The sequence below is a fragment of the Chlorobium sp. genome, assembly GCF_049593655.1.
Taxonomy (GTDB): Bacteria; Bacteroidota; Chlorobiia; order Chlorobiales; family Chlorobiaceae; genus Chlorobium.
Map to the genome: position 1 here is coordinate 1 of NZ_JBAWHG010000036.1, position 57,671 is coordinate 57,671.

A 57,671-nucleotide genomic window follows, 5' to 3' on the forward strand; every position below is an offset into this window, starting at 1 on the left:
GTTTTAAGCAAATCAGGAATAGTAAGTTCATTGTGAGAAAAAAATAATTACCTAGCATTCATTCGAACAATGCCCATCAATTTGAGATATCTTCCATCTCTTTTCAACTCAGGCTTTTCGGTAACAACTGCGTCCAGACATTTTTCAAGATCTTCGTACAACACCGGAGAAACGGTGATAACAAGATCAAGCAAACGTAAAACCTCTGCAGGAAATCGTTTGCAATGTCCATTTTCCCACAAACGCATCACGAGGTAATCGGAACTCTCTATTGGCATGAACCAGGCGGAAAGCTCAGACAAGGCCGAAGGAAACTCATCACCTGCCTCAATACATAAGAGGGCAAGCAATCCGGCAAGTTTTTCGGTTCGAAGTTCGTGGAGTTTTGGCCATATCTTTTGCAAGAAGACTCTTATCTTATTTCTCCAGTACGTTTCTCGTTTATCTCCAGCCCCATCGAGAGCCTGCTTCAACGTCTGTGCAATTACTTGCAGTCCTTCAGGTGGAAGGGTGATAATGGCTTTGTAAAAATCCTCATACATATAACCATCAACAGAGCCTAATGCCGCATAAGTCAGAAATGCAGCGTATTGTGAACTGAATTCGCCAAGTTCTTTATAATGATTAGCTGTCGACAGGAATTCTGATTTAAACACTATCATGAGGGGACTGTGGACTCTTGGAGAGTAGAGAAAACCTCTCCATACCGCACAGGCCTCTTCCGAATCACGATCCCATTCGAACAACGGCAGCAGGTGTTTCATTGTCCACTCACGATCAACCCGGAACAATGAGACCAGATTCAATGCGAGCAACACTCGACCATGCCGGAATTTCTGAACACCGACATCACATAATTCCGAAAAGATAAATCGAAAAGGTTCCGGTAACAACTCATGATCATTAGGCTTGAATTTAAACCATAGGTTGATCAGCGCCTGCGTCACATGGCCGACAGGGTGATTGATGGCCGCCGATACCGGATCCTGCTCAGGTTCACCATTTCCCCTGACACCATTACTGACTTCAAATGGCAGTATCAAAAGACGGCGGCACAATGCCATCAAACGATCACCATCACGATCTATCGATTTCGAAACTTCCTTTAACCACCAAGCCAAACCGGAAGCAATATTCTCAATAAACGAATCGCTCATCTCGCTTACCCAAGGCGAAGCATAACGCCATGAACGCCGAACATACCGATCCTCACTCCACACCTGCAATGCCACTACCCATCGTTTTTCCTGCCAAATCTCCTCTTTTGCAAGATCACTCAAGGCACACAGACTATGACAGAATCGAGCGCGACAGCTATCACGCCAGCCACTGTCATTTTCCTCCGGAAACTGCTTAAGCCATTCAACCAACTCGGCCTTTTTGTGCGGAATAGCATCAACATCACGAACATCTCTTTGATAATCGGGATCTCCAGAGCAACTCATCCAGTGCGCGAACTCCTCCCGCTCATGTGGCTCGAATGCCCAATCTGGATATATCACAGCTATTGATTTCAAGCGTTCACTTGCCCGAAATCCCAAAACAAGTCCTGATGCACTAAGCTTTGCAAGACGCAACCAAACCGACCTGTCAATCAAATATTTACGATGTTCTCCTTCAAATAAATCTGAAGGAGGGCCTGTCAAAATCGCAGTCTCCAATCTTTCCTGAACTTTCAGGGTCAGACTGCCACCCTGAAGAGTTAAAAGACGCATCACTTCTCTCTGGGCATCATGAGTCCATAACCAATAGCTATTATCAGACACAAGCCACTCTACCCATTGTTCCGGTTCAATCCCGTTATCCTGGCTGGCGGCAAAAAATGCAAGTCGCTTGAACGTGAGATAAGGAATATCAAACCATCCCAGCGCAAAACGACGTGCTCTCGGGGGATCTATTTCGAGAGTCCTTAACCAAGCATCGCGAAGAAACTCAATCAGGATCAGCCACTCAGAGAAACCCCTGTTCTGCCAATGTTCGCTGATCGATGGCAAATGCCAGATTGAAGGGTCACGATGCTCTTCTGCCTCCCCAAGTTCGTTCATTAAATCCAGTGCATCGCGCAACAATACTTGAAAGTCATCCATCAACTCAGGCAACACCTTATGCCAGTTATTCTTGGCAATATCGATGAAGGATCGAATATGTTCACTGGCCAGCACAAATTCGAAGTCAACCAATTCCCTGATGTGGGTTGATACCATTTTTTGTTCTTTATCATCGCCCCAAAAAAATGGTTTTTTCAACCTCACTTTTAGCGAAAGCAGTTCACGCAATTCAAACCGCATGGTTACTGTAAGGCGGCCTGCGTATTTTAAGCGATGCATCCAACGATACAGTCCCGGCTCATGCCAGTTTGATTTCACCCGACCTGACAGAAACAAATTCCATAACGGTAGCATTAATGGCCCAGGAATTGCATTCGGTGAGTTCGAGCGAATTTCATCAAGCTCAGGAACAGTCTTGCCTGCAAGATCAGCCAGTATTTTCTCGATCATCCATTGCAATCGCTCGTGCAATTGTCCGCCACGCTGCGCAAGCCAGATAATCAATGCTGGTTCATTCAAATGCCGTGTCAGCCATAAAGCAAGATAAGACATAACATCATCCCACTCACTGCTTACCCGACCACTCGATACCAATGACATGAATGGCGTTCGTTTAAATGGCGCTGGGCGTCTAATAAGGCTGAAACGAAACTTTTCATCGGCTTTGGTATCCGATGACGTCACTCCAAAACGAGACAAATCATGATGCGTATAGCGCTCGTCAGAAAAAACTTCGAGCCACTCAATCGGAGGCACAGGATTAAAATAGGCAAATAACTTTGCAGGAAGTCCAGATAGATCGGAAAGCGCCCAGAGCATTCGCCCAATAAAGTCATCCTGAACTGTGCTTTCAGCAGGATTGGCAATTGCGTTTTCAATCACGATACGTTCTTTCCCCTGAATTCCATTACTGTAATCGTCTGCCCATCCCCTGAGGGTTTCATGCAAGAGCCGGTGATCATCAACTGAATCATAAAGAATCGGATATATGCCTTTGGAAAACCAGTCTTCTTTAGCAGTCCGCTCACAACCAGTCGTAAAAGCTGCCAACGCATAGGCTTGTGGAGTTGCCTCTCCCCTGAGTCGGTCTGCCGCCAAAGCATCCATCATATAACGAAGCACAGGGTCATTGATACTATAGCCCACAAAACACACCATAAAATTACGGAACAGCTCACTCACAAAACGAGCCGCCCAGCGTTCGGTCAGATACGCAAGCCCGAAGTCACCACTTGTAACAACCAGATAATCTAGGCCTTGTTCGCACTCTCCTACGTCAGGAAGCAAGCCATGCAGGTAAACCAAACCGTCCCATCGACTATTTTTTGGTATGGGCAGCATGGGAGCTGCATACATATTGCACTTGATCTGTAAACTATGTCGAACAAACTCGAATGAGCGATCGAAGTTCGTGGTCACCAGACGCATAACGCCTTTACGATCTTGTGATAAATGCAGCAAGGCTTTATGAGTCGATTCCGCACCTATCAGGTTAAAATCTGGAGTCAATACTTCTGCAAGCGCTTTGCGCATTTTCAGACCCGCTCGCTGACCCAGCAATTTCTCCTCAAGATTATTTAATATGATATCATAACGCTCACTTTTATACGCTACCGAATCTTTTAGCGGCATCATTCCGCATCGCTGGGAAATCTCATCGACGAGCCATTGAAAATCTTTTAGCCCGACTTTGTATGAAATCCCGGCGCCGCAGAAGAACACAACGCGCCCCTCTTCATGTGCCTGTAAAAGGGTTTCCGGAATATCGGGCCCGTTCGGAATGAACTGCATAATCTCAAATCATCGATAAATTTAAGGGCTATCGGCCGGGCTCTGATCCATAACAGTGCGATTCATCAGCCTGCAGTAACAATGCTGTGCAGAAACCTGCCCCGGAATAAGTTCAAATAAAGGACACCTCACGGGACAATACAGGTCAATGCTTTGTCTCAAAAAGTGAGCATAAAAACACCGTTAATGCTCGATTTAATGCTCACGAGCATACATTGCATCATTGCCGAAACTCATGGCGTGCATATTTACCTCTCCCTGGTGATTGCAAAAATGGATTCTCTTGCCTGAGTTCCGTCATCAACCGATAAACCTGATTACGATCAAATCGGGTGATCTGCCGGATTTCCTTGTTGCTGAGGCCGGGCTCCCCACGGCGGGCTCGTTCCATGAGTATGCTAAGGATGCGAGTCTTGGCTGCCTCCCAGTCAACCCTTCGGCGGACTTCGCCTTGCCCGTCGCTGGCCAAACGTTTGTACAGCTCCGGATGGAGGCACCAGTAAGCCCCACGACCGGCACCGCCATGCTCGATGTACCCTGATGTCTCCATTGCGGATAAACGTTCTCGGATTTCCGATTCGCTTCTCTGGCAAAGCCCGGCGGCCGAGCCGGTGTTCACCTCCGGATGATGCAGCAGATGCTGCAATAACAGCAGTTCATCGACACCCGGGTCTCGTCCTTTTTCACCTTCTTCGGCAACAAAAAGCCGAAAGGCCGCATTCAATTCACGCCTGGGAAAGCTCACAAGGACAGATTCTCCGATTTCACGAATATGCGGCGGCTCCTTGCCCTCTATCAGCAGTGAGGAAAACATACGGTTTATTCCGAGGTTACTGCGATTGACAAGACGCAGGCGGGTCAAAGCCTCAACGAGCAGCGGATTTCTCGATGCCGGTTGATGGTGAAGAATATTGCCCGGAGTTATGCCGGCAATGAACCCTCCGTTATTACTAACCTCAAGCCGGTCGGGATACAACCTGACCATCACCGGCCCTGCAATACGCAGATCGACATGACAGAAGGCATTCATCAACGCTTCGCGTATGGCGATTTCGGGCCACGTGTGGTATTCGAAGTGAAACAGCCCCTGTTGATACGTTGTAATGGGATTGAAGGGTACAAGCAGCTCCTGGATACGCTGTACAGATAACGGCAGCGCACTCACCCGGTCTTCACGAATTCCATATACGGTATCGGAGGTCATCTGAAGGAAAGTCCAGTTATGACCCGGACAATATTCCCGAATAGCCGATTCGGTGCCGGCCAGCAACAGTGCCGCTCTCGTGAATCTGTTATGCCTTACCAGACCCAATGCAGCAAGCAGCTCGATATCCGTCAGACGCAGAAGATCATCCGGCGCTCGCTCTTTTCTTGCCTGGTTGCGCAAGGCTTCAATAGCCGTAAACGAGAGCAGTTGACTGTTCGCAGCAGCAACAGATTCAGCGGTATAGTCGGTCTCACCGGTCTCGACGCCTATTTTTCGACGAAGAGTTCCGGTAAGTGGCTGACAGTCTTTGCCAATGCGAATACTGCCCCGACCGGCATTATCGGTATAAGGCGGCATTCCGGAATAAGTCTGCATCAGTATAAGGCGGCCGGTTCCTTCAGGCACACGCAACTCTTCGAAAACCGGGGTGATTTTGGGATCAGTCTGATCGTAGATCGCTTTCCTCAGCAGGTTGGTATCGATCTCGGGCGGTACCCCGAGAATTGCCTTTTCACGCCCTTTGACGCGATCAGCAATACCGAACACGACCGTACCACCCCCGCCATTGGCCATGCACACCGCCATGTGAACCATAAGCCGAACGGCTTTGTCACGGCTCTATGCATCCCACTGTTTGAAATCGAGATCCTGATCTTCCAGTTCATCAGCTGTACAGAACTCCAGTTCAGGCAGTAAGGATTCTATCTGGGCAACGGTTCTCATATCAATTCCTGAATGACTGGATTAACCTGATTGCGACTGGTGATGGAGAGCGCTGTATCGTTGTATCAGGTGATGCATGCAAATATCGGCATTCAACCGGAATCACCCCGATTCAGAAATCATCTCGAAAGGGGAAATGTTCACTCATTCCTTCACGTCGTCCACTGACGCAAGGCTTCACGCGTCACCAGTGCCTGCGCTCCGGACTCTCGCAACAGCATCTCCACAACTGGCAGAAATGCTTCGATCTTTTCGGTGGTGTCCACGATTTCAACCACCATCGGCAGGTCGCCTACAAGCTCCAATATCTTTGCAGTGTGCACCTTGTGGCGCAGGCCGAAGGAGAGGAGGCCGCGAAACACGGTAGCTCCGGCCATGCCTCGTTCGAGCGCTTCGCTGACAAGCAGTTCGTAGAGCGGTCGGTGGTGCAGATTTTCCTGCTCGCCGACAAAGATCCGCAGCAGTTCCGATTCGATGAAGTTCATCATGTCCAGAGTTTTGCGGTGAGCATTCCTGAATAAAGCGCAAGAAATCCGCCGGCGATGCTGCCGGCAAGGTAAAGGGTTGTATAGAACACCTGGCCGTCCCTGATGAGTGCGGCGTTCTCGTACATGTAGGAGGAAAATGTGGTGAAACCGCCACAGAAGCCGGTTACAAGAAAAAGCCTGGTTTCAGGAGAGAGCATGGTGGTTGAAACCGCAAGCTCGCTCAGAAGACCGATAAAAAAACTGCCGAGCATATTGACCGCAAAGGTGGCAAACGGAAAACCCGTTCCGGCAAACGGTACGGCAAGTGCGACAAGATAGCGCGCAACCGAGCCGAGAAATCCGCCCGCACCGACCAGCAACATGTTTCCCATAATGCTGTTACCGCTCATGGCCGCACGACTGCCGCTCCTCGATCCGCTTGTGGGCGCAGCACATCTCGTCAAGAATGCCGAGCAGGGTATTGAAAACGCCGAGACAGATGATGGTCGGCGCCCAGAGGCCGATAAAAATGGCAATCAGTTCGTGGTTGGGTGCCGTGCCGAATATAAAGATATAGATCGACAGCAGAATGGAAAGCCCGGCTCCGATGAAGTAGTAGAGTGGTTTCATAACCGCGTATGAATTTTATGCTGATGAATTTACTCGAATGTACTCATTCGACCGCCGAGAAAAAAACCGGCCGTTCGGCTCCCGTCTTCCCCGAATGCGATTTTTTCCGGAGGGATTATCTTGAAACACAAGAGCTGATTCATAGCAAATCATTAACAATTGTTATTGCTTTTCTATAAAGCGGAACCGCAATAAAATATAGCAAATACCAAAAAGAATCCATAAACAAGTTTATATCAATACATCTATATGTTCATATATATACAGTCAAAAATAAATTCCAACCCATTGCAAAAAATACACTTATGCCAATAAGTCATCCTTTGATTTTCATTTTGCATGCTGTCATAACAACAATTATATTTATTTTTTATTCAATAATATTTATCTCCATACGCCGTCACACCAAAGGAATTTCCCTTCACAGAAAACATTCCTTTTTCCGGCCCGGAAAACATATTCGCGCTGCAATAAGCAGGGATTTCATCCGGCTTGCCTGACGCAGCACTCTCTGATCTCTTTATACTTTTTTCGCCTGCTCTTCGGGCATGGCACCGGAAGATGCTGACGAAATTCTCCGGCAGAGGGCGGAAAGCCGAAAAAAACAGTAACTGCACAGTTCCAGTATTTCTATCAACACTCAGTAAGGAGCCTGTCATATGAGCCAAGGCCAGAACATCAGCCGCCGGGACTTCATAAAGATATCGTCGATTTTCCTTGCCGGATCCACCGCATTGTCCGCAGGAGCCGCACAGGCTTTTTCCGGGGCGGACTCTGCGGCCGGGGATGAAGGAAGCAAGGTGGTCTATTCATTCTGCGAACACTGCTTCTGGCGGTGCGGCATCGCCGCGCATGTCCGGGACGGCAAGGTTTACAAGATCACCGGATCGGATCACCATCCTCTCAGCCAGGGAAAACTCTGCCCGAGAGGCACCGGAGGTACCGGGCTGCTCTACGATCCCGACCGCCTTGCCCATCCGCTGATCCGCGAAACGAAAGACGGAAGGCAGTTCTACCGGAAGGCGACCTGGGACGAGGCCATCACGCTTGTCGCCGAAAAGCTCTACGGCATTAAAGAGCAGTACGGACCCGGAGCACTTGCCATGCTGCACCACGGCTACGGCGTATCATTCTTCAAGAACATGTTCTCCCAGATCGGCGTCAACAAATACGCAAAACCATCCTACGACCTCTGCTGCGGCCCGGCCCGCCAGGCAACGGTGCTGACCTACGGCTACCCGAGCGATACGCCTGAAGGGTTCGATATGAAGAACAGCAAATACATGGTATTCTTCGGCACCCACTTCGGCGAGAACATGCACAACACCGCGGTGCAGGAGATCTCCGAAGGCATTCGCAACGGAGCGAAAATCGTGGTGTTCGATCCCCGGTTCTCGACACTGGCAGGAAAGGCCGAGCACTGGCTGCCTATCAAACCGGCTACCGATATCGCCATGATGCAGGGGCTCATGCATGTACTCATCAGCGAAAACCTGTATGACAAGACGTTCGTCGAGGCCCACACCGTCGGATTCGACGAACTATGGAATTCGGTAAAGGAGATGACCCCGGAAAAGGTTTCGGAAATAACCGACATTCCTGCAGACGATATTCGTACTGTTGCCCGTGAATACGCTTTCCATGCACCGGCGGCCTTCGTGCACACCGGACGTCGCACCAACTGGTACGGCGACGCCCTGCAACGGATCCGGGCCATCCATATTCTCAATGCGCTGGTCGGCAATTTCAAGATGCCCGGTGGCGTGGTTGCCTTCCAGAAGTTCCCGCTTGTACAGCCGCCTCCGGCTCATGAGCACCCTGCCTATGAAAAAGAGGTACACAGCAAATATCCCTTCTTCCCGGATGACGAACCGTCCAACACCATAGCCTCGCATGAAATCGTGCAGCAGGCCATTTCGGGCGAGATAAAGGGACTTCTGATCTACGGCGTAAACCTGCCCGAAACCATGACTCTCGGCCGGGACAAGGCCATCGAAGCCATGAAGAAGGCTGAGTTCGTGGTCGCCGTGGATGTGCTGCCTTCCGAGGTTACCGGCTATGCCGATGTCGTGCTGCCTGAGTGTACCTATCTTGAACGGTATGACGATCTCGATAACGGCCGAGCCTTCCGTACCCCGTTTGTAGCACTTCGTCAGCCCGCCGTACCTCCCATGTTCGATTCAAAGCCGGGCAACCAGATCGCGAAGATGATTACCGAGAAGTGGGGCATTCACGGAGCTTTCCCGCCGAGCGTTGAAAAAGGGCTCGACAAAAAACTCAAACTGGTAGGCAGTTCCCTTGCCGAGATCAGGAAAAAAGGGGTGCTGGTTATGCCTGAAACCGATCTCTACCGCAAGCCGGGTGAAGCGCTCAATCTGAAAACCCCGAGCGGCAAGATCGAGCTGGCTTCGGCCCGGCTCGAGGCTGGAGGATTCGATGCCGTTCCGAGATACACTCCGCATCCCGAGCCGCCGAGCGGCTTCTACCGGATGCTGACGGGACGCAAACCCATGCTGACTTTCGGTCGTACGGCAAACAACCGCTTCCTCGGCGACCTTGCAACAGCAAAAGAGAACGAGGTCTGGGTGAACAACCGCATCGCGGAAAAACACAGCCTTGAGAACGGCGAATACGTACACCTGAAAAACCAGGAAGGAGTGGTTTCCGAGTTTCCGGTCAAAGTGAAGGTGACCCAGCGCATCCGCACCGATGCGGTTTACATGGTTCACGGGTTCGGCCATACTTCAGCCAAGCTCACCTGGGCCCACAAACGGGGAGCATCGCACAACCAGCTTATATCGAAAACCGAAATAGACCCGGCGATGGGCGCTGTCGGGTTCCAGAACAATTTTGTGACATTCATCAAGGAGGCGTAAAGCGTGAGCAACAAGAAAAATTACGGAATGGTTATCGACACCAGGGTATGTGTCGGCTGTTCGGCCTGTGTCTATGCCTGCAAGCAGGAGAACAGCGTGCCCGAAGGGTACTGTCGCGACTGGGTTGTTCAGGAGTCGGGTGGAGAATATCCTAAACTGACCATGGAAAACCGCTCGGAGCGCTGCCAGCACTGCGACAACGCCCCGTGCGTCACGTACTGCCCGACGAGAGCGTCGCACTATGACGAAAACGGCACGGTACAGATCAACCGGTCGCTCTGCACCGGCTGCAAGGCCTGTATGGCGGCATGCCCCTACGATGCCCGTTACGTGCATCCCGAAGGATTTGTGGATAAGTGCTCGCTCTGCCGGCACCGGATCGAACAGGGCCTTGAAACCGCCTGCGTGTCGATCTGCCCGACAGGCAGCCTGAACCTTGTCGATTTCAACAATATGAACGAAAAGACAAGAGCGCTGTTGAGAGGTAAACTCGTTTACCGCCAGAAAGAACATGCAGGAACGGAACCGAACCTGCACTGGATTTCCGCAAGCAATAAACCCGGAGCGTAACTATGTTGGCAACTGCAGTTAATGAGATCGTCTCGACGAAAATCAACCCCAATGTGGTGCCGCATCTCCACATCTGGGAATGGCACATCCCGCTCTACCTCTTTCTCGGCGGTATGGCGGGCGGCCTGCTCGTGATCACCTCGATCATGATCATCCTGAAACGCAAGTTCGGTGTCGGACCGAGAGACCAGGGGGAGGGGTGTCCCTGCCTTGCCGTGCGACTCGGCTCCATTCTCTCTCCGACGCTGCTCGGCATCGGCATGCTCTTTCTTTTTCTTGACCTGGCTCATCCCCTTTACGTGTGGGCGTTCTACACCACCATTCAGCCCACCTCACCAATGTCTGCCGGCAGCTGGATTCTGATAGCATTCTTCCCGCTGGCGATTCTGCAGGCAATGCTGGTCAACAAACGACAGCTTCGCGACCTGAATATCGAGCCCATCAACAAGGTGATTGACTGGACGGAAAACCACATGACCATCGTGGCGCTGGTCAATGCCCATATCGGCGTAGGCATCGGTATCTACACCGGCATCCTGCTCTCCTTCTTCTCCGCCCGGCCGCTCTGGTCAAGCTCCATTCTCGGCATGCTCTTTCTTGTTTCGGGAATATCGAGTGCCGCCGCTCTGATGCTGCTGCTTGCACCTGAAGATGAAAAACCGGTCTACAGCATGATCGACGCAAACGCCATCTGGATAGAACTGATGACCGTAGGGCTCTTCGTGCTCGGCGGCCTTACCGGCTCTGCCAATACCCATGGCGCCATGATGCATCTCATCACCGGCGACGTCAATCTGGCCGGCATGTCCTACATGTTCTGGTTCTGGGGAGTTTTTGTCGCCGCCGGTCTGGTCGTTCCGCTGCTTCTCGAGTTTCTTGAAGCGGCCGGCGTCCATGTAAGATTTCCGAACGTCGCTCCAGTCATGGTGCTTTTCGGCGGATTGATACTCCGGTTTCTCATCGTTTTTGCCGGCCAGTCCTACCACACCTTCATGTAGACTGATCGGTGCTTCTTCAGAGCGACGAAAAAAGGGCCGGTTGTATTTGGCCCTTTTTTCGTCGTTACCGTTTACTCAACATCGATATGCACCTCGTTACGGCGAAAAAACGGAATGCTCCACGGCGGATCGTAGCTTGCCGCTCGAGGAGGAGAAAGAATACGGTATCCTTTTTTTTCGAGCCACATCGTCAGTTTCCCTGCATAACTCTGAAGATTGCTTTCGGAATGCAGGCCTGAATACCGGATCACGGCAACTTTTTTGCCTTTGACCTCCCTGACAACGACTGACGCGTCAAGCGGTACCGGCGTTGTTTCAAGCGTGTATCCTTCAGGCATGACAAACATCATTGACCATGCCGTACCTTTTTTTTCCTGCAATACCGGAGCTGTCATGGCGATTTTTTCACTGAGCGGCTCCTGAATTACCGGTGCTGTCATGGCGATTTTCTGCTTTCCCCGGTTTTTCCCGAATATATACCCGGCAAGACGGCTGAAAGCCGGACCGCTGGTCGTGCTGTATCGACCCTCGACAACCGTTTCGGCAACGATCATATCACCGTAACGCCGTATTTCTCTTTCTCCATCTTTTTCTATCAACGTATAAGACGGCTCATCAGCTGTTCGCTTTCCCACCACCGAACAACCGGCAAACAGGAGACACGTCATGAATAAACCCATCAAAACCGGCATAGCCACCCCCCGGATAAAAAAATGATCTCGTCAGGCAATAAACTCTTCAGCATCAACATCCGGAGCCTGTTAAAGGTTTGAACCCGGCTTCGGGTACTGAACTCAAGGCAGAGGGAAAAGATCTGCAGAAGAAGTGCCAGGAACAAAGGCGGGATGGTTTCAATAAAAAAAACGCATACCCTAAAAAAAGATATGCGTTTATGAATGGAAAAACCGTATTTCCCTGAAACGGCAAAAACTCTCCGCTCAGGCTGTTTTATCGTGATGGACGGCTTTGAGGATCTTGAGGTTCAGCACGATAAAGCGCCAGAACTGGTAGATTCTGCAGCGCATCAGGAATTTATCAAACGATGTAGGCCTCATGGGTTATCGCATTTTGTCATTGATTGAAATCTTGCCCGGTTATTCCGGAATGAACTGCCAGCCGATACGGCCCTGGAACTTGTGCATGAAGGTGGTTTCCACCATCTGCTTGAGCCATGCGCCGGAAATGCCGCGCTCGACCTTGGTGACGAACATGTCGCGCCCTTCCTTGTTGTCGTAGCGCGAATGGTCCGGCACGATGGGATAGATGATCATCACGATGGCAGAACCGTTCCAGAGCGACTTGCCGTTGGAAGCGATACATACGGCCAGCATCTCGGACATGCGCTCACGGTGCGTCATGCGCCCGGTCTTGATCATGTCGATGACGTTGAAGGCCACAACCCTGCCGATCACACCGGAAATCATTCCTGTTCTCGGCGCTCCAGGCGTAATGACCGTACCGTTTTTCGTGGTATGCGGCTCGGAAATCGGGCCGGGAGGCGCAAAGGCGATACCTGCCGAAAAGATGTTCTTGTAGGTCGGGTTGTAGTACTGGGCCGGCCATGCGTTTGAGTTCTTGACCAGATCGTCGTATTTCAGACCGTAGATGCCGTCGGCGAACACAAAGCCGCCGGGATTGCAGACCGTTGAGGAGATGTCCTTGCCTTCCTTGTCGAAAAACCTGAAGGTAACGCCGCGCGACTGGGGAATGAGCATGGCGAAATCATAATCGGTTTCACCGTAGTTGCCTTCGAAGTCCTCCCAGTATACATTTTTGGCATCGACCTCCCTGACGCCCCTGCGGACAGCTTTACCGATACCGAATTCGTCCATGGCGTCCTCGATGAGATCGCCGCCCTTTGCAATCCGGCCACCCTTTGTGACCACATTGATACCGCCAACGCCGAAATCGCCGATTTCCGGCTCGTTGGTGAGGTAAACCAGTTCGGCTTTATCCCTTACGCCTCTCTGGGTAAGATCGTGATGGATGTTGGTAATGTACTCGAAGGCCGCGCCCTGACATGCCGCAAGCGGATGGCCGGTGCCGATGACCAGCTTCTGACGCTCGCCCCGCTTCATGCGCGCCACCGACTGCAGATAGGCGTCGCGAGCCTGAATGGCGGTATCGAAGTGGCATATCGACTGCGTGAACTTTTTCGGTCCGAGACCAGGTGTCGCATCGTAGTTCATGTGCGCACCGGTCGCAATGATCAGATAGTCGTATTCAAGGCTTGCGGGGCCCGCGTCTCCGGCCTGTTCGAGAATAATGTAGTTCTCGTCGGGGTGAACCGAGGTTACGGTACCCTGCACAAAGTTCACATTGAATTTGTCGTAGATTGGCTTTAACTTGAAAACGGTATGCTCAGGCTTCACGGCGTCGATACCCAGCCAGACCCACGATGGAACAAAACCGAAATAATCGAATTTATGAACAACCGTTATTTCATGATCCTTGCCTATCGAATCGCCCAGATACATCGCTGCAGTATGCCCTGCAAAGCCGGCACCAATAATAACAACCTTTGCCATTGCATCTTCTCCGGTTATACTTGTGTTATGAATGCTCAAAAAAGATTTGAATGGTAAAATTAACACCAAAATGCCATATAGCCAAGCAGTTATACGAGAATATTGGGCATATGCTAAATTTTATCACTGAAAAATCACGGCGCGACAGGAAAAGAGCAAAACAGTACGACAAAAGTTTTTCTTTACTATTTATACTGCACTGAAAGAAGTAAATCAGGAATACCGATTTTTCAAGGCATGGATACGAACAGAAAAAAAAGAATTGTCGCCATCGATTACGGCACAAAACGAATCGGGCTTGCCGAGAGCGATCCTCTCCAGCTTTTTGCCCAGCCGGTCGGGACCCTTGACCGGAATGCGCTGTTCAGCAGGCTCGAGGCCATGACAAGCAGCGATGAGATCGAAAAAATTCTTGTCGGCTACCCGCTCAACGATGACGGCACGGAGAACAGGATGAGCGGAGTGATCGACCGGTTCATCGAAGAGCTCTCCATCTGGTTCCCCGGCCTGCCGATCGAAAGGATCAATGAACACGGCTCTTCCCGGGACGCCATGCAGATTCTTTCGGCATCGGGACTCAGCAGGAAAGAACGAAACCGGAAAGGCCGGCTCGACAGCGCAGCGGCATGCGTCATTCTCAGGGAGTATCTTGAAACGCGCCGGTAATGAACTCACCCTCATGCGGGGGTTTTTCTTTTCCCTTTTTTGATTCAGCTTCTGTATTTTAACGGTTTACACACCTTTTCAGTCAACGACCCATACCCAGCTATCGATTCATGAGCAACCCGTCAATGCTTGAGATGTTCAAATCAACCGGAGCACTGCTTGAAGGCCATTTCAGGCTTACCTCCGGACGACACAGCAACACCTATTTCCAGTGCGCGAAAGTACTGCAGTATCCGGAACATCTCTCGACGGTCTGCGGCCGGATAGCCGGCCATTTCAGCAACTCCGCAGTCGAAACGGTCATTTCGCCGGCCATAGGCGGAATCGTGGTCGGTACCGAGGTTGGCCGGCAGCTGGGCGTAAAAACCATCTTTGCCGAGCGCAAGGATGGAAAAATGACCATCCGCAGGGGGTTCGGTCTGGAAAAAGGCGAACGGGTTGTTGTCGTGGAGGATGTCATCACGACAGGAGGCTCCGTTGCCGAAGTGATCGAACTGGTCGAGGCCGCCGGCGCCGAACTGGTAGGCGTGGGTTCGGTGGTAGACCGAAGCAACGGAAAGGTGCGGCTTGCCGACAACCAGTACTCGGTGCTCCTGATGGAGGTCGTCAGCTATACGCCCGAAGAGTGCCCGCTCTGCAGCGAAGGCATTCCCGTCGAGGCTCCGGGCAGCAGGGCTAACAAGCAAAACTGACGCCATGAGCGCACAACCGGCTATCAGAACCATATCGTTTGTCGGCCTCGGGCTGATCGGCACATCGCTCCTCCGGGCATTCAGGCTGTCGCAGCCCGCCGGTGAGCACCGGCTTGTCATGAAAGGCTACGATCCTTCGTTCACCGAAAAGGAGCGGCTTGAGGTGCTCGATCTGGGGCTCGACCGGTTCGAAACCGACAAAAAAGCCCTCTATGACGCTGATCTTATCGTCCTGTCAGCGCCCGTACAGGTGAATATCGAGCTGCTTGATGAAATCAGGGAGTACGCCGCATCTCCGGTGCTGGTAACCGATGTGTCGAGCACCAAGACGCTGATAGCCGAAAAAGCACGAAAACTCGGAATTCCGTTTATCGGCATGCACCCCATGGCCGGTCGGGAACAGCGAGGATTCCGCGCGGCCCACGAAGAGCTGCTCAGGGGCAAAACCGTGATTCTCTGCGATAACGGCGCTTTTCTGGACGGTCCGGTTGGACAGGAACTGATGAACCTGCTTGAATCTGCGGGATGCCACACCATGTTGATGGACCCGGTCAGCCACGACCGGATTGTTGCAAATATCAGCCACCTTCCCCAGCTGCTCTCCACACTGCTGATAAACTACTGCGAAAAGAACATTGCGGCTTCGGGGCCAGGTTTTGCGACACTGGCCAGACTCTCGGGAAGCTCGTGGTCGATCTGGCAGGATATTGTGCTCACCAACAGCGACAATATTACCGCTGAACTGGAGGGGTTCGCAGGTGAGCTGCTGGCTCTTGCCTCAGACGTGAAAAACGAGAACGTCGAAGGCATTGCCTCGAGGTTCAGCAATGCCAACCGGTTGTACGAAACCCTGAAGGAGCTCCACAAACCATGAAAGTCGCCATTGTCGTCAACACGGAACGAAGTGAGGCCGTCCTTCTGGCAAAAGATCTGACCGGCTGGCTCGACCGTAAACGGATCGGCTATGTGCTCGAATCGCTTTCGGCTGAAAAACTCGGCACAGGCCCCTCGGCAAAAATTGACGATCTCAACCGGATGTGCGATCTGTTCATCTCACTGGGCGGCGACGGCACCCTGCTCTACACCTCGCACTACTCCGAAACAAAACCGGTGCTCGGCATCAATGTGGGACGGCTCGGGTTTCTGACCGAGTTCAGCAAGGACGAGATGATAACGGCCGTAGAAAAGGTACTGGACGGCAACTACTCCATCCACAACCGCACACAGCTTGAAGCCATAACGACGGACAACGGCCGTGAACAGCGAATGCGCGCACTGAACGATGTGGTGATCGAAAAAGGCGCCTATCCGAGAATTCCGACCTTCGTCATCCGGCTCGACGGGGAACTGCTCGGCTCCTATCGGGCTGACGGCATCATTATAGCGACATCGACCGGATCGACAGCCTACTCCATGTCGGCTGGCGGACCGATTATCGCGCCGAAGTCCTCTGTCTTCGTCATCACCCCCATCTGTCCGCACATGCTGACGGTCCGGCCGATTGTCATCAGCGACGACAAAATCATCGAGGTTTCGGTCGATGCCCAGGCAGGTGAATTCCCGCTGAACTGTGACGGCAGAATCACCAGAATGCTCCGCTCCCAGGAAACGGTAACGGTAAGAAAATCGGATGATCTCATCAACCTGGTTGCCAACGAAAGCCGTGACTACTGCGAGATCCTGCGCACAAAACTGCTCTGGGGCCGCGAACACTCGCTCAACCTCCCGGAATGAACCCCCGCACACCCGGACACATCTCTCTTTCAGGAAATACATGAGTAACAGCATCAGCCCGGCTTCACTTCAACGCATTCTCGGCATCGACAAAGAGACCCCGCTCGGCCTGGACGCCATGTGCGCAAAGCTCCGCTGCGTGCTTTACCCTGCCCGGACCATCCCGAAACGGCTTGAGCGCTTCTGTGAAGCGCTGACCGGAATCATGCGATCGCTCGGCATAAGCGCTGAATCCTGCAGCGAATCGACGCTCCCTGGCGGAAAGTTCAGGCCCGGTACGGTGATTCTCGCTCCCGGCATGTTCGCCGACAGCGAGCTGGCGATCAACAGGGTTTCGACACTTTACAACAACATCATTGTCGGCATCTACGATGAGCCGCCGCCACTCACCGCCGCTGCGACGCCACAGGAAAGGCTTGACGCGATTGTGCGGCGGCTGGCAAGGGATATGGTGCATATTCTGATCTACGTCACCCGGCATTCGTGGACGATCTGCACCATGAACGGCGGGGTGGTGACCTTCAACACCCCGCTGCCGACGAGGGATGCCGTACGAGGAACACTGGTGCCGAAACTGACGGCGCAGGTCGTGCCTCCAAGACCGGAGTACCTCGATTTCCGCCATGCGGCACTCCAGGTCGGGAACCCGGAATTCAGAAGGGCTGCCGTTGACTTTCTCGGATGCAGCAGGGCGTGGGCATCGAGCAGCTACCTGCTGACACATACCTCGACCGACAGCCTTGAATACCGCAATGATTTCTACCGGAAAATCGTGGCCCGCTATCTCGACCACCGCAGCGGCATGAGTTACGGATTTTTCGCCCGCCAGCTGCCGGTAAGGGTGCTGCCCGCCATGCCTCTCGACGAAAGCACGCCGAAGGATGAAGAGAGCATGGTACCGGTCAGGATAGGCAATCGCACCCTGCTGGTCGACGTTCCCGACGTGCGGGTGCTCACGACCCGTTCAGGATGCCGGAAAAACCATCTGGACATCGAAACCGATCTGGTGGAAATCGGACTGGAAAACGGTGCCGCCTACCTGAAAACTCCTGCGGGATTGGCCGAAGGGCCGGTTACGAAACCCTCGTTCGACACCCTCACCATTCTTGCCCATGCGCTGGGCAACGCCTTTATAGCCTCGATCCTGAAAACCGTGAACCCCGGTTCGACGTTTACCGGAATGCTTGAAAGGGGCGGCGCGTCGATGACGCACTGGCACGGCTATCCGGACGGTGGCGCCATGCCGGAGGGTTACTTCGTGCACGGCACCGATAATCCTCCGGTCTCCTGCTCGACACCGCAATCGGCGGCGTACAGTCTTTTCGGAAAAATCGAGGCGCTTGAACAGGCGCTTCTGACCGGTGCGGAATATCTCGGAGATGTGCATGTAGAGCCTAACCACGGCACGAACATCGTAGGCGTCCTCTCCCTCGAGGAGACCGCCCTGCTGCTGAACCGCTCCCCCGGGTCCTGAAATCCTCACATCTGCATCAGGGAGATGCTCTTTCTGAAACGAAGCAGGGCGACTGAAAAAAACACGATCCCTATTACCGCTACAGCGACAAATTCCGGCCAGACTGTCGAAATCCCGGCTCCACGATACAGAATTGTCTGTGAAAACTTTACGAAGTAGGTTGTCGGAGAAAGAAGCATGAATTGCTGTACCAGTTCCGGCATGCTTTCTCTCGGCGTCATGCCGCCGGAAAGCAGCTGCATCGGCAGCACGACAAGGATGATAAGGAGGCCGAATTGCGGCATTGAGCGGGCAACGGTCCCCAGAAAGATCCCGATCGAGGTCGTCGAAAACAGATGCAGCATGGCGCCGAACAGGAAAAGAGGCACCGACCCGGCAATCGGAACACCGAGAAACCCTTCTACCACAAGAAACAGGGAGACCGCGGCGCTGCAGAGCACCACAAGGCCGTTAGCCCATATCTTTGCGGCCATAATCTCGAAAGGCCTAAGCGGCATGACCAGCAGGTGCTCAATCGTGCCGTGCTCCCGTTCGCGAATGAGTGCGGCTCCCGAAAGGATGATCGAGAGCAGGGTCACGTTGGTCATGATCTCCATGATGCCACCGAACCAGATACCGTTGAGGTTGGGATTGAACAGTGACCGTACGACAAAACGTACAGGCAGATCGGACCCGGAAGACGATCTCTGCAAGTGACCGGACACTTCGCCACTGACGATCGAATTGATGTAACCCGCGCCGATAAACGCCTGGGTCACTCTTGTAGCATCGATATCGACGAGTATTTCAGGATACCTGCCGGCAAGCAGATCTCGCTGAAAATCAGGAGGAATATCAATGACGAACGTGTACGTCCCGGAATCGAGAGCACGATTGACCTCGTGGGATCCGATCAGTGCGGGCTGCCTGAAGGACGGGGGATAGAATGCCTGGCGGATGCTCCCCGAAAGCGGCGACTGATCCTCGTCCACGAAAGCGACCGGAGCATTGTGCAGTTCCAGGGAGCTGGATGTCGCGCCGGTGTAGATGCCTGCCGTGAACATGAATACGATAAGCCCCAGGAGCACCTTGTCGTGCCACAGGCTCCGAAGCTCCTTGATTCCAAGCTGCACAATGTTGGCGGTCGTCCTCACGGCTACCTTCCCTGTTTTTTCAGCAGCAGTATACTCAGGCCTGTCAGCACCGGAATGAATGCCGCAAGCGAGCAAAGGTGGGGGAACAAATCGAAAAAGCCCAAAGACTTCGAAAAAACCCCGCGACTGATCAGAAGAAAATAGGTTGCCGGATAGACATTGCCAATTGCCGATCCTGCCGCGTCAAGCGAAGATACCGGCTGGGTAAAGCCGCAGAAACGCACGGCCGGTATCAGCGTTGCGAAAGCCGTGCAAGCCAAAGCCGCAATCTGTGTCGAAGTGAACGAGGAAACGAGTTGACCGAAACCGGTTGTCACAACAATATAGAGAAAAGCGCCGATCGTCAGCGTCAGCAAGCTGCCCCTGACCGGAACGTCGAAAAAAAACACCGACAGAAGGACGAGCGACACATAGCTCGCCATACCGATAACCACATAAGGGAACTGCTTGCCCAGCAGGAATTCGAGTCTGGTCACTGGCGTCACGTAGAGGTTGGTGATGGATCCAAGTTCTTTTTCGCGAACGATGCCGAGCGCCATGAGAATTGACGGGATAAAGAGAAGCAGCAAAGGAATGACCGCTGGCACCATCGCGGGAAGGCTCCTGAAATCCTGGTTATAGCGGTAACGGAAAATCACAGAAACCGGGGCCATACCCTTCAGGGATCTTCCGTGTCTCAGGGCAAGCTCTTCGATATAGTTGCGCGCGATTCCCGAAAAATAGCCCTTCACGGTTTCACCGTAAAACGGCATGGCACCATCGATCCAAACGGCAATTTCAGGGCTTCCTCCCCGGTACAGGTTCTTGCCGAATTCCGGAGGAATCTCCACGGCAAGCTTGAGTTCTCCTGTCCGCATCCTCTCGAAAAGCTCCTCCGAGCCTGACGGAGGATCATGCTCGACGAAATAGCGGGTCCCTGCAATCTGTTCGATAAAATCCCGGCTTTCAGGAGTCCGGTCCATGTCAAGCACCGCAAAAGCGACGTCGCGGACGTCGAACGTGATGCCAAGACCGAGAATCAGCATCAGCAGCACCGAACCGGCAAGAGCGAACACAAGGCGGACGGGGTCCCGGATAATCTCGATACTCTCCCTCCTGACATAGCCGAAACACCGGCGAAAACTGAACGCTGCGACGTCGTGCCGAGTATCGCCGATCCGTTCCGGTGAACGTTCCGTCGAAAATTGGGTGCCGACTCCCCGATCTTCCGGCATAGCCTGCTCAAGAAATGCGATGAATGCATCTTCCAGTCCGGACGCCTCTTTTGCCATGACCAGGTTGGCGGGAGTGTCACAGGCAAGCACCTTCCCGGCGTGCATCAGCGAAATCCGGTCGCACCGCTCCCCTTCATTCATGAAGTGGGTGGACAGGAAAATCGTTACCCCGCGATTGCGTGAAAGATCGGAAAGAATGTCCCAGAACCGGTCCCTGGCCACCGGATCGACACCGGATGTGGGCTCGTCGAGGATGAGTATCGCCGGATCGTGCACGACGGCCACAGCAAGAGAAAGTCGTTGCCGAATGCCCATGGGAAGCTCCCCGGCAAGCTTATGCTGGTATTCCGAAAGATCGAATCGCTCGGTGAGTTCGGCGATACGCCGGGGAATATCCTCCTTTCCGAGGCCAAACAGATGCGCATGAAGAAACAGGTTCTGCCCGACCGTCAGCTCGCTGTACAGCGAGAAGGATTGCGACATATAACCGACCCGGCCTCGCAGCTCGATGCTGCGTCCGTCTGTAGGCATGCCGAAAAGCCATGCCTTGCCGTCAGTCGCCGGCAAAAGCCCGGTAAGCATCTTCATGGTCGTGGTTTTGCCGCAACCGTTCGATCCGAGAAACCCGAAAATCTCTCCCCGGTTTATTCTGAAACTGACGTGATCGACCGCAGTGAAACTGCCGAAGGTCCGGGTAAGATTTTCCGCGATAATGACCGTATCTTCTCCGGAAAAACTGCGACATTCAAGGCGGGGAGCGCGATGCCCTGCGGTTTTTTCCGGGGGAAGCAGCCGGATGAATGCCTCCTCGAGGGTTCCGCTGCCGGTCTTTCCTTTCAACTCTTCCGGAGACCCGGTCGCGAGAACGCGACCATCATCCATAGCCGCCAGCCATGCGAACCGTTCCGCTTCCTGCATGTAAGCCGTCGCGACCATCACGCTCAGACCAGGACGACGAAGCCTGATGCGCGAAATAAGCTCCCAGAACTGCCTGCGGGAAAGCGGGTCCACACCCGTAGTCGGTTCATCGAGAATCAGCAGGTCGGGATCGTGGATCAGGGCGCAACAAAGCGCGAGCTTCTGCTTCATGCCGCCAGACAGCTTTCCCGCCTGCCTGTCCGCAAACGACAGCAGTCCTGTACTCTGCAACACTTCGCCTATCCGGACTTTCCTTGCAACTTCCGGAATACCGAACAGGCGTCCGAAAAAATCAACGTTCTCAAAAACCGAGAGCGTCAGATAGAGGTTTTTTCCGAGCCCCTGCGGCATGTAGGCAATACGGGATGCCGCTCGGCGCCTGAAATCCGCATCACGCATATCGCCGCCCAGAACAGAAACCTGGCCGGACTGAACGGCGATGGCTCCCGAAACGACGCCAAGAAGCGTCGACTTTCCTACACCGTCCGGCCCGATGAACCCAGCCATGCAGCCCGCAGGAATATCCAGGTCAATGCCGTCAAGCGCGGCGATCTGACCGTAAGCGTGTGAAAGCGACTGAAGGCGTACCGTATGACCGGCTTCGATGTTCATCGCGAAATCCGGGGCTGAAGGGCTTCCGGCCATGCAACGGAGGAAGAGAGGCGAACGTAACCGACACCCGTAAGCCCTGTTTTGATGTCTTTCAATCGCGTCCTGAGCAGCTCGGGATCGATTTTCAGCTTGATGCGGAACATGAGCATCTCCCGCTCGGAGCTGGTCTCCACCTCTTTTGGAGTGAACTGCGCCCTTGAAGAAACAAATGACACGCTGGCGGGGATAACCATCCGAGGAAAGGCGTCGAGCACGATGCGGGCTTCCGAACCAATAACCAGCCTGCCTGCCATTTCTGAAGGAAGAAATATCGTCATGTACGCATCGGAAAGATCAAGTACCGTGAGAACCCTTCCTCCGGCAGGCAGCACCTCGCCGGGTTCGGCGAGCCGGTAAAGCACCCTTCCGTCTACAGGGGCTTTGAGTCGGCAGTCTTCGATATTGTTCCTGATTATCCGGGATTTTGCGATAACCGCTTCGATTGCGGAACCAGCTTCTGCCACCTGGGCCTGCGTAGCCGAAACGGCCGAATTCAACCCCTCCCTTTTGGTCAGGGCATGATCAAGTTCCTGACGCGAGATCACATCCTGATCGAACAATTTCCGGTAGCGGGCATAATCCTTATCCGCGAGAGAACTTTCGCCGGCCTGCTGTGCCGCCATGGCAGATGCGCGAAGCTTTTCATTGCGCGCAAGACGAATCTGCGCCTCGCATTCGTCGAGCGAGGCAACGAGATCGTCCTCGTTCATCCGAGCCAGAGTCCGGCCGGCGACAACCATATCCCCCTCATTGACAAAAACAGAATCCAGCCGGCCCGCCTGCTTGGCGGCAATATCGTACTCTGTGGCCTCTATCCGGCCGTTCCCGGAAACAACCCCTTCCGGAAGAGCGGGCTGCCTCAATGCATACCATAAGAAAAGCGACAAACCGAGCAGGACGACAGAAAGCATGACGGTTTTAAACGCTTTTCTGGTACTGAACTTTGCAAACACGGCAATCCCCGGTAAGAATCGACGATTCAACAGTCCGGCAGGTCACTACCTGACATCGCTCTCATGTTTTGCGCGCGCAGAGCCCTGCCACGTTATAAAACAATGGTACTATTTAGCCCCGAATCTGCAAACAGAACGTACTAAAAGTAAAACACTTCGTCCATTTTTTCCATCAAAAGCACGTTTGCCCGCCCCTGCTCAGGACGATTCAGCGAACAACCACTTCCCCTGCTGCTGCAGCACCATCTCGACTATCTCCCGGATACACCCTTTTCCGCCTTCGTAGGCCGAGATGTAACCCACACGGTTTCTCAGATAGTCGGCTCCGTCTATCGGAGTAACGGGAAATCCCGCTTTCTCGAGCACCGGCACATCGGCGATATCGTCGCCGATATAGGCGCACTCCTCGTCCTGAAGCGAGCACTCCTTCCGGAAAATCTCATAAGCCCCAAGCAGACTGGAGGCATTCAGATAGAGCGCGGTAATGCCGAGTGACTCGAGCACAGGACGGAAACACCCTGCATCGCGATCGGAGACGACCGCAACCAGAATACCCTGGCGAATCGCCTCCTTAAGGGCCGATGCGTCGCGATTGGAGATTGAGATAATCTCGCCTCCCTTGCTGTCGAAGGTCATACGCGGCCCGTTGAGCACGCCGTCTACCGGAAACACGATGGCCCTTACGCCCTGAAGGACCTGCTGGATTCTGGAGGATGGATCGGCCAGAGAGGGCTCCATCCCGAAGTACTGAAAACCTGACAAGAGGGTTCCTGTTTAACGTGAATGAATCGACTGCATGCAGCCCGAAAGCTGACGCAGCTCTTTGATAACAGCGGAAAAATCGCAAAGGGCTATCTGGGTTGCCGCATCGGAGAGTGCCGAAGGCGGATCGGGATGCACCTCGAAAAAAAGCCCGTTGACACCCGCAGCAACTGCCGCCCGCGCAAGTGGAAGCAGATACTGGCGTTCTCCCCCCGAAACCCCGTTGCCTGCACCGGGAAGCTGCAGACTGTGGGTCGCGTCGTAAATCACCGGATAGCCGGTATCGGCCATCTGCGGAATTCCCCGAAAATCGACCACAAGGTTGTGATAGCCGAAACTGGTGCCCCGTTCCGTCAGCATGATGCTCCGGTTTCCGGTGCCGGCAACCTTTGCGGCGGCATGGGCCATATCCTCGGGAGCCATGAACTGTCCCTTCTTGATGTTGACGGCCCGGCCGCTCTTGCCTGCAGCCACCAGCAGTTCCGTCTGACGCGAAAGAAACGCAGGAATCTGCAGCACATCAACATAGGGTGCGGCAAGTTCGACCTCCGCACTCTCATGCACATCGGTCAGCACCGGCATGCCGAACTGCTCCCGGACTGCGGCAAGCGTCTCGAGCGCTTCGCGGTCGCCGATACCGGTAAACGATGAAACGGAAGAGCGGTTCGCCTTGCGGTATGAACCCTTGAAGATAAAGGTCACCCCCTCCCGGCTGCCTATACGCTGCAACTCTTCGGCTACAGCAAAGGCCATGGCGCGACTTTCAATGATACAGGGGCCGGCAATAAAGAAAAGAGAGCCGTCCGAAGGAATTTCAATAGAACCGATGGAGAACTTTTGCACGCTGTTACCGGTTATTTTATTATGAGTTACCATATAAGAAATGAGCGAATTGTCCTTTTTTTTACTCAGACCTTAAATTTACAACATTATTCGTTATTACAGGTACCTATCTTAAGGGAACAGCCGCTTGTCTGTTGCGGTCGGAGAAAATCCGGCTTCCGGCGCAACAGGCAAGCGGCGGCACCCGTAATCAAAAACGACTGAATCCATGAGCACAGTTGATACCAGGCAGCGTCTGAAGGAGATCGAGAAGCAGCTTGCGAGCCTTGTTGAGGAACAGACCTCGATCAAGGCCCAGTGGGACACCGAGAAGGAGCTGATCAAGGCGTCCAGAGACCTTAAGTCGGAACTTGAGCAGCTCCGGCTCCAGGCCGAGGAGTATGAACGGCAGGGAGACTACGGCAAGGTGGCGGAAATCCGCTACGGCAGCATTGCGCGCATCGAACGCCAGATCGCAGAGAACCGGGAGAAAATAGAGGAAAAGCAGGCTTCCGGGGACCTGATCATGAAAGAGGAGATCGATGCCGAGGACATAGCCGACATCGTCTCCCGCTGGACCGGCATACCGGTCAGCAAGATGCTGCAGTCCGAACGGCAGAAGCTGCTCGGCATAGAGGATGAACTGCACAAGCGCGTCATCGGACAGGACGAGGCGGTCAGCGCGGTCAGCGAGGCGGTCAAGAGGTCCCGGGCGGGCATGGGCGACGAAAAAAAACCGATAGGATCGTTCATTTTTCTCGGACCGACGGGTGTCGGCAAAACCGAGCTGGCCCGGACGCTGGCCGATTATCTGTTCGACGACGAGGATGCGCTGATCCGCATCGACATGAGCGAATATATGGAGTCGCACAATGTCAGTCGTCTGGTGGGAGCGCCTCCCGGATACGTGGGCTATGAAGAGGGTGGGCAGCTGACCGAGGCCGTCCGGCGAAAACCCTTTTCGGTTGTGTTGCTCGACGAAATCGAGAAAGCCCACCCCGATGTGTTCAACATCCTGCTGCAGATTCTTGACGACGGTCGGCTTACCGACAGCAAGGGGCACACGGTGAACTTCAAGAACACCATCATCATCATGACCAGCAACATCGGCGCCCAGATGATCCAGTCGGAGATGGAGAAAATGGACGGCATGAACCGAGACGCCGTGCTTTCGGGACTGCAGGAAAAACTCTTCCAGATGCTCAAGCAGCAGGTGCGCCCGGAGTTTCTCAACAGGATCGACGAGATCATTCTCTTTACACCACTTTCCAGAGAGGATCTGCGCCAGATCGTCGAAGTGCAGTTCGACCGAATCAGGGCAACAGCCATGCGCCAGCATATTACCCTGGAGATCACCCCGGAAGCCCTCGACTGGCTCGCCCGCGAGGGCTTCGACCCGGCTTTCGGCGCCCGGCCCCTGAAACGGGTCATGCAGCGAAGGATAACCAACAGGCTCTCGGAGCTCATTCTGTCGGGCGCGGTTCAGGAGAACGATCTCGTAAGGGTGGCTATCTCCGGTGGAGAAATTGCCGTCACAAAAGCGGCGGGGGAGGCATGATAAAAAAAACGCTCGTCGCAGCGCTGCTCCTTTTGCTGCAGCTCGCTCCGCTGCCTGCAGGTGCTGCCCAGCAACCCGACAGCTTGGCGGTCAAGATCGGGCAGATGCTCATGATCGGTTTCCGGGGGCTCTCGATCACCGATGCCCCCGGAATCGCCGTCGATATCCGGAAACGCCATATCGGCGGGGTGGTGCTCTTCGACTACGATGTGCCGACGAAATCCCCGGTACGGAACATCAGCAGCCCGGAGCAGCTCTCGAAACTCACGCTTGAACTGACGGGTCTTTCGGAAATCCCCCTGCTCATCGCCATCGATCAGGAAGGCGGAAAGGTGAACCGGCTGAAAAGCTCGAAAGGGTTTCCCCCGAGCGTTTCGGCTGCACATCTCGGAGCCCTCGACAATCGCGACAGCACCACCCGTGCGGCACTCGGAACCGCTGCGACTCTGAAAAAAATGCATATTCCGATGAATCTCGCACCGGTCGTCGACCTGAACGTCAACCCGGACAACCCGGTTATCGGAAAACTCGGTCGGAGTTTTTCGGCCAATCCGAAAATCGTCACCCGGCACGCCACGCTGACGGCCAACGCATTGCGTCAGGAGGGTGTGATACCCACCCTGAAGCACTTTCCCGGACATGGCAGTTCATCGACCGATACGCACAAGGACTTTACCGATGTTACCGAAAGCTGGAAACAAGAGGAGCTCGACCCCTACCGGACCATGATCGCCGCGGGGTACAACGATGCCGTGATGACCGCGCATGTCTTCAACGCAAAGCTCGACAGTCTCTACCCTGCGACTCTTTCAAAAAAGGTGCTGGACGGCATTTTGCGCAATAAACTCGGCTTCAGGGGGGTAATCGTCAGCGACGACATGCAGATGAAAGCCATTTCCGACCATTACGGACTTGAAGAGGCCATCCGGCTCGCTCTCGACGCGGGAGTGGATATCCTGCTCTTCGGCAACAACACCGCCTATGACCCTGATATCACTGAAAAAGCCACGAAAATAATCCATAAGCTGGTAAAAAACGGCACCCTCGACAAATCCCGCATCGACCGTTCCTACCGGAGAATCATGGCGCTCAAGGAACGTTACCTCTACCATTGCAAATAATGAAAACACTCTATCTGGTCCGACATGCGAAATCGAGCTGGGACAACTCCCTTCAGAGCGATTTCGAGCGCCCTCTCAATGACCGCGGGATCGCATCGGCCCCGCTCATGGCCGCCCGAATGAAAGAAAAGATGGTGAGGCCATCGATGGTAGTGTCAAGCCCGGCAAACCGGGCAATCACGACAGCGGGAATCGTTGCCGGAATTCTCGGCTATCCGGAGAGCGAAATCGTGCAGAAGATGGAGATCTATACCGGGGGCCGCGATGCTCTCCTGCAGATAGTGCGATCCCTCCCCGACCGCTGCGATTCCGCGATGCTTTTCGGACACAATCCCGTCATGACTGACTTTTCGAATTTCCTTACGGGAGAACGGCTCGACAACATGGTTACCTGCGGAGTAATCCGCATCGATCTCAGCTGCGGATCGTGGGCTGAAGCCGGGGAGCGCTCGGGAATGAAGATATGGTACGACTATCCGAAAAAGCACGAGTGAAGAAGGTTCCGCTCAGTACACTTCCCCTTTCGGTTCGCGGGTCATGAGTTCAAGGGTTGCCTGCTGAACCGGCTTCCCTTCGAAAAGCATTTCATAGACCGCCTGGGTTATGGGCATTTCCACACCTTTCGCCCTGCTGAGCTCATAAACGGCTTTCGAGGTGAGTACGCCTTCGGCAACCATGTTCATGTGGCTCACCACATCCTCAAGCGAACGGCCTCGCCCTATCTCTTCACCGACATACCGATTCCTGCTGTGCCTGCTCAGGCAGGTAACCACAAGATCGCCTATCCCCGAAAGCCCGGATACCGTCATCGGGTCACCGCCAAGGCTCACGGCAAGGCGCGACATCTCGGCAAGGCCCCGGGTTATGATGGCGGCTTTTGCGTTGTCGCCAAAACCGATACCGTCGGAAATACCTGCCGCAATGGCAATGATATTTTTCACGGAACCGGCAATCTCTACGCCGATGATATCGGTATTGGTATAGACCCGGAACATGCTGGTGTGAAAAATCTCCTGAACCCTCTTCGCGGTTTCAACCGAGGGCGAGGAGGCAACAACCGTGGTCGGCTGCTCTTTTGAAACCTCTTCGGCATGACTCGGTCCGTAGAGGGCGGCAACCTGGGACGGCAGGAGCCCCGCAATGGCTTCAAGCAGCACTTCCGACATGCGCTTGCCGGTTTTCAGTTCGATGCCCTTGGCAACATTGACGATGATTTTTCCCTCGACCGGAAGATCGCGGAACTGTTCGGCGGTTTCACGCAAAGCCTGGGAGGGAACCGCCGTCACCACGATATCTGACGGAGCGATCGCCTCGTGCAGAGAGGTGAAAACCTGCAGGGTATCGGGAAAATGAACGCCGTTGAGATAACGGATGTTTTGGCGTTCAGCGGCAAGCTGGGCGGCAAACTCGGGACGATGAGCCCAGAGATTTACCCGATAGCCTTTTGAGGCAAGAAGAACGGCAAGTGTGGTACCCCAGCTTCCTGCACCCAGAACGGCAATGTGCAGCGGAGCGGACGGGCGGCTCACGAATGCTTTCCGAAGGTTACCCGGTTCTCCGTGCCGGAAAGCAGCCGTCTGATATTGGCCCGATGGGTATAGAGAATGCCGAGTGCGACGATGAGGCCGAAAATCAGGAGATGATAGTCGAGACTGTCATGGAAAGAGAGCTGTTCGCCGAACAGCCTGATGTAGTAATCCAGACCCGTGCCGAGTTCGAAAATGTACTTCCGGATGGCGATAATGAGGGGAAAGGCAACGGCGGCGAGCATCGAGGCAACCGAAACGTAGCGCGAAAGATAGATGGTAAGCAGAAAAACGCCGATAACCATGAGCATGCTGACCGGTGCGATGCCGATAAGCATCCCGGCAGCGGTACTGACCCCCTTGCCGCCCTTGAACCCGGCAAAGACCGTAAACACATGACCGATAACCGCGCTCATGCCGGCAACCAGACGCAGGGCGACCTCGTTCATATCGGGAAAAACATCGATCGGGTGGTGACGGAAAAACGCGACCACCGACACGGCGGCAACAACGCCTTTGAAAATATCGATCAGCGTAACCGCAAGACCGGTTTTCCATCCGAGCACCCGGAACGCATTGGTACCGCCGGCATTACCGCTGCCGAACTGGCGGATATCGATACCCTTGATCATTTTTCCCGCCATGATGCTGGTGGGAATCGACCCGATGATGTAGCTTACTGCTATAATGGCAACTAACGTCAGCATAGATGTTGATGATTGCGTTTATTGCGGAAAACCGTGGAAAAATCAGGCGCTGGTAACGGAACCTATAATGTATGCAATTTCTCCGATGGATTTCAAATACTCCATCATATCAGGGGCTGCTTCCCGGCGAATCACCATCACGAGGCCGATACCCAGATTGAAGGTTCGACGCATGTCCTCTTCGGGAACATCGCCTGCTTTACGGATGATGTCGAAAATTGCAGGTTCAGGCCATGAATTCCAGTCGACAGACAGGGCCAGGCCTTTAGGGATGATGCGCATGGTATTGCCGGTGAGCCCGCCGCCGGTAATATGCGACAGTCCCCTGACGTCAGGAGAGCCCGAGAGCGGCCCGATAACCGAAAGGTAGCTGCGGTGCACCTTGAGCAGCTCTTCGCCCACCGATCCTGCAAGCCCGTCGAAACGCTCCTGCATCCTGCCCTCGAGCACTTTCCGCGCAAGCGAGTAGCCGTTCGTGTGCAGGCCGGTGGAGGAGAGGCCGATCAGTACGTCGCCCGCCTCGATCGAAGCGCCGTTCACTATTTTTTCGTGATCGACGACGCCGACAATCGAACCGGCCAGATCGAAATCAGCTTCGTCATAGACTCCCGGCATTTCAGCGGTTTCGCCGCCGATAAGCGCACAGCCGTTCTCCCGGCAGGCGGTCACCATTCCGCTGACAACCCCGGCCGCAATGGCCGGAGTCAGTTTTCCGCAGGCATAGTAGTCGAGAAAAAAAAGCGGTTTGGCTCCGCAGACCGCAATATCGTTCACACAGTGGTTGACAAGACACGATCCGACAGTATCGTAGATGCCGAGCTCGATAGCTATCTTGAGCTTGGTGCCGACACCGTCGATGCTGCTGACAAGCACCGGTTTACGGTATCCGGAAAAATCCGGAAGGAAAAAACCTCCGAACGCGCCGATATCGGTTATGACGTTCTGCGTGAAGGTCCGCCGAACCTGGGGTTTGATGAGGCGCACGAACTCTTCACCCGCACTGATATCGACTCCGGCTTTTTTATAATCCATGATAACGTAATCTGTTTTATACATTAAACGGCGATGGAGACTTAAGGGTTTCCTGCCGGCTTTTCAAAGATGCCGGCAGTCTCCTCTCCCGAAAAGAACTCGTGATGCAGCGCATTGACCGCCGTTTCGACGTCCTTCTCTTCAACAACAAATCCGACATTGATTTCTGAGGCCCCCTGCGAAATCATCCGGAGATTGACATCCCGGAGCGAACTGAAAATCCTTCCGGCCACCCCTTTCGACAGCCTGAGGTTATCGCCCACGACACTGACGGTAGCCACGCGGTGTTCGATATCTACCTGTCCGAGAGCACCGAGTTCCTGGAGCAGCTCATCGCTGAAGCTCTTGTCGTCCACGGTCACCGAAATCGAAACCTCGCTTGAGGAGATCATTTCAATGGAGACACCGTGACGCGAAAAGGCGCCGAAAAGCTCGCCCATGAAGCCGTAGCGCCCCAGCATTCGATTTGAGCGGACATTGATGATGCACTGCCCTTTCTTGACCGCAATGGATTTGACAAGGCCTCCGTAGCTCATGCCCGAAAGCCGTTCCGGGTCGTTGGTAATGAGCGTGCCTTTCGCATCGGGATGCCAGGTATTGAGCACCCAGACCGGAATATTCTTCTCGACGGCGGGAGCGATGGTATCGGGATGCAGCACTTTCGCGCCGAGATAGGCGAGTTCCGCCGCTTCGCTGAAGGTCATGATCCTGATGCTGCGCGCTTCGGGAACAAGCCGTGGATCACAGGTCATGACACCGTCAACATCGGTCCAAATCTGTATGGCATTATCGTCGAGCCAGGCGCCGAAAAGCGCTGCGGATAAATCGGATCCTCCCCGGCCGAGCGTCGTTGTCCGGCCCTGGAGCGTTGCGCCGATATAGCCCTGGGTAATGACAATGGTTCCCGCCTCAAGCAGCGGCCTGATGACGGAGTCTGTCCGCTCCCGGCAGATTTCGCCGATCGGACGGGCAAAGCCGTGATTGTCATCGGTAATCATCACCTTGCGGACATCGACCCATTCTGCATCATGGCCCTGCTCCCTGATGACCGCAGCAAAAACCGTGGTCGAGAGCAGTTCACCGAAGGAACAGATCGAGTCTCTGGAACGTTCGGTAAGCTCCCCGACGATATCGATGCCTCTGGCCAGCATTTCGAGCCGAGCCACATACTCTTCGACTCTGGCGAAAAGCTGCTCTTTCAGCTCCGGAGATTTTACCAGTTCATCTATGAGACCGGTGTGGTGAAGGCGAACCTCCCCGGCAAGCGCCAGGGCATCATCGAGCGAGCCGAGTCCTGCGGAATCGGCAAGACGGACAAGCTTGTTGGTGATGCCGCTGCAGGCGCTGAGCACCACCAGCGGCGTCCCGTTCTTTTTTTCACGGACAACAAGATCGATTGCCTGCTGCATTGCCCGGGCGGTACCTACCGAGGTTCCGCCGAATTTCATAACCGCCATAAAAGCAACCGGTAAGGTTTCAGATTGTCTAATTGCAAGAGTTTCGCTTATCTTGTATACAGGTCAGCCGGAGGGCAGAATCTTCTGCCTCCCCGAGAAAACTGCAAACGCTTTTCCCCATGAGAACAGGTAGCGGTTGGCTCTCTTTTTTTGCCGGCAAATCAGTCGTATCCGGACGGGCGGTGTCGGCGCTGCTCATTTCCGCCATGCTTTCCGGCCTCCCGGGTTGCAGCAGCATCTCAACCGGTTCACGCTACGATCCGGACTGCAAATATAGTTTAAAAAAGAGAAAAACACATATCTCGCGTATCGTACCGGGGAGCCCTCTTCCGGTTACGGTGGAGCTCCCGGTGAAAGTTTCCGGCGAGTCGATCGAGCAGCTTTTCACCGCCGTAAAGGATCGGATGGGAACCGCTTACCGCTGGGGAGGCACTGCAACTGACGGCTTCGACTGCTCGGGATTCGTCCAATATCTTTATGAGGAGTCCTTTCAGCTCAAGATGCCGAGAACATCTTCCGATATGGCCTCCCTCGGCAGGGTTGTTCCCCGGAAAAAACTCATGCAGGGCGACCTTGTTTTTTTCAGCAACGGAGGAAAATCCATCGATCATGTCGGCATTTACATGGGCGACAACCGTTTCGCCCATGTATCGACAAGCAGCGGCGTACGGATCGACAGGCTCGACTCCCGGTATTATGACAGGCGATACGCCTGCGCTGCCCGCGTCGTCAGCAGAAACTGAAAGCCTCCCGTCGGATCGGGAGCAGAGCGGCATTCCAAGGGGAATTTCCCTATATTGACCCCATGAAGACTCTTGCAGCAAACCCGTTTCACTCTCTATCTCCTATGCAGCCGTCAGGAACAAAAAACCATATCGAACTGTCGATAACGATACCGCCTTCGCTTTTCGAACCCTATATCGCCATCCTGTCGCAGGAGGGCATCGAGTACTTTCTCGAAGAGGACGACAGGCTGCTCGCCTACCTTCCGGAATCCGAATGGAACGAAGCCAAAGAGCAGGCTGTACACGCCCTGCTTGAAGAGACCTTCGGCAGCGTCCCCCCCTGCAAGGCCAGCTTCATGGCGGACCGGAACTGGAACGCAGAGTGGGAGGCGCACCTGCAGCCGATCGAAATTTCCGACCGCTTCCTGATCGTGCAGAAAAACAAGGAGATCACTCCGAAACCGGGGCAGATCGTCATAGAGATAAATCCGAAAATGTCGTTCGGTACCGGTTACCATGCAACCACGCGCCTCATGCTGCGGCAAATGGAGGAGCTTGACCTGCAGGATCGCAAAATCATGGACATCGGAACAGGAACCGGGGTACTGGCCATCGCTGCCCGCAAGCTCGGCAACCGTCTGCCGATTCTGGCCTTCGACAACAACGCCTGGGCAGCTGAAAATGCAGTGGAGAATGCCGAAGAGAACCATGCGCCGGATATCCGGATCGAGCTGATCGATGCAGAGGAGGAACTGGTGGCGAACCTGCGGGAGGGGTACGACCTGATTCTGGCGAACATCAACAAGAATGTGATCGACCGGATTCTGCCGGTTATCCGGAACTACGCTCCGCAGGCTGAGGTTCTGCTGTCGGGAATACTCGTGTACGATGAGCCATGGCTGAAAAAACTGCTGAAACGTCTCGGCTACACCAGAGTAAAAACCATCTACGAGGATGAGTGGCTCTCAAGCCTGGTGCATGCGGAAACCCCTGAAAAACACTGAGACACGGATACCATGAAACGGGTTTCATGCATCGATATCGGCACCAATACCGCCCTTCTCCTGATCGCCGACCTTGAGCCGGAAAGCGGAGCAATCATCCCTGTGCTGCACCGGCAGACCATCGTGCGTCTGGGCCAGCAGGTTGACGAACGGAAGCTGATCGGCAGCGACGCACTATCCCGCCTGCTTGCCTGCATGCATGAGTACCGGACACTTTCCGAAGAGCATGGATCTGAAACCATCATTGCGGGAGGAACCAGCGCATTGCGCGATGCGGCAAACCGCGAGGAGGTTATCGCTGCTGTGAGGATGCAAACAGGCATCGCCATCACCTGCATTTCCGGCACCGAAGAGGCTGAACTCACCTTTTTCGGGGCGGTAGCCGGCCTGAACGATCTGCCGGAAACCCTCGCGGTAATCGACATCGGAGGCGGCAGCACGGAAATTTCCATGGGCTCGCCCGAAGGAGTCGAAAAGAGCATCAGCATGGATATCGGTTCGGTAAGGCTTACCGAGCGGTTCTTCAGTTCGCTCCCCCCTTCCGCAGAGGAGTTTGAGGCCGCACGAGAGGAGATCGACCGGGTGCTGGGAGCATCGATCCTCCCTTTTTTCGCATCGAGAGAATCGGTTTACGGCGTTGCGGGAACCCTGACCACCATTGCGCAGGTCAGCCAGGGACTGAAGCATTTCGATGCCCGGAAGGTGCAGAACTACCCCCTCGACTACGGCGAGGTTCACCGCCTGCTCGAACAGCTCCGAAACAGCGCTCTGGAAGAGATCCTTGCACTGGGAATACCTGATGGCCGGGCCGATGTCATTACCATGGGAACCCTGATCCTGCACCAGTTCATGCGGCTTCTCGGCGTCGCGGAACTGCGGGTCAGCATCCAGGGGCTGCGTTTCGGTCTTGCACAACAGGAACTGCTCAGACTGCAGCAGCTTTGACGGCATACACGCATATCGGTTCGCCATCCCGGTCCCTTGTAAAAAAGAGATAGCAACGGTCGCTCTCCCTGAGCCTGAACTTGCTGCGTATCTCTTCCGGCTGGAGCGGAAAATCCCGCCGCTGAACTGCCGCGGCGGTAATTCCATGCCGCCTGAGAAAATCCCGAAAGCTTTTCGGCTTGTATCGCTCGACAGCCACAACGCGGAATGCGCGTCCGGGAAAATCGGCTATAAACCCCTCAGCGGCAAGAAAATCAACGCTTCCGTTGACGAAAGCCAACCCGAGATCAAGAGCGAGTTTTTTCGTAAGACCGGCCTTGATGATTGCCGCATCAGGTTCGTAGAAACAGGCCTGAACAGGCACGGCAGGCCCTCTCTGCTCCCCTCCGGTCCCCTTGATTTCGCGCAGGATCGACCCATCCTGCTCAAGCAGCACGGCAACCCGTTCTACAGCATGATCTTTCGGTCTGTTTCGATCGAGCTGCAGCAGCACCTCCCTGCACTCTCCGCCAACTGAAACCACACGGATTTCCGACAGTGCCGGCAGCTCCTCACGCAGCCTGCTCAGCTCGACCGCCGGAGATGCCTTGATCATCACTCTCGACGCCTTGCGGAGCAGGAAGTCATGAACGGCGGGGACATCGGGACTTGCCGCCGAAAGTCCAACGGAACGGCGGCCGCCCTCCCTGCGGGCGGGATCGACGAAAATACAGTCGAAAAAACCGTCAGGAAACGAATCAAGGATGGCAAGACTGTCGCCGCAGCTGGTATCAACGCCGGAAATCCCGATCTGACGAAAGTTATGGGCAGCAAGTTCCGCAAGCAGGGGATCCCGCTCGCAATAGACGACCTCCCTGAAAACCCGGGCAAAAAACATGGTATCGATACCGAGCCCGCCCGTCAGATCGATGAGGCGCTCACCATGCACAAGCGAAGCCTTGTAGGCCGCACTTGCCTCGCCTGAAGCCTGTTCGAGGGAAAGGGTCGTGTAGAGTAAAGGAAAACGGGAAAGTACCGGCAGTTTTTTCACCGCCTTGCGGCGACAGGCCAGCTGTTCAGCGATTGCCCTTGCGGGAATGTCGGAGCAACCCTGAAAGCGCAGGGCAAAAGCCGCCGGATCGTCTGAACCGTGCTTTTCGAGCAGGTCGAGATTTTCCGGCAGAAGCAGCCGGTGCAGTTCGGAGAGGATCACTTCCCTGTCGTCCCTGCTTCCCTCGTGCAGTGTTCTTCAATAAGCTTGCGGCGGAGCACCTTGCCGACCGTCGATTTGGGAAGCGATTCGGTGAACTCCACATGCCGGGGAATCTTGTAGGCGGCAAGATCCCGACGGCAGAAATCGCAGAGATCGCCTGCCGTAAGCGTTTCCCCTGAACGCAGTACGATCCAGGCTTTTACGGCCTCGACCTTGTAGGGGTCGGGAACCCCGGCAACGCTCACCTCCTGCACGGCAGGGTGACGGGCTATGACCTCTTCGACATCGCGCGGCCATACCTGGAATCCTCCGGGCTTGATGACGTCTTTTTTCCTGTCGACGATAAAGAGATAACCGTCCTCATCGAGATAGCCGAGATCGCCGGTATAGAGCCAGCCGTTCCTGAGCACCAGCGATGTTTCGACAGGATTCTGCCAGTACTCCCGCATGAGCTGCGGAGCCCACATGATCACCTCTCCGACCTCCAGGGGCGCAAGTTCATCCTGTCCATTCTCCTGATCGACGATGCGCACATCGACGTCGGGAAGGGGAATGCCCACCGATCCTGGCTTGTAGGTTCCGAGAATCGGGGTAAAGGTTGAGGCAAGGGTTGTTTCGGTGAGGCTGTAAGCGTCGATGATTCTGCCGCCCGTCAGCTCCTCGAAACTCCGTTTGGTCTCCTGCATGAGCGGAGCCGCCCCCGATACGCTGAGTTTGAGAGATCTCATGATCCTGCTGTCTTTTCTCACTCCGGGATGATTGAGCAGGGCGCTGAAAAGCGTAGGAACACCGGGAAGCACCGCCGGCTTCAGGGTTCTGATGATGTGCAGAAGATCGTCGATGTCCCGCGGGTTGGGCACCATGACAAGCGGATACCCCCCCGTCAGGGCTGCCGTCAGAATGCCTGCCTGCCCGTAAACGTGAAACATCGGCATGTTGAGAATAATGACATCTTTTCCTTTTTCCAGGATAACGCTGAACCATGAGGCGATCTGCATACCGGTAATAACCAGACTCCGGTGGGTGCTGACCGCACATTTCGGATTTCCGGTCGTCCCGCCGGAAAAAAGAAAGAGAGCCGGAGCGTCATGGCCGACAGGCATCGGCCTGACTTCGGCGGAGGCGTGGCGGCGTATAAGGTCCTGCAGCTGGAGATCGCCCTGCTGCGGCAGAATACGGTGACCGTCTTTTTTTTCCTTCAGCAGGGTGAACAGCACCTTTTTCAGGGGAGGCAGGTACTCCTTGATATTGGTGACGATCACCCTCCGGAGACGGGTCTCGGGCTGAACCTCCTTGATTTTGCCATAGAACGAGGAGAGCACGATAACGGTTTCAGCCCCGCACTCGTTGAACGCGTAGACCAGTTCCTTTTCGGTGTAGAGCGGGTTCAGAGGCACGACGATCGCGCCTGATTTCCATGCGGCAAGCTCGCTGACGAGCATCTGCGGAGAGTTCGGCATGAGCAGCGCCACCCGATTGCCGGGAGAAACGCCGAGCTCCGTGAGTGCTGCGGCCAGCGCATTGCTCTCGGCCTCGAGTTCCCGGAAGGAGAGGGTGTTTCCCTTGAAGAACAGTGCGGGATGATCGGGACGTTCGGATGCCGTTCTGCGTACAACATCGACAAGCGTATGCTCCGGATACGGCTCGAGCGTATGGGGTACCCCCTTGTCGTAATGATGAACCCATGGCCTGGAATTGGTCATTTCGTTTACTTCTGGCGTTACTGAATCGAGCGTATTGTGACAGTTTACATCTCCGGCGGAAATAAATCAACGGCTTCCGCAGAACATTCCCTCACAACATCGCACACGGCGGAGGTCAATATGTCGAGTTCGGCCGGGCTGATAATGAACGGCGGCATAAGATAGACCAGCCGGCCGAACGGCCTTACCCAGACCCCCCTTTCGACAAACATCCTCTGGATTGAACCCATATCTACCGGACGCTGCAGTTCGACAACCCCGATTGCGCCGAGCACACGGACATCGGCAACCCCGGCATTCGCCCTGCATGATTCGAGGCCGCTTTCAAGCTGCCGTTCTATGCGGCAAACCGCTTCCTGCCAGCCTGAGTCGAGAAGCAGCCGGATACTTGCACCGGCAACCGCACAGGCAAGCGGATTGGCCATGAAGGTCGGCCCGTGCATGAACACCCCCGGATCGCCTGAACAGACCGTTTCGGCGACCTGCGCTGTCGCAAGGGTAGCGGCAAGGGTCATGTAACCGCCCGTCAGGGCTTTGCCGACACACAGAATATCGGGCACAACCCCGGCATGTTCAAGAGCGAAAAGTTTTCCTGTACGCCCGAAGCCTGTCGCGATTTCATCGAAAATCAGAAGAACCCCGTAACGATCGCACAGTTCGCGAAGCCGCTGCAGATAGTGCGGAGAGTAGAACCGCATGCCGCCCGCACCCTGAACCACCGGTTCGATGATCACTGCGGCGAGATCGTCGGCGTGGCTCTCGATATTGCGGCGCATGTCTTCGATATACGCCTCGCTCCATGTATCGTGAAAACCGCAGCGCGGAGCTTCGGCGAAATACTGCTCGGGAAGAAACCCCCTGAAAAGACGGTGCATGCCGGTATCCGGATCGCATACCGACATGGCTCCGAAGGTGTCGCCGTGATAGCCCGATCGTACGGTCAGCATCCGTTTCTTCCGGTGATTCCCCCTTGCCTCCCAGTACTGCAGCGCCATTTTCAGGGCGACCTCCACGGAAACCGAGCCCGAATCGGAGAAAAAAACCCGGTCGAGTGGCCGGGGAACGAGCGCGACAAGCTGTCGCGCCAGAGTGACCGCCGGTTCATGGGTCAACCCGCCAAACATGACATGACTCATGCTCTCGAGCTGTTCGCGCACGGCCCGGTTAAGTTCCGGATGGTTATAGCCGTGAACCGCCGCCCACCAGGAGGACATGCCGTCGATGAGCTTTCTTCCGTCTTCCAGCTCGATATACACGCCCCGGGCTCCTTTGACGGCATAGACCGGAAGCGGATTGGTAATCGAAGTGTAGGGATGCCAGATGTGGCTGCGGTCGAAACCGGAATCGATACCGTTCATACTTGTTTTTCTGTGCGCTTTATTCCCCCGACAGCAACCCCAGAAGTTCCGGAGCATGCTTTTCAAGGCCGTTTTCGTCAAGAGTTACAACCGGAGCCGACAGGCCGTATCGTTTCAGGAAATGACGGATTGTCCCGATAGCATCGTCGGCGATAAGGCGGTCGGTTTCCTGAAACCGGTTGAAAACGATGCCCTGAAGATGGATGCCGCGTTTCATGCACGCCTCGACGGCCAGGAGCGTGTGGTTGATGCTGCCAAGCCGGGAAGAGGAGACCAGCAGGAGAGGATAACCGGCATCCCGGATATAGTCGGCCAGCAGCAGATCGGAACTCAGGGGAACCAGAAGCCCTCCGGCTCCTTCGAGCAGGACGGTGGTGTAGCGATGCTGCAGCCTGAAGGTCGAACGCCTTATGGCCATGACGTCGACGGGCCGGTTTTCAAGCCTGGCCGCCAGATGCGGCGAGGCCGGGTAGGCGAACACGCAGGGAGAGGTAACCCCCCGCAGGTCCTCTTCGGTAAGTTCGCAGCCCATGAGACGCCGGTGTTCGAGAATGTCTTCGGCAATCCTGCCAGGGCAGCCCGTCTGAACAATTTTCTGGGTTATGACCGATACCCCCCGATCAAGCACTGCTCTGGCGAGCAGGCCGGTGGCAACGGTTTTGCCTGTTCCGGTATCGATTCCGGAAATCACGGTAACAGCTCCTCTCATGATGAACGCTTTCTGAAACAGCAGTACAGCGGTCGGTAGGTCAGGTATACCCCTTCATCGCAGGAGTAGGCCTCCCGATAATCGTGCAGAAACCGCAGATAACTCCCTTTCGTCCAGGATCGCCGCACCAGCCCGTTGACCCCTGTTTTGCGGATGTGGCGAAGCACCTCTCCCGGAGAGTCGAATGCTATCCTCTTCAGCTCCTCCTTTGATGCGATCAGTTCAAAACAGCTCCCGGCAAGGGCTTCAATATCGGCAAGCCCCGGATAACTCAGTCCGGCATGTTCGATAGAGGCGATCTCATGCATGTTGCGCGGACTGAAGGTGCTGAAGGCGAGTATGCCGCCGGGTTTCAGGCAGCTGGACATCTTCCGGAAAAAGCCTTCAAGGTCCGACAGCCACTGTACGGTGGCGTTCGAGGCTACAAGATCAAGCCCGTCCGGAAGCGCTTCGATGCTCTCGATATCGCCGGCAAGAAAGGCAAGGTGAACCGGCCGGTGGCGCAGGGCTTCGACGGCGATATACCGGTAGCTCTCTTCTACAAGATCGTTGGCAACATAGGTTTCAACCCGGCAGCGGTCGAGCAGCGCCGCCGTCAGCGCCCCCGTGCCCGCACCGACTTCGAGTACCCTTTCCAACCTGCATCCGGAAGTGGCGGCGCAGATCATTTCGGCCAGCACCAGGGCCATCTCCTGCTGCACGACGGCATGCTCCCGGTATGAACCAAGAGCTTTTGCGAAGCGCTCGCGGACAAGCTGCTTGTCTATGCCCTGCTGCATTCGAGCACCTCCTCAAGGCCGGAAAGATGAAAAAACGGGTAGTGCGGCATATCGGCGATGACCGTCTGCGGGTAGCCCCTCCATGCGGCGAATTGGCGGGAAGCGGGAAAAATCATGTCCCTGCCGCCTATGATGACATGGTCGTAGCGGAACCCTTCCGGTCCGGCGTCGCCTTGCAGCCTTCCGGAGAGCCCGGCCAGCTCCTCCCTCTGGCATGACGATATCCTTTCGGGCTGAACCGAAAGAAAGTGCTCCAGGGCATCTCCGCCACCGCACATCCTGCGGTTGAACCGAAGCCGGTTTGCGTCGCTGTAGGTATCGAGCGTGGCCTGAAACACCTCAGGGTCGATACCTTCCCCACTGTCTACAGGCGAAAGCGTGCCGTTCACGGCCACGGCGTGCGATACTGGCGGAAGCTTCGCGTGAACCGCCGACCAGACGCCGAAAGACCAGGCTACAACGGTACGCTTGCGGTAGGAACAGAGCCCATCGTAAGCCGACGCATCGATCTGCCCTGTGCGATAATCATGGAACGACACAACGTCATATGCAGGACCGGAGGCAGGCTGCCCCGATAGATGGTCGGCAATCCGCCGGTCCATCCCCCAGCCGGAGAAGAAGAGCACCACCTCGTCGGCTCCCTGCCGGACGATCCATTCGGTAATCATGAAGCCCAAGCCCTGATGAGATCGGGAATATACTCGATATCGTCCCACTGCAGATTCGCCCTGAGGGAGAGCCTTATTCTTGCGCGGTTTTCCGGCACGCTCGGAGGCCGGACAGCCATTCCAAGCACACCCGCACCGCGCAGCTTTTCTGCGAGGCTGACCGCGCTTTCGTTACTGCCGGTTATTACCGGCACGATATGGCTCTCCCCCGGCACCTCGAATCCCGCATCAACAAGCCTCCCGCGCAGCATGGCGGCAAGCCGCAGCAGATGGACCCGCTCGATCTGCATATCAGCCTGCCTTCGAAGGGTCATGAGGCTCCAGGCAAGTACCGCAGGAGGCAGTGCCGTCGTAAAAATGAACGAGCGCATGGCATTGACGAGATAATCGCGAAGAACGGCATCCATCACGGCGTAAGCCCCTGTCGATGCGAAAGCTTTCCCGAAGGTGCCGATGATGATGTCGATGTCGGCAACGGTCCCTGTTGCCTCGCACAGGCCAAGTCCCCGATCACCGAACACGCCGGCGCCATGGGCTTCATCGACTATGAGTACCGCTCCGTAGCGCTTTTTCAGCTCCACGAGCTTCCTGAGGTCGGCGAGATCACCATCCATGCTGAACACCGATTCGGTAACGATGAAAAGGTGCCGGTAACTCCCCTTCGCTCCGGCAAGCAGCTCTTCGAGATTACCCATGTCGTTATGACGGTAACGCTGGTGCGCCGCTCCGGAAATACCGGTACCGTCGATAATGCTCGCATGATTGAACCTGTCCGAAAGAATCAGGTCGCCGCGTCCGGCGAGGGCCGGAAGGATACCTACATTTGCGTGATAGCCACTGTTGAAGACAAGGGCGGCTTCGCTCCCGTAGAGCCGTTCAAGCTCCCGTTCGAGCTGACCGTACCAGTGATGGTTCCCCGTCAGGAGGCGGGAAGAGGAACTGGTCATGGCATACCCATCCCCGTCCCTGCAGGCCTCGCTGTATGCCTGGCGGAGAAAACGGTCTTCGGCGAGGCCGAGATAGTCGTTCGACGAAAGGTTGAGGCGGGACTCTCCCGCCACGTTGATGTACTTCCCGCACCTCTCCCCGATATCGGGAAGCGTTCGGAGACGGTTATCACGACGAAGCGAATCGAGCCTGCTGCGGATAAAGGAATGAAACTCCATGATTACAGCGCCTCCCTGCTGAAACTTTCAAGATGACCGCACAGATCCCTGTCGGCGGAAGTATCCCTGCCGCGTGTGGTGAGATAGCCCCCGGTAAGCAGGCCGTTTGCACCCGAAAGCATCAGCAGGCCCTGAAAATCTTTCATTATGCTCTCCCTTCCCGCAGCGAACTTGATGATCTTTCGGGGGTGCACCAGCCGGCAGATCGCAAAGGTCTTGACGATATCGGCAAGAAGGGACGGACGGCTTCCTTCAAGCGGCGTGCCCTCGATCGGCACCAGGACGTTAAGCGGAATAACCGAAACATCGAGTTCGGAGAGCGCAAAAATCATTTCAATACGCTCAGTCATGCTCTCCCCGACACCGAGAATACCTCCGCAACAGACCGAAATGCCGTACCTGCGCAGCAGCCGTACCGTTTCGATCCGCTCGTCCACCGTGTGGGTATCGGCAATGAGGGCGCCGTACCTCGACGGCGCGACCTGAATATTGATGTTGTAGTGCGCAATACCGTGCCCGGCAAGCGCAGCGGCCGTCTCCTCGCTGAGTACGCCGATCGAGGCGCAGACGTTCAGCTCCGGAAGTTCACGGTGCAGCCGGTCGATCATGCCGAGAATCCGGCGGAACTCCGGGGTTATCTTCAGGTAGCCGTATCCGCTGGTTACAATGCCGAAATGTCCGATACCCTGGGCTAATGTTTCAGAGGCCTGCCGCAGGACAGCATCCTCATCGGTCAGGCTGTATACCTCGATTTTCGCGCTGTTGTGGCGTGACTGGGCGCAGAAACGGCAGTTCTCGCCGCACTCTCCCGATTTGGCGTTCATGATGGAACAGGCGTGCACCGACAAGGCATCCGGAGCGTAACGGAGCCTCACCTTGTGCGCAAGGGAGGCGAGATCAAGCACGGCATCGCCGGGCAGCCCGGCCAGCTGCAGGGCCATTTCCCGCCCAAGCGGTTCCCCGGTATCGAAAACCCTGTATGCATCGGCAACAGCCTTATGGATAACGTCGGTCATAGGTGGTGGATGTTCATGAATTGGTATAGGTTTTCCGGAGCGAAGCCTCTCCGGACGAAATGTTCAGCAGCCCGCCGTCTCCGGTATCGAGCACAAGTTCCCCTCCCAGGGCAATGCCGCGAACCGTTCCGGTAATCTCCCGGGAGAACTGATCGACAATCACGTCCATTCCCTGAAGCAGCGAGTACCGTTCGAGATAGGGAAGAATAAAACCGAGATCATCCTCCTCCTGCCATTGCAGATAGAGCTCCTCGAACCGGTTCAGCACTCCCGCCAGAAGTTCGGAGCGGCTGACACTGGATCCTGTTTCAAGCAGCAGCGAGGTCGCTTTCTCCCGGAGCTCATCGGGGAATGCTTCCTGATTGACGTTGATGCCGATACCGACTACGACGAAATGCGTCAGGCCAGGCTCCGACTGCATTTCGCAGAGTACGCCGCAGAGTTTCCTGCCGCCGGAGAGAATGTCGTTAGGCCATTTGATTGCGGCATTGATGGAGGAAAAAGTTTCACTGAGCGCCCGGTGAATGGCGGCGGCGGCAAGCAGGGTTATCTGGGGAATACGCAGCGAGGAGACCGAAGGACGAAGAATAAGGGAAAAATAAAGATTCCTGCCGGCAGGAGAGATCCAGTTCCTCCCCAGACGGCCCCTGCCTGCGCTCTGGGTGTCGGCGGCAACCACCGTCCCTTCGGGAGCGCCCTCGGCTGCAAGCTTTTTTGCCAGAAGATTGGTTGAAGCGGTCTCCTTATGATAATGAAACATGCGGCCGGCAGTTCTGGTCGTAAGGAAAAGAGCAACCTCTTTTCCGACAGGAGCGCCCGAAAGGGAGATCAACCGGTATCCCGAACCGGTTAGCGCCTCGATGCGGCAGCCAGCATCCCTGAGCCGGCTGATATGTTTCCAGACTGCGCTTCTCGTGATCCCGAACTCCCCGGAGAGATCCTCGCCCGAAAGGTAGGTCCGGGCCGTATGCAGACGGGAAAGAATCCTGAAGGTGAAATCGTTCATGAAAAGGAGCACAAATGCATGTTGAAGTACCCGATGGCCATATTGTCAACCTGAATTTAGACTATGGTTGACAACTATCCAACAGGAAAAGCCGCCGGAAAGATGCGACTTTTTGTACCTGCTCCGCTACAAGCCCATTGTGGCAAGCCGTGCGCGCTCGTAATCCTTGCGGTAGTTCTCCAGCCCCATGAAAATCCTGTAGGCGATTTTGGTCTGCTCCTGACGGTCCCTCAGGATTTTTTCCTCTTCAGGATTGGAAAGATAACCAGACTCGATGAGGATGCTCGGCATCGAGGGGGTCCAGAGCACCATAAAACCGGCCTGGCGAACCCCTCTGCCATTGGTGCTGTTCGGACGGTCGATCCGGTTCTGCACTTCCAGTGCCAGATCGGTCGACTGCTTCGCGAAGGCGCTCTGCGCCATACTGCTCATGATGAGGTACTCGGCGGTAAATCCCTTGTACCGCTCCTTGTAATCGACCTCTTTGGTGATGACCGAGTTTTCCAGCATGGCGACCGAAAGCGCATCCTTGCTTTTATGGGGTCCGAGAATATAGACTTCCGAGCCTTTCACCGTCCTCTTGTTGTTGGCGTTGCAGTGCAGACTGACAAAAAGCTTGCCGCCGTTCCTGTTGGCTATTTTTCCCCGTTCATGAAGAGGAATGAACCTGTCGTCCTTTCTGGTGTAGATAACCCTGACATCCGGCCACTTCTGGGTGATCAGGGTTCCGAGATCCCGTACGATATTGAGCACGACATCCTTCTCTCTGGTACCCCGGCCCCCTATCGCTCCGGGATCGTGTCCTCCGTGGCCTGCATCGAGTACGATGGTGTTGAGCTTCCATTTCTCGATATCGGTGCTGAGAACTTTAGCGATCTGCTGCTCTTTTTCTTTCTGCCGGATGCCCTTGACATCCGCTTCGCTCATGACATAGACCAGATAGCGGTTATTTTTCTCGTCGCGCTGAAAATCGACCGTTTTGATCCTGTACCCCTGATTGTCGAGACCGAGTGCAAAGCGAAGCCCCCCATCCATTGAGCCGGCGGGCGTTACCGACTTGACGAGGCCGCCGCTGAACAGCTTGGTCAGGGCATCGGCATTACACGATGCGTTCTGAAAGGTGAGGTATGCCCGACCGGTTTCATCGGGCTTCGTCAGTGCGGTTGTGACCGCTTTTCCCGCTGCACTGAAAATGATAACCGCTCCGTTAGCCTTGTTTTCGACATTGACCCCCTTGATGACGGTGCCCGGTTCGGAGGGAATTTTACGCCCGTCAATATCGGCGACCGTCTCCCCCGGCCTGGTTACCCCAACATAGCCGACGGAGTCACCAAGCCTTGTTCCCGAAAGCCAGGCCGTCATGATGCCGGAAGAGTAATCGTAAACGATATCCTTGTCGAGCCAGAGCGTAAAAAGCCGGCAGGCATGCCGCACGGGAAGAAAAAGCCTGCCGTCCATCACAAGCGGTGCGGACTGCAGCTGCACGACCCGTTTCATGCGCTGGGAATCCCTGGGCACGATCAAGGCGAAATTGTTGTCGCTTCTCAGCTGGCAACTGCTTCCGGGAGCGTTGTCGGTTTCCTCCAGAAGCATGACGCCCGACTCCTGCCGGAAGCTGAGCCGGAGGGCCCGGGCAAACGATTCGAGATCGATCAGCAGGGCTGTGTCTGTCCTGATGGCAAGAACCTTGATCGTATAACCCTGCTCACTGCCGCTGGTAACCCTTAGCGGCACCGTGGTCTCCTCCGAGCGGGAAAAGGATGAGGCTCCCTCTGCCCCGAAGGGAAAAAAAGCCGCAATCATCATAAGGAGAGCTGCAATACGGGCCATGGTTCTCAAAGAAAATGGTATCATGAGTATCTGAGCTTGTTGGCTGGATGGGAATGAAATAATAATAACATATAATTGCATTCTTTCCGATATTGTCCCCGTATCGTGTTTCCGGAGTATCCTGTCCGGCTCCCCGGAAATTTGTTTTTTGGCAGGCAACACCTATCTTTTTTCAATTTTCCAGGGTACTGCCCCGACTTTGTCGGTACGCGGCGCCTTCATGATAACATCCTTACTGCAGGGATCCTTCAATGGCATCAAAATCTGAAGCACTTTCGGCCAGAAACAGAACCCTTATAGTCGTCGAGTCCCCGTCAAAGGCAAAAACCATCAACAAGTATCTGGGTGATCGCTATACGGTTTTTGCGTCGGTGGGTCACATCAAGGATCTGCCGAAACGGGAGATCGGACTTGATTTCGACCATCACTACGAACCACGCTATGAGATCATAGCCGGAAAAGAAAAAGTTGTACGGCAGCTGAAAAAACTTGCCGGAGAAGCCGACTCGGTGCTGATCGCAACTGACCCTGACCGTGAGGGAGAGGCAATTGCCTGGCATATTTCGAACGAAATCGAGGCCGCCCGGAAACCGGTATTCCGGGTGCTGTTCAACGAAATCACGAAAAACGCCATTCTGGCCGCCATAAACGAACCCCGCCAGATCGACTACCGACTGGTGCGCTCCCAGCAGACCCGCCAGGGTCTGGACAAGATCGTCGGCTACAAGATCAGCCCGTTCCTGTGGAATGTCGTGCTTCGGGGACTTTCTGCCGGCAGGGTGCAATCGGTTGCCCTCCGGCTTATCTGCGAGAGGGAAGAGGAGATCAGGCGGTTCGAAATTCAGGAGTACTGGACGGTTTCAGCCGACTTTGCGACCCCGAAGGGGGAAATGTTCAGGGCCAAACTGGTCAGGGTTGACGGCAGCAAACCCGAACTCTCCAGTCAGGAACAGTCCGAAGCCGCTGCTGCCCTTGTCAGAAACCGCCTGTTCGCCGTCAGCGACATTACCGCCAAGAACCAGCAGCGCAAAGCCCCGCTGCCCTTTACCACATCGCTTCTCCAGCAGGCCGCATCGAACCAGCTCGGATTCGGTTCACAGAAAACCATGCGCCTGGCCCAGCAGCTTTATGAAGGCATCGATCTCGGAAGCGAAGGCGCGACCGGCCTGATTACCTACATGCGTACCGATTCGACCCGCATCGGCTCCGAAGCCGTTTCTGAAGCCCATAACTATATCCGCACCGTGTTCGGTCCGGAATATACCGGTTACGGCGGTTCGGCGAAGTCTTCGAAAAACGCTCAGGATGCTCACGAAGCCATCAGGCCGACCTCGATCATGAGAAAGCCTGACGCGATGAAACCCTTTCTCAGCGGCGATCAGTACCGGCTCTACGAGCTCATCTGGAAGCGGTTTCTGGCAGCCATGATGGCTCCGGCAAAAATCGAGCAGACGAAGGTCGACGTCGAGGATCACGAACGCCGGTTTGTGTTCCGCGCTAACGGCAGTCGCGTGCTTTTCCCCGGATTCATGCGGGTGTACGACGACCAGCAGGAGCTCGATTACGAAGCCCGAACGTCGACCAGAGATGATGTCGAAAAGGAGCAGACCGTCAAACTTCCCGAGACGCTTGCCGAAAAGGATAGCCTGAACCTTGCCGAAGTGGACCAGAAACAGAGTTTTACCCGCCCTCCAGCGCGATACAGCGAGGCTACCCTGGTGAAAGATCTCGACAACTACGGTATCGGACGCCCTTCGACCTACGCATCGATTTTTTCCACCCTGCAGGACCGGCGCTATGTGGAGCTGCAGAAAAAGAAGATCGCCCCGACAGAGCTGGGCAGGGATGTATCGCAGATACTTGTGGCCAATTTCCCGGACATCTTCAATATCCGCTTCACCGCGTTCATGGAGGACGAACTGGACAAGGTGGCTGCTGGAGACGATGAATATGAACAGGTGCTCGACAGCTTCTACCGTCCTCTGGAAACAGCCCTCAGCCAGAGAAAAAACGATCCGCTCATTCCGCAGAACACGAATGCGGAAACCTGCGACAAGTGCGGTGAGGGCCGCATGATCATCAAGTGGACGGCCAGCGGAAAATTTCTGGGCTGCTCGCGCTATCCCAAATGCAAGAACATCAAGCCGATCAGCTCGACAAAACCGAAACCGAAGGAGACCGGCATCAAGTGCCCCTCCTGCAGCGACGGTCAGATGCTCCTGCGCGACGGGCGGCTCGGCCCCTTCCTTGCCTGTTCCGGCTATCCAAAATGCAACACTCTGCTCAATCTCAGCAAGCAGCGCCATATCGAACCGATGAAAACCCCTCCGCTTCAGACCGACCTCTCCTGTCCGAAATGCGGTGCGCCGCTTTATCTGAGAAGCGGAAAACGGGGCCTCTGGCTCGGATGCTCGAAATTTCCCAAATGCCGGGGTCGTCTGGCATGGAACTCCCTTGATCCCGCAGTTCAGGAGAAGTGGGAGGCCGCCATGACAGAGCACCGTAAAGCCCATCCGGATGTCGTGCTGACCATGACCGACGGACGGACTGCGCCCATGAACATCCCGGTAGAAGACATCATCACGCGTGCGGAGGAAGCCGGTCTTGTAACCCCGGCAGCGGAGGAGAGCGTCGGCGTCACAGCATGAGAAGAGCCAGCCTGTAGGTAACGAAGGAGAGCAGCCATGCCAGAACAAGCACATAGGCGGAATAAAGCAGCACCGGCCGCCACTCGCCGATCTCTTTCTTCATGACGCCGACAGCCGCAACGCAGGGGATGTAGAGCAGCACAAACACCATCAGGCTGAGTGCGGTGGCCCTGCTGAAGGATGGATCGTTTTTCAGTATCGTGGCCAGCTCTGCCGAAGATTCGTCGGTCTGGCCAAGCGCATAGATGGTGCCCATGGTTGAAACGACCACCTCCTTTGCGGCAAGCCCCGTCACGAGCGCGATACCGATTCTCCAGTCGAAGCCGATCGGCTTGATGACAGGCTCGATCACCTTACCCATCCTCCCCGCAAAGGAGTGCTGGAGCTGAAGCGACTGCGCCCGGTAGTGGAGCGATTCGGTTGCGGCTTTCTTTTCCGGCGCACTCATGGCGCTCTCCTCGATGCGGCCGGCCTCCGAAGCGGCCCATCTGTCGATCTCCTGGCTGTGCGGGTAGTTGCTGACCGCCCAGATGATCAGGACCGCGGCAAGAATCAGGGTGCCTGCCTTCTTTACATACATCATCGCCTTGATTTTCGCCTGAAAAAGAACCGAGTGCAGGGTCGGCCACCGGTAGGGTGGAAGCTCCATCACAAAAGGCTCGGATTCACATTTCAGCACGGTCGACTTCAGCATTTTCGCGCTCAGGAGAGCAACGACGACACCGAGCAGATAGACGGCAAACATCACATTGGCAGCAACATCCGGTGGAAAAAATGCGCCGGCAAGCAGCACATAGACCGGAAGTTTCGCGCCGCAGCTCATAAAGGGAATGATCAGAATCGTTGCAAGGCGGTCGGTAGGGCTTTTGAGCGTCCGGGTGGCCATGATTGCAGGAATCGAACAGCCGAAACCGGTGATCATGGGAATGAACGACTTGCCGTGCAACCCGAACCGGTGCATGACCTTGTCGATGACGAATGCCGCCCTTGCCATATAGCCTGAAGCTTCAAGAAAGGAGAGGCCGATGAAAAGCAGGACGATGTTGGGCAGAAAGACAAGCACCCCTCCAACCCCGGCAATGATGCCGTCAATGACGATGGATCGAAGCGTACTGTTGACGAGCAGCGGCTCCACGGCACCGGAAAGGGCCTCGAACAGGGATTCCAGCATGTCCATGAGCGGGGAGCCGAGCGTGAAGGTGATCTGGAAAATCGCCCAGACCACAAAAAGGAAAACCGGCAGACCCAGCACCCGGTTCAGCACGACCATATCGATATAGTCGGTTACCGTGGATTTGCGCTCCTCCGGAAAACGCACACACTCCTTCATGGCCCCGCGGATAAAAGCGTGGCGGTCTTCGGTAATGAGCATCTCCGGATCCGAATCATACAGCTTCGCGGCCTCCCTCATCGCCCCCTGCAGGGCAAGCTCGACCTTGACCCAAACCGGATACTGCTGAACCTGATGATAGACTTCACGGTCGCTTTCGAGCAGCTTGATGGCAAGCCAGCGGGTATCGGCCGCTTCGAGATCCTTCTCGCGCTTCAGCAATCCGGCAATCGCTTCAACCGCATCTTCGATTTCCGGCCGGAAAGAGAGTTTGTTTTTGCGGATCTCGATATCTTTTTCATAGACCCGGACAATATGGGCAAGCAGCGGATCGATACCGCTCTTCTTCTTTGCCGAGGTCGGTACGATGTGGCAGCCGAGCAGGCGCTGAAGCTGCTTGACATCAATCGAAATACCCTTCTCTTCCACCTCGTCGATCATGTTGAGGGCGGCAAGGAAAGCGATATTCATCTCCATGAGCTGGGTGGTAAGCAGGAGGTTCCGTTCAAGATTCGGGCCTTCGAGCACATTGACCACCACATCAGGCCGTTCATCGATCAGATAGTTGCGGGTAACGATCTCTTCGGGAGAGTATGGCGTAAGCGAGTAGGTGCCCGGCAGATCTACAAACCGGATTCGATAGGCTCCGTAGTCGAGATAGCCTTCGTGTTTTTCGATGGTGACGCCGGAAAAGTTGCCGACTTTCTGGTGAGAACCGGTCAGCACGTTGAAGAGTGACGATTTCCCGCAGTTCGGATTGCCGGCAAGGGCGACGCTGATCTCTTTTCTTTCGGTCACAGGGCTTCCCCGCAGCAGGAGCGGCCCTCTCTATCACCCGACATCGGCACCCCGTCGCCTGCATGGCCGATCCTGTGAACCGAAATGCCTTCAGCTTCGCTCTTTCTCAGGCTCAGGTACATTCCCTTGAAAAAAATCTCCATGGGGTCGCCAAGCGGAGCGACCCTGAGCACCTTGAACCGGGTCCCCTTTATCAGCCCCATATCGAGAATCCGGCGGCGAACAGCCTGTTCCGCCTTTACTGCAGTCACTTCAGCCTTGTCTCCGATCTTCAGCTCCGACATTTTCATATACATTCTTCTCCGCGCAACAGCATGACAATTTATTTAACTGGATTGAATGTAAATAACTGCAACGGAACCATAAAAATTCTTTTCACTTTTTTTCTTTCACCGGAAAAAATCACATCCCGGAAGCCAGGCGGCGAAGCACGCTCTGCAGAATACCTCCATTGCGGTAATAGTCGGCCTCCACCCTGGTGCCGATCCGTGAAATCACCCGGAAACGCCGGACCTGCCCGGTAAGCCCCGAACGGGCGGCAACCGTAAGTTCCGCGCCCGGCAGCAGGCACTCCTCAACGGGAATGTCGAAAAGCTCCGATCCGTCCAGACCGAGGGATTCGGCGCTCTCCGCATCGGCAAACTCGAGGGGAAGCACGCCCATTCCGACAAGGTTCGAGCGATGAATGCGCTCGAAGCTCACGGCGATCACGGCCCGCACTCCCAGAAGCAGGGTGCCTTTGGCCGCCCAGTCGCGGCTGCTGCCCATGCCGTAGTCCCTGCCTGCGAGAATAACCAGCGAAGTCCCCTCGCTGCGGTAGCGCATGGCGGCATCGTAGATGCTCATCACTTCGGCGCCGTTGCCGTCTCCGGAAAACCAGGTCGTAAAACCGCCTTCGGTTCCGGGGGCAAGCCTGTTGCGTATCCGCAGATTGTCGAAGGTCCCCCTTATCATCACCTCGTGGTTCCCCCTGCGCGAACCGAAACTGTTGAAATCCTCCCGGGCAATGCCGAGACTCAGAAGATAGCGCCCGGCGGGCTGTGCCGGGCGGATGTTTCCGGCAGGGCTGATGTGATCGGTCGTGACCGAATCGCCGAACACCGCAAGAGCGCGCGCTCCCTGTACCGGTTCCAGAGGAGCCGGCACCGCGCTGATGCCCTCGAAAAAAGGGGGCTTCCGGATATAGGACGACGCCGGATCCCATGCATAGAGATTCCCGTCGGGGAAGTCGATCCCCTGCCACTCTTCGGTCCCCCGAAACACATCACCGTAACGCAGGCCGAACTGCTCCGTCGTTACCGATCCGGCAATGACCTGACGAATCGTATCGTCCGAAGGCCAGATATCCCTGAGATAAACCGGAGCCCCCTGGCTGTCGAAGGCAAGCGGCTCCGTCCGGACATCGATAGCGATCGTCCCGCACAGCGCGTAGGCAACGACCAGCGGAGGGCTGGCCAGGTAGTTCGCCTTCACCAGGGGATGGATGCGTCCCTCAAAATTCCTGTTCCCCGAAAGAACCGAGCAGACAATGATATCATCACGGGTTATCGCTTCGGAAATATCGTCACCCAGAGGGCCGGAATTGCCGATACAGGTGGTGCAGCCGTAACCGACCGTGGAAAACCCGAGCGCATCGAGATCGCGGGCAAGTCCTGAAGCTTCGAGATAATCGGTAACCACCCGCGAACCGGGCGCAAGAGAGGTTTTAACCCACGCCTTGGGGGCAAGGCCCCGCTCTCTGGCCGCACGGGCAAGAAGACCGGCCGCAATCATGACGAAAGGATTGCTCGTGTTGGTACACGAGGTGATGGCGGCAATAACCACCGCGCCGTGTCCGGGAAGAAGCGCCGGTTCAGGCGCATCTGCTCCGGAAAGTCGGGGCGGGAGTGCCGGGGAAAGGCTGCCTTCATACTCCATCTGGCTTCCGTTGCCTGCGCTGTTCTCCCTGCCGTAGACCCTCTTCATGTCCATCCGCCACTCTGCGCCGGCAAAAGCCAGCGGAATGCGGTCCTGAGGACGTTTGGGACCGGCAATCGAAGGCTCGACAAGCGAAAGGTCGAGTTCGAAAACCCTTGAAAAAACCGGATCGCTTCCCGGTTCCCTCCAGAGTCCCTGCTCTTTGCTGTACCGCTCGACAAGATCGCACCGGTCCTTGCGGCCGGTCATCTTGAGATAGTCGAGCGTAAGCGCATCGACAGGAAAGTATCCCATGGTTGCACCGTATTCGGGAGCCATATTGGCTATGGTTGCCCGGTCGGGAAGGGAAAGCCCGTCAAGACCGGGCCCGAAAAACTCGACAAAGTCGTTGACGACGCCGACACGACGGAGCGTTTCGGTAACGGAAAGCACAAGATCGGTCGCCGTCACCCCTTCCGGCAAAGCCGAATGGAGGCGGACTCCGGTAACCCGGGGCAGGGAAATGGAAAGAGGCTGGCCCAGCATGACCGCTTCGGCCTCGATGCCGCCCACACCCCATCCGGCGACACCCAGAGCGTTGATCATGGTGGTGTGGCTGTCGGTACCGACCAGCGAGTCGGGATAGGCCATACCGCCATCGAGGGTGACCACCCCGGAAAGATATTCGAGGTTGACCTGGTGCACGATACCGGTACCGGGGGGAACCACCCTGAAGTTTCTGAACGCTTTCTGCCCCCACTTCAGAAACGCATAGCGCTCCCGGTTCCTGGAAAACTCCATTTCAAGATTGCGGCGAAGAGCGTCCGGCGATGCCGCAACATCCACCTGAAGCGAGTGATCGATCACAAGATCGCAGGGAACAAGGGGATTGACCCGTTCCGGATCGCCGCCTAGCCGTAAACAGGCTTCACGAAGAGCGGCAAGATCGACGATCGAAGGAACGCCGGTAAAGTCCTGAAGCACCACTCTGGACGGTCGGAAAGCGATATCGGACGCACCAGCCCTCGATGGCTCCCAAGAGGCAAGAGCGTGGATGTCTTCAAAGGTAACCGCATAGCTGTCGCAGTTCCTGAGCGCGGACTCGAGCAGGATTTTAATTGATTTCGGCAGATGAGGCACGCCTGAAAATCCGTTTTCGGCAAGTACCGGCAGTGAATGGCAGGAAACAGGCCCCTGAAGGGTCTGAACGGTGCGCAAGGTATCCTTAGGATCGATAGTCATCATGGTATCTCCAGCTCCTGAAAGATTGCTGCGGCAAAAGACATTCAGCCGTGTTGTGCGGCCTCTCCGGGAAACGGCGGCCAGCCCATCTGTTTGCCTCCGATAAGATGGCCGTGGATATGAAACACGCTCTGCAGGGCATCCGGGCCGCTGTTGAAAACCAGGCGATAACCGGAAGAGAGCACACCCGCCTTTTCTGCGACGACTTGCGCTGCAAGCAGGATATGACCGGCAATATCGAGATCTTCTGGCCTCAGGTCGCTCAACGACGCGATATGCTTTACCGGAATAATCAATACATGCTGCGGCGCCGCCGGAGTTATATCCCGAAAGGCCAGAACATGTTCGTTACGGTAGACAACCGTTGCCGGTATCTCGCCCTGGACGATTCTGCAGAAAAGACAGTCCGGATGGTGCTGCATGGTACTCATGAGGGAAACTCCTGCTTGTTGGGCTGCGAAAAGGGCAATGAGAGGGAATGCCCGTTATTTTTTTTCTTCCGATATGGCAACGGTGGCTGAACCTTCATCGGCCATGAGAAAAATGGAGACGGGTGATTGACCTCATCCTTTTAATGTAAGCAATTGCGCGGCAACAGGAAACACCATGGAACGCAGGCCTAGCCTTCCGCCTTGCGGACAGTCTGACCAGCAGGATCTTCCGAAACCGGAGAGGCCAGCACCTTGTCGATCCGCTTGCCGTCGAGATCGACAACCTCCAGACGCCACCCTTCCCACTCCATGACATCACCGGTGACCGGCATTCTGCCAAGAAGCCACATCAGGAGCCCGCTCAGCGTATGATAGAGCCCTTTATCCTCTTCAGGCACGCTTTTCAGGTCAAGGGTATCTTTCAGTTCAGGGACCGGAATCATGCCGTCGAGCAGCCAGGAACCATCATCCCGCTGCAGAGCCCAGGAATCTTCGAGATTGCGGGGCACAAACTCGCCGGTTACGGCTTCCAGCAGATCCTGCATGGTTACCAGCCCCTGAATTTCACCGTACTCGTCGACAACAAACACCATCTGGGTGCCCGATAATCTGAAATGCTCGAGCAGCTCCATGCCCGTAAGGGTTTCAGGCACGTAGACACATGGCTGAAGCTGTGCACTGAAATCGGTAAGCCCCCCTTTAAGGGTCTGTGCCAGGAGCTGTTTTGCGTTAACCACGCCGAGCAACGACTGCAGTCCACCCTGACAGACCGGAAAACGGGAGTGTTCCGAACCGGTCACCCGGTCGATATTCTCTTCCAGAGGCAGGGCAACATCAAGATAGACGATATCCGCCCTCGGCACCATAAGGGTCCCAAGCTGACGGTCGTCAAGCCTGAAAACGTTGCGCACCATTTCATGCTCCTGCTGCTCGATGACCCCCGCTTCCGAACCCTCTTCGAGCATGGCGTGGATCTCCTCCTCCGTTACGCTTGGAGCCGACTGGGGGTCTTTTCCCAACAGACGCAGTATCGTATCGGTGGAAGCCGAAAGCAGACGGACGAACGGCCGGGTTATGGCCGCAAGGGCAAGCATGGGCCGGGAAACGAGCCTGGCGACCCCTTCAGGGTTGAACTGGCCAAGACGCTTGGGGACCAGCTCGCCGATGACAATGGTGACATAGGTGATGGAAATGACCACCAAGGCTGTCGCCAGTATGCCGCTCTGCTCTCTGTCCATCCCGAAGGACTGCAGCCAGAGGGAAAATGGCTGGGCAAACGCCCCCTGGCCGACAATGCCGTTCAGGATGCCGATCGAGGTTATGCCGATCTGTATGGTTGAAAGGAACCGTGTCGGCTCCTGTCCCAGCCTGACGGCAACTTCCGCAGCTTTATCGCCCTCTCCGGACAGCTTCTGAAGCTTTGAACGTTTCGCCGTTATCAGCGCAATCTCCGACATGGCGAACATGCCGTTGACAAGAATGAGAAATAGAAGAAAAAATATTTCCATACATGGAGGTTTGAACCTTCGAGCCCGCCGTTACCGATGCAAAAGCCCCTGCGGAGGAGTGTTCATGCTCGTAAAGATTCCTTAATGCAACCTTGAGTTTTTTGTTTCGGTTATCAACTACAACATTCAATGCCAATTTCCAAACCGGCATTGTTACAAAGAGGTTACAACTTTTCCCGTCGTAAAAAAAACGCACCGGCAAACAGGAAACGCTGATCTCTTTAAAGCTTTTAACTGCAGCGCTTAGGTAAAGGTTCACCCTATCCCCCCCGCAACGGCGGCCAACCGGCATCATACTTGAAAAAACCGTTTTCCTCACTATTTTACAAGCTGATGCCGCATCAGTTCATGAACCAGATCACCATCTTCTTCCGCAATGAAAAACAGTACGCCCCCCGGCAAAGTCATGCGTCCCCTTCTTCTTCTCCTCCTCCTGCTTGTGACCGCCTGCGCCGGAAAAGAAAGCGAACCGGTAACCGATTGCGAAGGAAGAAGCTACCGCACCGTTACTATCGGAAATCGGGTGTGGACTGCGGAGAATCTCGATGTATCCCGTTACCGTAACGGCGACCCCATTCCGGAAGTCAGGGATCCGCAAGAGTGGGCGAAACTGAAAACCGGCGCATGGTGCCGGTATGAAAACGATGATGCAAAGGGAAAAATCTACGGCCGACTCTACAACTGGTATGCCGTCAACGATCCGAGGGGACTTGCTCCCCGGGGATGGCATGTGGCAACGGATGCGGACTGGAAAGCCCTGGGCGAAACTCTTGGCGGCCAGGATCATGCAGGCGGAGCGCTCAAGGCAACGAGGCTCTGGAAAGAAACGGACGACAGGGCGGGAAAAAGCGGGCTCGACATTCTTCCGGCTGGTGCGCGCCGCGACACCGACGGAGCCTTTGTGCTCGCTGGCGAATACAGCCGACTCTGGTCCTCGACGGAATCAGCCCCTGAACGGGCATGGGGTTACGCTATCGGTTACTTCGACGCCGCGCTGCGCCGGGGGGAAGCCAGTAAACGACTGGGATTTGCCGTCCGATGCGTCAAAGACTGAAAAGGGCCTCCGACAGGCCCCCGAAAGGCATTCAGATCGAATCGCTGATCACCTTTTCCTTTTCGGAAAACAGTTTTGCCGAAAGGAACTCACGGTTCATGCGGGCGATGCTGGAAACGGAAATCTGCTTCGGGCACTCCGCTTCGCAGGCATAGGTATTGCTGCAGTTGCCGAAGCCCAGCTCGTCCATCCGTGCAACCATCTTCTGCACCCGCTGAACCGCTTCCACCCTTCCCTGCGGGAGCAGGGCAAGATGCGAGACCTTCGCTCCGACAAACAGCATGGCAGCAGCGTTGGGACATGAGGCCACGCAGGCGCCGCAACCGATACAGGTTGCCGCATCGAACGCCGCATCGGATTCCGGTTTCGGAACCGGAATGGTATTCGCGTCAGGAACGCCTCCCG

The 57,671-nt window shown here is 55.3% G+C and carries 47 protein-coding genes and 1 pseudogene (1 of these 48 running past the window's edge); 16 read left to right on the forward strand and 32 right to left on the reverse strand.

The window, feature by feature from the left end:
* Positions 1–47 precede the first annotated feature (47 nt).
* The 5 genes and pseudogenes from dsr1 to WBP50_RS05630 form a co-directional block, all read right to left on the reverse strand.
* Positions 48–3,839 carry an anti-phage defense-associated sirtuin Dsr1 gene (dsr1, locus tag WBP50_RS05610; RefSeq protein ID WP_423932307.1) on the reverse strand — a complete coding sequence of 1,264 codons (3,792 nt, stop codon included), beginning with the start codon at positions 3,837–3,839 and terminating at the stop codon, positions 48–50.
* 220 nt (positions 3,840–4,059) lie between these two features.
* Positions 4,060–5,769: pseudogene (locus tag WBP50_RS05615) on the reverse strand (ATP-binding protein).
* A 152-nt stretch (positions 5,770–5,921) separates the two neighbouring features.
* Complete coding sequence (locus WBP50_RS05620; RefSeq protein ID WP_423932309.1) at positions 5,922–6,257, reverse strand: DUF190 domain-containing protein; 336 nt, start codon at positions 6,255–6,257, stop codon at positions 5,922–5,924.
* Positions 6,254–6,628 carry a fluoride efflux transporter CrcB gene (gene crcB, locus WBP50_RS05625; RefSeq protein WP_423932311.1) on the reverse strand — a complete coding sequence of 125 codons (375 nt, stop codon included), beginning with the start codon at positions 6,626–6,628 and terminating at the stop codon, positions 6,254–6,256. Before crcB ends, WBP50_RS05620 begins: the two co-directional genes overlap by 4 nt.
* Before the next feature lie 7 nt (positions 6,629–6,635).
* On the reverse strand, positions 6,636–6,866 hold the full coding sequence (locus WBP50_RS05630) for a hypothetical protein (protein ID WP_423932313.1): 231 nt from the start codon (positions 6,864–6,866) through the stop codon (positions 6,636–6,638).
* 659 nt (positions 6,867–7,525) lie between these two features.
* Here WBP50_RS05630 and WBP50_RS05635 point away from each other — a divergent pair.
* The 3 genes from WBP50_RS05635 to nrfD are packed head-to-tail and all read left to right on the forward strand — an operon-like array spanning position 7,526 to position 11,310.
* Positions 7,526–9,742 carry a molybdopterin-containing oxidoreductase family protein gene (locus WBP50_RS05635; RefSeq protein WP_423932315.1) on the forward strand — a complete coding sequence of 739 codons (2,217 nt, stop codon included), beginning with the start codon at positions 7,526–7,528 and terminating at the stop codon, positions 9,740–9,742.
* Between the two features lie 3 nt (positions 9,743–9,745).
* Positions 9,746–10,312, forward strand: a complete 567-nt coding sequence (locus WBP50_RS05640; protein WP_423932316.1) for a 4Fe-4S dicluster domain-containing protein — start codon at positions 9,746–9,748, stop codon at positions 10,310–10,312.
* Between the two features lie 2 nt (positions 10,313–10,314).
* Entirely contained in the window at positions 10,315–11,310 is a 996-nt protein-coding gene (gene nrfD, locus WBP50_RS05645; RefSeq protein ID WP_423932317.1) for an NrfD/PsrC family molybdoenzyme membrane anchor subunit, read from the forward strand.
* Between the two features lie 71 nt (positions 11,311–11,381).
* Here the strand turns inward: nrfD and WBP50_RS05650 are convergent, their stop codons facing one another.
* Positions 11,382–12,002: an SOUL family heme-binding protein gene (locus WBP50_RS05650; protein WP_423932318.1), complete on the reverse strand. Its 621-nt coding sequence runs from the start codon at positions 12,000–12,002 to the stop codon at positions 11,382–11,384.
* Between the two features lie 402 nt (positions 12,003–12,404).
* A complete protein-coding gene (locus WBP50_RS05655) occupies positions 12,405–13,838 on the reverse strand; it encodes an NAD(P)/FAD-dependent oxidoreductase (RefSeq protein WP_423932319.1) in 1,434 nt (477 codons plus the stop codon).
* A gap of 237 nt (positions 13,839–14,075) precedes the next feature.
* Between WBP50_RS05655 and ruvX the strand changes: the two genes are divergently transcribed.
* The 5 genes from ruvX to WBP50_RS05680 all read left to right on the forward strand — a co-directional run bounded on the left by ruvX (position 14,076) and on the right by WBP50_RS05680 (position 18,404).
* On the forward strand, positions 14,076–14,504 hold the full coding sequence (gene ruvX, locus WBP50_RS05660; protein ID WP_423932320.1) for a Holliday junction resolvase RuvX: 429 nt from the start codon (positions 14,076–14,078) through the stop codon (positions 14,502–14,504).
* A gap of 110 nt (positions 14,505–14,614) precedes the next feature.
* Positions 14,615–15,196: an orotate phosphoribosyltransferase gene (gene pyrE / locus WBP50_RS05665; RefSeq protein WP_423932322.1), complete on the forward strand. Its 582-nt coding sequence runs from the start codon at positions 14,615–14,617 to the stop codon at positions 15,194–15,196.
* Positions 15,197–15,200: 4 nt separating this feature from the next.
* Positions 15,201–16,070, forward strand: coding sequence for a prephenate dehydrogenase (locus WBP50_RS05670; RefSeq protein ID WP_423932324.1), 870 nt, complete (start codon positions 15,201–15,203; stop codon positions 16,068–16,070).
* Positions 16,067–16,930: an NAD(+)/NADH kinase gene (locus WBP50_RS05675; RefSeq protein ID WP_423932326.1), complete on the forward strand. Its 864-nt coding sequence runs from the start codon at positions 16,067–16,069 to the stop codon at positions 16,928–16,930. Before WBP50_RS05670 ends, WBP50_RS05675 begins: the two co-directional genes overlap by 4 nt.
* Before the next feature lie 40 nt (positions 16,931–16,970).
* Positions 16,971–18,404, forward strand: coding sequence for a hypothetical protein (locus WBP50_RS05680; RefSeq protein ID WP_423932328.1), 1,434 nt, complete (start codon positions 16,971–16,973; stop codon positions 18,402–18,404).
* 5 nt (positions 18,405–18,409) lie between these two features.
* Here WBP50_RS05680 and WBP50_RS05685 read toward each other — a convergent pair whose 3' ends face one another.
* From WBP50_RS05685 to kdsA, 5 genes are all read right to left on the reverse strand, one after another.
* The gene (locus WBP50_RS05685) at positions 18,410–19,537 is read right to left on the reverse strand and encodes an ABC transporter permease (RefSeq protein WP_423932330.1); all 1,128 of its coding nucleotides are present in this window, start codon (positions 19,535–19,537) and stop codon (positions 18,410–18,412) included.
* Positions 19,538–19,539: 2 nt separating this feature from the next.
* Positions 19,540–22,281, reverse strand: coding sequence for a ribosome-associated ATPase/putative transporter RbbA (gene rbbA, locus WBP50_RS05690; protein WP_423932332.1), 2,742 nt, complete (start codon positions 22,279–22,281; stop codon positions 19,540–19,542).
* Complete coding sequence (locus tag WBP50_RS05695) at positions 22,278–23,231, reverse strand: HlyD family secretion protein (RefSeq protein WP_423932333.1); 954 nt, start codon at positions 23,229–23,231, stop codon at positions 22,278–22,280. The genes rbbA and WBP50_RS05695 overlap by 4 nt, the downstream gene beginning before the upstream one ends.
* Positions 23,232–23,471: 240 nt before the next feature.
* Positions 23,472–24,011 (reverse strand): KdsC family phosphatase, encoded by a 540-nt coding sequence (locus WBP50_RS05700; RefSeq protein ID WP_423932491.1) that lies wholly within the window; start codon positions 24,009–24,011, stop codon positions 23,472–23,474.
* A 36-nt stretch (positions 24,012–24,047) separates the two neighbouring features.
* Entirely contained in the window at positions 24,048–24,878 is an 831-nt protein-coding gene (gene kdsA / locus WBP50_RS05705; RefSeq protein WP_423932335.1) for a 3-deoxy-8-phosphooctulonate synthase, read from the reverse strand.
* 208 nt (positions 24,879–25,086) lie between these two features.
* Here kdsA and WBP50_RS05710 point away from each other — a divergent pair, with 208 nt between their 5' ends.
* Genes WBP50_RS05710 through WBP50_RS05720 form a run of 3 tightly spaced genes read left to right on the forward strand, consistent with a single transcriptional unit; the run spans position 25,087 to position 28,030 of the window.
* Entirely contained in the window at positions 25,087–26,415 is a 1,329-nt protein-coding gene (locus WBP50_RS05710; protein WP_423932337.1) for an AAA family ATPase, read from the forward strand.
* On the forward strand, positions 26,412–27,536 hold the full coding sequence (locus WBP50_RS05715; RefSeq protein WP_423932338.1) for a glycoside hydrolase family 3 protein: 1,125 nt from the start codon (positions 26,412–26,414) through the stop codon (positions 27,534–27,536). Before WBP50_RS05710 ends, WBP50_RS05715 begins: the two co-directional genes overlap by 4 nt.
* Positions 27,536–28,030 carry a SixA phosphatase family protein gene (locus WBP50_RS05720; protein ID WP_423932340.1) on the forward strand — a complete coding sequence of 165 codons (495 nt, stop codon included), beginning with the start codon at positions 27,536–27,538 and terminating at the stop codon, positions 28,028–28,030. Before WBP50_RS05715 ends, WBP50_RS05720 begins: the two co-directional genes overlap by 1 nt.
* Before the next feature lie 12 nt (positions 28,031–28,042).
* Here WBP50_RS05720 and WBP50_RS05725 read toward each other — a convergent pair whose 3' ends face one another.
* The 4 genes from WBP50_RS05725 to lysC are packed head-to-tail and all read right to left on the reverse strand — an operon-like array spanning position 28,043 to position 32,258.
* On the reverse strand, positions 28,043–29,044 hold the full coding sequence (locus tag WBP50_RS05725; RefSeq protein WP_423932492.1) for an NAD(P)H-dependent glycerol-3-phosphate dehydrogenase: 1,002 nt from the start codon (positions 29,042–29,044) through the stop codon (positions 28,043–28,045).
* Positions 29,045–29,061: 17 nt separating this feature from the next.
* Positions 29,062–29,769: a glycerol-3-phosphate 1-O-acyltransferase PlsY gene (gene plsY / locus WBP50_RS05730; RefSeq protein WP_423932342.1), complete on the reverse strand. Its 708-nt coding sequence runs from the start codon at positions 29,767–29,769 to the stop codon at positions 29,062–29,064.
* A 42-nt stretch (positions 29,770–29,811) separates the two neighbouring features.
* Positions 29,812–30,801 (reverse strand): phosphoribosylformylglycinamidine cyclo-ligase, encoded by a 990-nt coding sequence (gene purM, locus WBP50_RS05735; RefSeq protein WP_423932344.1) that lies wholly within the window; start codon positions 30,799–30,801, stop codon positions 29,812–29,814.
* 41 nt (positions 30,802–30,842) lie between these two features.
* On the reverse strand, positions 30,843–32,258 hold the full coding sequence (gene lysC, locus WBP50_RS05740; protein ID WP_423932345.1) for a lysine-sensitive aspartokinase 3: 1,416 nt from the start codon (positions 32,256–32,258) through the stop codon (positions 30,843–30,845).
* A 119-nt stretch (positions 32,259–32,377) separates the two neighbouring features.
* On the opposite strand from lysC, the gene WBP50_RS05745 reads away from it, so the two are divergent.
* From WBP50_RS05745 to WBP50_RS05755, 3 genes are all read left to right on the forward strand, one after another.
* A complete protein-coding gene (locus tag WBP50_RS05745) occupies positions 32,378–33,001 on the forward strand; it encodes a C40 family peptidase (RefSeq protein ID WP_423932347.1) in 624 nt (207 codons plus the stop codon).
* Between the two features lie 104 nt (positions 33,002–33,105).
* On the forward strand, positions 33,106–33,987 hold the full coding sequence (gene prmA, locus WBP50_RS05750; protein ID WP_423932349.1) for a 50S ribosomal protein L11 methyltransferase: 882 nt from the start codon (positions 33,106–33,108) through the stop codon (positions 33,985–33,987).
* 12 nt (positions 33,988–33,999) lie between these two features.
* Positions 34,000–34,932, forward strand: coding sequence for a Ppx/GppA phosphatase family protein (locus WBP50_RS05755; protein ID WP_423932351.1), 933 nt, complete (start codon positions 34,000–34,002; stop codon positions 34,930–34,932).
* Here WBP50_RS05755 and WBP50_RS05760 read toward each other — a convergent pair.
* The 10 genes from WBP50_RS05760 to WBP50_RS05805 all read right to left on the reverse strand — a co-directional run bounded on the left by WBP50_RS05760 (position 34,913) and on the right by WBP50_RS05805 (position 46,383).
* Positions 34,913–36,124, reverse strand: a complete 1,212-nt coding sequence (locus tag WBP50_RS05760; protein WP_423932353.1) for a THUMP-like domain-containing protein — start codon at positions 36,122–36,124, stop codon at positions 34,913–34,915. The two genes, WBP50_RS05755 and WBP50_RS05760, sit on opposite strands and share 20 nt — an antisense overlap.
* Entirely contained in the window at positions 36,121–37,827 is a 1,707-nt protein-coding gene (locus WBP50_RS05765) for a long-chain-fatty-acid--CoA ligase (RefSeq protein WP_423932354.1), read from the reverse strand. Before WBP50_RS05765 ends, WBP50_RS05760 begins: the two co-directional genes overlap by 4 nt.
* Positions 37,828–37,871: 44 nt before the next feature.
* Positions 37,872–39,185: an adenosylmethionine--8-amino-7-oxononanoate transaminase gene (gene bioA, locus WBP50_RS05770; protein ID WP_423932356.1), complete on the reverse strand. Its 1,314-nt coding sequence runs from the start codon at positions 39,183–39,185 to the stop codon at positions 37,872–37,874.
* A 19-nt stretch (positions 39,186–39,204) separates the two neighbouring features.
* Positions 39,205–39,894 carry a dethiobiotin synthase gene (bioD, locus tag WBP50_RS05775; protein ID WP_423932358.1) on the reverse strand — a complete coding sequence of 230 codons (690 nt, stop codon included), beginning with the start codon at positions 39,892–39,894 and terminating at the stop codon, positions 39,205–39,207.
* On the reverse strand, positions 39,891–40,673 hold the full coding sequence (gene bioC / locus WBP50_RS05780; protein WP_423932359.1) for a malonyl-ACP O-methyltransferase BioC: 783 nt from the start codon (positions 40,671–40,673) through the stop codon (positions 39,891–39,893). Before bioC ends, bioD begins: the two co-directional genes overlap by 4 nt.
* Positions 40,658–41,341 carry a DUF452 family protein gene (locus WBP50_RS05785; protein ID WP_423932360.1) on the reverse strand — a complete coding sequence of 228 codons (684 nt, stop codon included), beginning with the start codon at positions 41,339–41,341 and terminating at the stop codon, positions 40,658–40,660. Before WBP50_RS05785 ends, bioC begins: the two co-directional genes overlap by 16 nt.
* Positions 41,338–42,507: an aminotransferase class I/II-fold pyridoxal phosphate-dependent enzyme gene (locus tag WBP50_RS05790; RefSeq protein WP_423932362.1), complete on the reverse strand. Its 1,170-nt coding sequence runs from the start codon at positions 42,505–42,507 to the stop codon at positions 41,338–41,340. Before WBP50_RS05790 ends, WBP50_RS05785 begins: the two co-directional genes overlap by 4 nt.
* A 2-nt stretch (positions 42,508–42,509) precedes the next feature.
* Positions 42,510–43,523 (reverse strand): biotin synthase BioB, encoded by a 1,014-nt coding sequence (gene bioB / locus WBP50_RS05795; RefSeq protein ID WP_423932363.1) that lies wholly within the window; start codon positions 43,521–43,523, stop codon positions 42,510–42,512.
* Positions 43,524–43,536: 13 nt separating this feature from the next.
* Complete coding sequence (locus tag WBP50_RS05800; RefSeq protein ID WP_423932365.1) at positions 43,537–44,529, reverse strand: biotin--[acetyl-CoA-carboxylase] ligase; 993 nt, start codon at positions 44,527–44,529, stop codon at positions 43,537–43,539.
* Positions 44,530–44,655: 126 nt separating this feature from the next.
* A complete protein-coding gene (locus tag WBP50_RS05805; protein ID WP_423932366.1) occupies positions 44,656–46,383 on the reverse strand; it encodes an N-acetylmuramoyl-L-alanine amidase family protein in 1,728 nt (575 codons plus the stop codon).
* 227 nt (positions 46,384–46,610) lie between these two features.
* Between WBP50_RS05805 and topA the strand changes: the two genes are divergently transcribed.
* Positions 46,611–49,007: a type I DNA topoisomerase gene (gene topA, locus WBP50_RS05810; protein WP_423932368.1), complete on the forward strand. Its 2,397-nt coding sequence runs from the start codon at positions 46,611–46,613 to the stop codon at positions 49,005–49,007.
* On the opposite strand, the gene feoB is transcribed toward topA, so the two are convergent.
* The 5 genes from feoB to WBP50_RS05835 form a co-directional block, all read right to left on the reverse strand.
* Positions 48,997–51,135 (reverse strand): ferrous iron transport protein B, encoded by a 2,139-nt coding sequence (gene feoB / locus WBP50_RS05815; protein ID WP_423932370.1) that lies wholly within the window; start codon positions 51,133–51,135, stop codon positions 48,997–48,999. The genes topA and feoB overlap by 11 nt on opposite strands.
* Positions 51,132–51,425, reverse strand: a complete 294-nt coding sequence (locus WBP50_RS05820; RefSeq protein ID WP_423932372.1) for a FeoA family protein — start codon at positions 51,423–51,425, stop codon at positions 51,132–51,134. Before WBP50_RS05820 ends, feoB begins: the two co-directional genes overlap by 4 nt.
* 112 nt (positions 51,426–51,537) lie before the next feature.
* The gene (gene acnA, locus WBP50_RS05825) at positions 51,538–54,276 is read right to left on the reverse strand and encodes an aconitate hydratase AcnA (protein WP_423932374.1); all 2,739 of its coding nucleotides are present in this window, start codon (positions 54,274–54,276) and stop codon (positions 51,538–51,540) included.
* Positions 54,277–54,317: 41 nt separating this feature from the next.
* On the reverse strand, positions 54,318–54,704 hold the full coding sequence (locus WBP50_RS05830; RefSeq protein ID WP_423932376.1) for a histidine triad nucleotide-binding protein: 387 nt from the start codon (positions 54,702–54,704) through the stop codon (positions 54,318–54,320).
* Positions 54,705–54,892: 188 nt separating this feature from the next.
* Positions 54,893–56,212, reverse strand: a complete 1,320-nt coding sequence (locus WBP50_RS05835) for a hemolysin family protein (protein WP_423932377.1) — start codon at positions 56,210–56,212, stop codon at positions 54,893–54,895.
* A 376-nt stretch (positions 56,213–56,588) separates the two neighbouring features.
* Between WBP50_RS05835 and WBP50_RS05840 the strand changes: the two genes are divergently transcribed.
* A complete protein-coding gene (locus WBP50_RS05840; protein WP_423932379.1) occupies positions 56,589–57,266 on the forward strand; it encodes a fibrobacter succinogenes major paralogous domain-containing protein in 678 nt (225 codons plus the stop codon).
* Positions 57,267–57,297: 31 nt separating this feature from the next.
* Here WBP50_RS05840 and WBP50_RS05845 read toward each other — a convergent pair whose 3' ends face one another.
* Positions 57,298–57,671: the 3' end of a succinate dehydrogenase/fumarate reductase iron-sulfur subunit gene (locus WBP50_RS05845; protein WP_423932380.1), read on the reverse strand. The gene runs 400 nt beyond the window's last position; the window shows 374 of its 774 coding nt (coding positions 401–774); its start codon lies beyond the right edge, outside the window — the gene reads right to left on this strand; it ends in the stop codon at positions 57,298–57,300.

Excerpts from the sequence above, each read along its gene's own strand:
- WBP50_RS05650 (WP_423932318.1), bottom strand. The coding sequence starts at position 12,002 with ATGCCGGTTTTGATGGGTTTATTCATGACGTGTCTCCTGTTTGCCGGT.
- crcB (WP_423932311.1), bottom strand. The coding sequence starts at position 6,628 with ATGGGAAACATGTTGCTGGTCGGTGCGGGCGGATTTCTCGGCTCGGTT.
- WBP50_RS05830 (WP_423932376.1), bottom strand. The coding sequence starts at position 54,704 with ATGAGTACCATGCAGCACCATCCGGACTGTCTTTTCTGCAGAATCGTC.
- WBP50_RS05670 (WP_423932324.1), top strand. The coding sequence starts at position 15,201 with ATGAGCGCACAACCGGCTATCAGAACCATATCGTTTGTCGGCCTCGGG.
- WBP50_RS05695 (WP_423932333.1), bottom strand. The coding sequence starts at position 23,231 with ATGCTTTCTGTCGTCCTGCTCGGTTTGTCGCTTTTCTTATGGTATGCA.
- WBP50_RS05765 (WP_423932354.1), bottom strand. The coding sequence starts at position 37,827 with ATGACCAATTCCAGGCCATGGGTTCATCATTACGACAAGGGGGTACCC.
- WBP50_RS05630 (WP_423932313.1), bottom strand. The coding sequence starts at position 6,866 with ATGAAACCACTCTACTACTTCATCGGAGCCGGGCTTTCCATTCTGCTG.
- WBP50_RS05745 (WP_423932347.1), top strand. The coding sequence starts at position 32,378 with ATGAGAACAGGTAGCGGTTGGCTCTCTTTTTTTGCCGGCAAATCAGTC.
- WBP50_RS05680 (WP_423932328.1), top strand. The coding sequence starts at position 16,971 with ATGAGTAACAGCATCAGCCCGGCTTCACTTCAACGCATTCTCGGCATC.
- lysC (WP_423932345.1), bottom strand. The coding sequence starts at position 32,258 with ATGGCGGTTATGAAATTCGGCGGAACCTCGGTAGGTACCGCCCGGGCA.
- WBP50_RS05675 (WP_423932326.1), top strand. The coding sequence starts at position 16,067 with ATGAAAGTCGCCATTGTCGTCAACACGGAACGAAGTGAGGCCGTCCTT.
- prmA (WP_423932349.1), top strand. The coding sequence starts at position 33,106 with ATGCAGCCGTCAGGAACAAAAAACCATATCGAACTGTCGATAACGATA.
- WBP50_RS05635 (WP_423932315.1), top strand. The coding sequence starts at position 7,526 with ATGAGCCAAGGCCAGAACATCAGCCGCCGGGACTTCATAAAGATATCG.
- bioD (WP_423932358.1), bottom strand. The coding sequence starts at position 39,894 with ATGAGAGGAGCTGTTACCGTGATTTCCGGAATCGATACCGGAACAGGC.
- dsr1 (WP_423932307.1), bottom strand. The coding sequence starts at position 3,839 with ATGCAGTTCATTCCGAACGGGCCCGATATTCCGGAAACCCTTTTACAG.
- WBP50_RS05720 (WP_423932340.1), top strand. The coding sequence starts at position 27,536 with ATGAAAACACTCTATCTGGTCCGACATGCGAAATCGAGCTGGGACAAC.
- plsY (WP_423932342.1), bottom strand. The coding sequence starts at position 29,769 with ATGCTGACGTTAGTTGCCATTATAGCAGTAAGCTACATCATCGGGTCG.
- WBP50_RS05800 (WP_423932365.1), bottom strand. The coding sequence starts at position 44,529 with ATGAACGATTTCACCTTCAGGATTCTTTCCCGTCTGCATACGGCCCGG.
- bioB (WP_423932363.1), bottom strand. The coding sequence starts at position 43,523 with ATGACCGACGTTATCCATAAGGCTGTTGCCGATGCATACAGGGTTTTC.
- WBP50_RS05715 (WP_423932338.1), top strand. The coding sequence starts at position 26,412 with ATGATAAAAAAAACGCTCGTCGCAGCGCTGCTCCTTTTGCTGCAGCTC.
- rbbA (WP_423932332.1), bottom strand. The coding sequence starts at position 22,281 with ATGAACATCGAAGCCGGTCATACGGTACGCCTTCAGTCGCTTTCACAC.
- ruvX (WP_423932320.1), top strand. The coding sequence starts at position 14,076 with ATGGATACGAACAGAAAAAAAAGAATTGTCGCCATCGATTACGGCACA.
- WBP50_RS05710 (WP_423932337.1), top strand. The coding sequence starts at position 25,087 with ATGAGCACAGTTGATACCAGGCAGCGTCTGAAGGAGATCGAGAAGCAG.
- topA (WP_423932368.1), top strand. The coding sequence starts at position 46,611 with ATGGCATCAAAATCTGAAGCACTTTCGGCCAGAAACAGAACCCTTATA.
- WBP50_RS05700 (WP_423932491.1), bottom strand. The coding sequence starts at position 24,011 with ATGGAGCCCTCTCTGGCCGATCCATCCTCCAGAATCCAGCAGGTCCTT.
- WBP50_RS05620 (WP_423932309.1), bottom strand. The coding sequence starts at position 6,257 with ATGATGAACTTCATCGAATCGGAACTGCTGCGGATCTTTGTCGGCGAG.
- pyrE (WP_423932322.1), top strand. The coding sequence starts at position 14,615 with ATGAGCAACCCGTCAATGCTTGAGATGTTCAAATCAACCGGAGCACTG.
- WBP50_RS05840 (WP_423932379.1), top strand. The coding sequence starts at position 56,589 with ATGAAAAACAGTACGCCCCCCGGCAAAGTCATGCGTCCCCTTCTTCTT.
- WBP50_RS05820 (WP_423932372.1), bottom strand. The coding sequence starts at position 51,425 with ATGAAAATGTCGGAGCTGAAGATCGGAGACAAGGCTGAAGTGACTGCA.
- bioA (WP_423932356.1), bottom strand. The coding sequence starts at position 39,185 with ATGAACGGTATCGATTCCGGTTTCGACCGCAGCCACATCTGGCATCCC.
- purM (WP_423932344.1), bottom strand. The coding sequence starts at position 30,801 with ATGGATTATAAAAAAGCCGGAGTCGATATCAGTGCGGGTGAAGAGTTC.
- WBP50_RS05805 (WP_423932366.1), bottom strand. The coding sequence starts at position 46,383 with ATGATACCATTTTCTTTGAGAACCATGGCCCGTATTGCAGCTCTCCTT.
- WBP50_RS05755 (WP_423932351.1), top strand. The coding sequence starts at position 34,000 with ATGAAACGGGTTTCATGCATCGATATCGGCACCAATACCGCCCTTCTC.
- acnA (WP_423932374.1), bottom strand. The coding sequence starts at position 54,276 with ATGATGACTATCGATCCTAAGGATACCTTGCGCACCGTTCAGACCCTT.
- WBP50_RS05790 (WP_423932362.1), bottom strand. The coding sequence starts at position 42,507 with ATGGAGTTTCATTCCTTTATCCGCAGCAGGCTCGATTCGCTTCGTCGT.
- WBP50_RS05655 (WP_423932319.1), bottom strand. The coding sequence starts at position 13,838 with ATGGCAAAGGTTGTTATTATTGGTGCCGGCTTTGCAGGGCATACTGCA.
- nrfD (WP_423932317.1), top strand. The coding sequence starts at position 10,315 with ATGTTGGCAACTGCAGTTAATGAGATCGTCTCGACGAAAATCAACCCC.
- WBP50_RS05785 (WP_423932360.1), bottom strand. The coding sequence starts at position 41,341 with ATGATTACCGAATGGATCGTCCGGCAGGGAGCCGACGAGGTGGTGCTC.
- bioC (WP_423932359.1), bottom strand. The coding sequence starts at position 40,673 with ATGCAGCAGGGCATAGACAAGCAGCTTGTCCGCGAGCGCTTCGCAAAA.
- WBP50_RS05835 (WP_423932377.1), bottom strand. The coding sequence starts at position 56,212 with ATGGAAATATTTTTTCTTCTATTTCTCATTCTTGTCAACGGCATGTTC.